This is a genomic window from Amycolatopsis sp. NPDC114478, from assembly GCF_055633805.1.
Window position 1 is genome coordinate 56,088 of sequence record NZ_JBVKDO010000010.1, and the last position, 56,708, is coordinate 112,795.

At 70.5% G+C, this 56,708-nt stretch carries 50 protein-coding genes (2 of these 50 cut by a window edge); 24 read left to right on the plus strand and 26 right to left on the minus strand.

The features are described from left to right. Positions 1-1,102, plus strand: the 3' portion of a protein-coding gene (locus ACZ7OH_RS26455) for a flavin-containing monooxygenase (protein WP_470283239.1). 719 nt of this gene lie to the left of the window's left edge; only the last 1,102 of its 1,821 coding nucleotides appear in the window; the start codon falls outside the window, past its left edge; the stop codon is at positions 1,100-1,102. 119 nt (positions 1,103-1,221) lie between these two features. Here ACZ7OH_RS26455 and ACZ7OH_RS26460 read toward each other — a convergent pair whose 3' ends face one another. The 3 genes from ACZ7OH_RS26460 to ACZ7OH_RS26470 are packed head-to-tail and all read right to left on the minus strand — an operon-like array spanning position 1,222 to position 3,672. Further along, positions 1,222-1,716, minus strand: coding sequence for a TetR family transcriptional regulator (locus ACZ7OH_RS26460; RefSeq protein ID WP_470283240.1), 495 nt, complete (start codon positions 1,714-1,716; stop codon positions 1,222-1,224). Between the two features lie 44 nt (positions 1,717-1,760). Next, the gene (locus tag ACZ7OH_RS26465) at positions 1,761-2,966 is read right to left on the minus strand and encodes an NAD(P)/FAD-dependent oxidoreductase (protein WP_470283241.1); all 1,206 of its coding nucleotides are present in this window, start codon (positions 2,964-2,966) and stop codon (positions 1,761-1,763) included. 34 nt (positions 2,967-3,000) lie between these two features. After that, positions 3,001-3,672, minus strand: a complete 672-nt coding sequence (locus ACZ7OH_RS26470) for a TetR/AcrR family transcriptional regulator (RefSeq protein ID WP_470283242.1) — start codon at positions 3,670-3,672, stop codon at positions 3,001-3,003. Positions 3,673-3,974: 302 nt separating this feature from the next. Between ACZ7OH_RS26470 and ACZ7OH_RS26475 the strand changes: the two genes are divergently transcribed. The 3 genes from ACZ7OH_RS26475 to ACZ7OH_RS26485 are packed head-to-tail and all read left to right on the plus strand — an operon-like array spanning position 3,975 to position 7,374. Further along, positions 3,975-5,597 carry a GMC oxidoreductase gene (locus ACZ7OH_RS26475; RefSeq protein ID WP_470283243.1) on the plus strand — a complete coding sequence of 541 codons (1,623 nt, stop codon included), beginning with the start codon at positions 3,975-3,977 and terminating at the stop codon, positions 5,595-5,597. A gap of 35 nt (positions 5,598-5,632) precedes the next feature. Next, positions 5,633-6,559 carry an ATP-binding cassette domain-containing protein gene (locus ACZ7OH_RS26480; RefSeq protein WP_470283244.1) on the plus strand — a complete coding sequence of 309 codons (927 nt, stop codon included), beginning with the start codon at positions 5,633-5,635 and terminating at the stop codon, positions 6,557-6,559. Then, a complete protein-coding gene (locus tag ACZ7OH_RS26485) occupies positions 6,556-7,374 on the plus strand; it encodes an ABC transporter permease (protein ID WP_470283245.1) in 819 nt (272 codons plus the stop codon). Before ACZ7OH_RS26480 ends, ACZ7OH_RS26485 begins: the two co-directional genes overlap by 4 nt. Here the strand turns inward: ACZ7OH_RS26485 and ACZ7OH_RS26490 are convergent. The 13 genes from ACZ7OH_RS26490 to ACZ7OH_RS26550 form a co-directional block, all read right to left on the minus strand. Continuing rightward, positions 7,347-8,513, minus strand: coding sequence for a glycosyltransferase (locus ACZ7OH_RS26490; RefSeq protein WP_470283246.1), 1,167 nt, complete (start codon positions 8,511-8,513; stop codon positions 7,347-7,349). The genes ACZ7OH_RS26485 and ACZ7OH_RS26490 overlap by 28 nt on opposite strands. After that, the gene (locus ACZ7OH_RS26495) at positions 8,510-9,328 is read right to left on the minus strand and encodes an alpha/beta fold hydrolase (RefSeq protein WP_470283247.1); all 819 of its coding nucleotides are present in this window, start codon (positions 9,326-9,328) and stop codon (positions 8,510-8,512) included. The genes ACZ7OH_RS26490 and ACZ7OH_RS26495 overlap by 4 nt, the downstream gene beginning before the upstream one ends. Next, positions 9,325-9,639, minus strand: a complete 315-nt coding sequence (locus ACZ7OH_RS26500; RefSeq protein WP_470283248.1) for a phosphopantetheine-binding protein — start codon at positions 9,637-9,639, stop codon at positions 9,325-9,327. The genes ACZ7OH_RS26495 and ACZ7OH_RS26500 overlap by 4 nt, the downstream gene beginning before the upstream one ends. 16 nt (positions 9,640-9,655) lie before the next feature. Then, the gene (locus ACZ7OH_RS26505) at positions 9,656-12,277 is read right to left on the minus strand and encodes an acyltransferase domain-containing protein (RefSeq protein WP_470283249.1); all 2,622 of its coding nucleotides are present in this window, start codon (positions 12,275-12,277) and stop codon (positions 9,656-9,658) included. Positions 12,278-12,283: 6 nt separating this feature from the next. Beyond that, positions 12,284-18,910, minus strand: coding sequence for an SDR family NAD(P)-dependent oxidoreductase (locus ACZ7OH_RS26510; protein ID WP_470283250.1), 6,627 nt, complete (start codon positions 18,908-18,910; stop codon positions 12,284-12,286). A 13-nt stretch (positions 18,911-18,923) separates the two neighbouring features. Beyond that, entirely contained in the window at positions 18,924-19,859 is a 936-nt protein-coding gene (locus ACZ7OH_RS26515; RefSeq protein WP_470283251.1) for an SDR family oxidoreductase, read from the minus strand. Then, positions 19,831-21,159, minus strand: a complete 1,329-nt coding sequence (locus tag ACZ7OH_RS26520) for a PucR family transcriptional regulator (RefSeq protein ID WP_470283252.1) — start codon at positions 21,157-21,159, stop codon at positions 19,831-19,833. The genes ACZ7OH_RS26515 and ACZ7OH_RS26520 overlap by 29 nt, the downstream gene beginning before the upstream one ends. A gap of 121 nt (positions 21,160-21,280) precedes the next feature. Next, positions 21,281-22,246 (minus strand): transketolase C-terminal domain-containing protein, encoded by a 966-nt coding sequence (locus ACZ7OH_RS26525; protein WP_470283253.1) that lies wholly within the window; start codon positions 22,244-22,246, stop codon positions 21,281-21,283. Beyond that, the gene (locus tag ACZ7OH_RS26530) at positions 22,243-23,121 is read right to left on the minus strand and encodes a thiamine pyrophosphate-dependent enzyme (protein WP_470283254.1); all 879 of its coding nucleotides are present in this window, start codon (positions 23,119-23,121) and stop codon (positions 22,243-22,245) included. Before ACZ7OH_RS26530 ends, ACZ7OH_RS26525 begins: the two co-directional genes overlap by 4 nt. 22 nt (positions 23,122-23,143) lie before the next feature. After that, on the minus strand, positions 23,144-24,622 hold the full coding sequence (locus ACZ7OH_RS26535; protein WP_470283255.1) for a class I adenylate-forming enzyme family protein: 1,479 nt from the start codon (positions 24,620-24,622) through the stop codon (positions 23,144-23,146). Positions 24,623-24,627: 5 nt separating this feature from the next. Further along, a complete protein-coding gene (locus tag ACZ7OH_RS26540; protein WP_470283256.1) occupies positions 24,628-24,939 on the minus strand; it encodes a hypothetical protein in 312 nt (103 codons plus the stop codon). Positions 24,940-24,970: 31 nt separating this feature from the next. Beyond that, positions 24,971-27,370, minus strand: coding sequence for a CaiB/BaiF CoA-transferase family protein (locus ACZ7OH_RS26545; protein WP_470283257.1), 2,400 nt, complete (start codon positions 27,368-27,370; stop codon positions 24,971-24,973). 2 nt (positions 27,371-27,372) lie between these two features. Beyond that, complete coding sequence (locus ACZ7OH_RS26550) at positions 27,373-28,335, minus strand: enoyl-CoA hydratase/isomerase family protein (protein ID WP_470283258.1); 963 nt, start codon at positions 28,333-28,335, stop codon at positions 27,373-27,375. A gap of 360 nt (positions 28,336-28,695) precedes the next feature. Here ACZ7OH_RS26550 and ACZ7OH_RS26555 point away from each other — a divergent pair, with 360 nt between their 5' ends. Genes ACZ7OH_RS26555 through ACZ7OH_RS26580 form a run of 6 tightly spaced genes read left to right on the plus strand, consistent with a single transcriptional unit; the run spans position 28,696 to position 34,234 of the window. After that, positions 28,696-28,890 carry a ferredoxin gene (locus ACZ7OH_RS26555; protein ID WP_470283474.1) on the plus strand — a complete coding sequence of 65 codons (195 nt, stop codon included), beginning with the start codon at positions 28,696-28,698 and terminating at the stop codon, positions 28,888-28,890. A gap of 31 nt (positions 28,891-28,921) precedes the next feature. After that, positions 28,922-30,154, plus strand: coding sequence for a cytochrome P450 (locus ACZ7OH_RS26560; RefSeq protein WP_470283259.1), 1,233 nt, complete (start codon positions 28,922-28,924; stop codon positions 30,152-30,154). Positions 30,155-30,180: 26 nt separating this feature from the next. Further along, positions 30,181-31,002, plus strand: coding sequence for an SDR family NAD(P)-dependent oxidoreductase (locus ACZ7OH_RS26565; protein WP_470283260.1), 822 nt, complete (start codon positions 30,181-30,183; stop codon positions 31,000-31,002). 55 nt (positions 31,003-31,057) lie between these two features. Then, positions 31,058-31,753: a TetR family transcriptional regulator gene (locus ACZ7OH_RS26570; RefSeq protein WP_470283261.1), complete on the plus strand. Its 696-nt coding sequence runs from the start codon at positions 31,058-31,060 to the stop codon at positions 31,751-31,753. A gap of 25 nt (positions 31,754-31,778) precedes the next feature. Next, positions 31,779-32,531 (plus strand): TetR/AcrR family transcriptional regulator, encoded by a 753-nt coding sequence (locus ACZ7OH_RS26575; RefSeq protein WP_470283262.1) that lies wholly within the window; start codon positions 31,779-31,781, stop codon positions 32,529-32,531. After that, the gene (locus ACZ7OH_RS26580; protein WP_470283263.1) at positions 32,480-34,234 is read left to right on the plus strand and encodes an FAD-binding protein; all 1,755 of its coding nucleotides are present in this window, start codon (positions 32,480-32,482) and stop codon (positions 34,232-34,234) included. Before ACZ7OH_RS26575 ends, ACZ7OH_RS26580 begins: the two co-directional genes overlap by 52 nt. Positions 34,235-34,289: 55 nt before the next feature. Here ACZ7OH_RS26580 and ACZ7OH_RS26585 read toward each other — a convergent pair whose 3' ends face one another. Continuing rightward, the gene (locus ACZ7OH_RS26585; protein ID WP_470283264.1) at positions 34,290-35,768 is read right to left on the minus strand and encodes an aldehyde dehydrogenase family protein; all 1,479 of its coding nucleotides are present in this window, start codon (positions 35,766-35,768) and stop codon (positions 34,290-34,292) included. A gap of 148 nt (positions 35,769-35,916) precedes the next feature. On the opposite strand from ACZ7OH_RS26585, the gene folP reads away from it, so the two are divergent. Next, a complete protein-coding gene (gene folP / locus ACZ7OH_RS26590) occupies positions 35,917-36,753 on the plus strand; it encodes a dihydropteroate synthase (RefSeq protein WP_470283475.1) in 837 nt (278 codons plus the stop codon). Further along, entirely contained in the window at positions 36,750-37,433 is a 684-nt protein-coding gene (locus tag ACZ7OH_RS26595) for a class III extradiol ring-cleavage dioxygenase family protein (RefSeq protein WP_470283265.1), read from the plus strand. Before folP ends, ACZ7OH_RS26595 begins: the two co-directional genes overlap by 4 nt. Here the strand turns inward: ACZ7OH_RS26595 and ACZ7OH_RS26600 are convergent. Then, the gene (locus tag ACZ7OH_RS26600; RefSeq protein ID WP_470283266.1) at positions 37,376-38,464 is read right to left on the minus strand and encodes an enoyl-CoA hydratase/isomerase family protein; all 1,089 of its coding nucleotides are present in this window, start codon (positions 38,462-38,464) and stop codon (positions 37,376-37,378) included. The genes ACZ7OH_RS26595 and ACZ7OH_RS26600 overlap by 58 nt on opposite strands. A gap of 26 nt (positions 38,465-38,490) precedes the next feature. Here ACZ7OH_RS26600 and ACZ7OH_RS26605 point away from each other — a divergent pair, with 26 nt between their 5' ends. Together ACZ7OH_RS26605 and ACZ7OH_RS26610 are read left to right on the plus strand one after the other, a co-directional pair. Next, a complete protein-coding gene (locus ACZ7OH_RS26605) occupies positions 38,491-39,645 on the plus strand; it encodes a CoA transferase (protein ID WP_470283267.1) in 1,155 nt (384 codons plus the stop codon). Next, positions 39,642-40,997: an amidohydrolase family protein gene (locus ACZ7OH_RS26610; protein WP_470283268.1), complete on the plus strand. Its 1,356-nt coding sequence runs from the start codon at positions 39,642-39,644 to the stop codon at positions 40,995-40,997. The genes ACZ7OH_RS26605 and ACZ7OH_RS26610 overlap by 4 nt, the downstream gene beginning before the upstream one ends. A gap of 27 nt (positions 40,998-41,024) precedes the next feature. Here the strand turns inward: ACZ7OH_RS26610 and ACZ7OH_RS26615 are convergent, their stop codons facing one another. Together ACZ7OH_RS26615 and ACZ7OH_RS26620 are read right to left on the minus strand one after the other, a co-directional pair. Continuing rightward, the gene (locus ACZ7OH_RS26615; protein WP_470283269.1) at positions 41,025-42,005 is read right to left on the minus strand and encodes an LLM class flavin-dependent oxidoreductase; all 981 of its coding nucleotides are present in this window, start codon (positions 42,003-42,005) and stop codon (positions 41,025-41,027) included. A 36-nt stretch (positions 42,006-42,041) separates the two neighbouring features. Then, a complete protein-coding gene (locus tag ACZ7OH_RS26620; protein WP_470283270.1) occupies positions 42,042-42,812 on the minus strand; it encodes an enoyl-CoA hydratase/isomerase family protein in 771 nt (256 codons plus the stop codon). Between the two features lie 66 nt (positions 42,813-42,878). Here ACZ7OH_RS26620 and ACZ7OH_RS26625 point away from each other — a divergent pair, with 66 nt between their 5' ends. From ACZ7OH_RS26625 to ACZ7OH_RS26650, 6 genes are all read left to right on the plus strand, one after another. Then, positions 42,879-44,039 carry a thiolase family protein gene (locus ACZ7OH_RS26625; RefSeq protein ID WP_470283271.1) on the plus strand — a complete coding sequence of 387 codons (1,161 nt, stop codon included), beginning with the start codon at positions 42,879-42,881 and terminating at the stop codon, positions 44,037-44,039. Continuing rightward, positions 44,036-44,782: an enoyl-CoA hydratase-related protein gene (locus ACZ7OH_RS26630; protein WP_470283272.1), complete on the plus strand. Its 747-nt coding sequence runs from the start codon at positions 44,036-44,038 to the stop codon at positions 44,780-44,782. Before ACZ7OH_RS26625 ends, ACZ7OH_RS26630 begins: the two co-directional genes overlap by 4 nt. A 13-nt stretch (positions 44,783-44,795) precedes the next feature. Further along, entirely contained in the window at positions 44,796-45,293 is a 498-nt protein-coding gene (locus tag ACZ7OH_RS26635; RefSeq protein ID WP_470283273.1) for a DoxX family protein, read from the plus strand. Next, on the plus strand, positions 45,290-46,153 hold the full coding sequence (locus tag ACZ7OH_RS26640) for a crotonase/enoyl-CoA hydratase family protein (protein WP_470283274.1): 864 nt from the start codon (positions 45,290-45,292) through the stop codon (positions 46,151-46,153). The genes ACZ7OH_RS26635 and ACZ7OH_RS26640 overlap by 4 nt, the downstream gene beginning before the upstream one ends. Beyond that, the gene (locus tag ACZ7OH_RS26645) at positions 46,150-47,640 is read left to right on the plus strand and encodes a class I adenylate-forming enzyme family protein (protein ID WP_470283275.1); all 1,491 of its coding nucleotides are present in this window, start codon (positions 46,150-46,152) and stop codon (positions 47,638-47,640) included. The genes ACZ7OH_RS26640 and ACZ7OH_RS26645 overlap by 4 nt, the downstream gene beginning before the upstream one ends. 85 nt (positions 47,641-47,725) lie before the next feature. Beyond that, complete coding sequence (locus ACZ7OH_RS26650) at positions 47,726-48,448, plus strand: hypothetical protein (RefSeq protein ID WP_470283276.1); 723 nt, start codon at positions 47,726-47,728, stop codon at positions 48,446-48,448. A 14-nt stretch (positions 48,449-48,462) separates the two neighbouring features. Here the strand turns inward: ACZ7OH_RS26650 and ACZ7OH_RS26655 are convergent, their stop codons facing one another. Both ACZ7OH_RS26655 and ACZ7OH_RS26660 read right to left on the minus strand, forming a co-directional pair. After that, a complete protein-coding gene (locus ACZ7OH_RS26655; protein WP_470283277.1) occupies positions 48,463-49,215 on the minus strand; it encodes an SDR family NAD(P)-dependent oxidoreductase in 753 nt (250 codons plus the stop codon). A gap of 10 nt (positions 49,216-49,225) precedes the next feature. Next, a complete protein-coding gene (locus ACZ7OH_RS26660; RefSeq protein ID WP_470283278.1) occupies positions 49,226-50,374 on the minus strand; it encodes an acyl-CoA dehydrogenase family protein in 1,149 nt (382 codons plus the stop codon). Between the two features lie 56 nt (positions 50,375-50,430). On the opposite strand from ACZ7OH_RS26660, the gene ACZ7OH_RS26665 reads away from it, so the two are divergent. From ACZ7OH_RS26665 to ACZ7OH_RS26680, 4 genes are all read left to right on the plus strand, one after another. Beyond that, positions 50,431-51,189: a crotonase/enoyl-CoA hydratase family protein gene (locus tag ACZ7OH_RS26665; RefSeq protein WP_470283279.1), complete on the plus strand. Its 759-nt coding sequence runs from the start codon at positions 50,431-50,433 to the stop codon at positions 51,187-51,189. 65 nt (positions 51,190-51,254) lie between these two features. Continuing rightward, positions 51,255-52,379 (plus strand): CaiB/BaiF CoA transferase family protein, encoded by a 1,125-nt coding sequence (locus ACZ7OH_RS26670; protein ID WP_470283280.1) that lies wholly within the window; start codon positions 51,255-51,257, stop codon positions 52,377-52,379. Next, positions 52,376-53,521, plus strand: coding sequence for a thiolase family protein (locus tag ACZ7OH_RS26675; protein ID WP_470283281.1), 1,146 nt, complete (start codon positions 52,376-52,378; stop codon positions 53,519-53,521). The genes ACZ7OH_RS26670 and ACZ7OH_RS26675 overlap by 4 nt, the downstream gene beginning before the upstream one ends. Positions 53,522-53,652: 131 nt before the next feature. Continuing rightward, positions 53,653-54,033 carry a hypothetical protein gene (locus ACZ7OH_RS26680; protein WP_470283282.1) on the plus strand — a complete coding sequence of 127 codons (381 nt, stop codon included), beginning with the start codon at positions 53,653-53,655 and terminating at the stop codon, positions 54,031-54,033. Positions 54,034-54,074: 41 nt separating this feature from the next. Here ACZ7OH_RS26680 and ACZ7OH_RS26685 read toward each other — a convergent pair whose 3' ends face one another. The 4 genes in view from ACZ7OH_RS26685 to ACZ7OH_RS26700 are tightly spaced (at most 21 nt apart) and all read right to left on the minus strand, a layout consistent with a single transcriptional unit that may run on beyond the window. Next, the gene (locus tag ACZ7OH_RS26685; protein WP_470283283.1) at positions 54,075-54,932 is read right to left on the minus strand and encodes a mycofactocin-coupled SDR family oxidoreductase; all 858 of its coding nucleotides are present in this window, start codon (positions 54,930-54,932) and stop codon (positions 54,075-54,077) included. Positions 54,933-54,953: 21 nt separating this feature from the next. Then, positions 54,954-55,475: a flavin reductase family protein gene (locus ACZ7OH_RS26690; RefSeq protein WP_470283284.1), complete on the minus strand. Its 522-nt coding sequence runs from the start codon at positions 55,473-55,475 to the stop codon at positions 54,954-54,956. Next, positions 55,475-56,656, minus strand: coding sequence for an acyl-CoA dehydrogenase family protein (locus ACZ7OH_RS26695; RefSeq protein ID WP_470283285.1), 1,182 nt, complete (start codon positions 56,654-56,656; stop codon positions 55,475-55,477). The genes ACZ7OH_RS26690 and ACZ7OH_RS26695 overlap by 1 nt, the downstream gene beginning before the upstream one ends. Positions 56,657-56,667: 11 nt before the next feature. Beyond that, positions 56,668-56,708, minus strand: the 3' end of a protein-coding gene (locus tag ACZ7OH_RS26700; RefSeq protein ID WP_470283286.1) for an alpha/beta fold hydrolase. The gene runs 805 nt beyond the window's last position; the window shows 41 of its 846 coding nt (coding positions 806-846); its start codon lies off the right edge, out of view; its stop codon occupies positions 56,668-56,670.

Genomic DNA, 56,708 nt, shown 5'->3' on the forward strand with positions numbered 1-56,708 from the left:
GCACGACAAGGCCGTCGGCATCATCGGCACCGGTGCCACCGGCCTCCAAGTGGTGCCGCACCTCGGCCGGTCGGCCCGGCAGCTCTACGTTTTCCAGCGCACGCCGAACGCCGTCGACGTCAGGGACAACCGCCCCACCGACCCCGAGTGGGCGGCGAGTCTCGAGCCGGGCTGGCAGCGTCGGCGCATGGAGAACTTCACTCGCGTGACGGCGGGTGCCGAACTCGAGCTGGACCTCGTCGGTGACGGTTGGACGGAGGTCTCCTTCGAGCTGACCGCTGCTGCGGTGATGAAGGAGATGGCCCGGCGCGAGGGTGCGATGACGATGGAGGACATCTTCGATTTCCTCTATGAACAGGACTATCACTCGATGCAACGGGTCCGCGACCGCATCGACTCGATCGTCGTCGACAAGGCGACCGCGCAGGCTCTCAAACCCTGGTACAAGCGGTTGTGCAAACGGCTCGGTTTCCACGACGAATACCTCCAGACCTTCAACCGCGACAACGTTGAGCTCATCGACACCGACGGCCGGGGCATCGAGCGGCTCACCGAGGACGGCGTCGTCGTCGGCGGGGTCGAGTACAAAGTGGACGCCTTGATCTTCGCCACCGGGTACGAGGTCGGCACCAGCTACACCCGCCGGGCGGGCTTCGACATCATCGGCCGGGACGGCCTGCGGCTGTCCGACAAGTGGAAGAACGGACCCCGTACGTTCCACGGCCTGCAATCCCACGGCTTCCCCAACTGCTTCTTCCTCGGCTACACCCAGACCGGCATCGCGCACAACTACACCCACACCGCCGAGGAGCGGGCCCGGCACCTGGCCTACCTGCTCAAGCAGTGGGAGGTCAGGGGAGCCGGCACCATCGAAGCCGATCTGGCCGCCGAGGACGCGTGGGTGGCGACGATGCGCGAGCTCGCCGTCGCGGGGATCGACTTCTTCCGGGACTGCACCCCCAGTTACCTGGACACCGAGGGGGATCACGAGAATCCCGACAGCCTCCTCTCCGCCGGCTACGGCGCTGGTCCGGTCCAGTTCTTCGAGCTGCTGGAGAAGTGGCGGTCGACAGGTGAGCTGGACGGAGTGACGATCGCTTAGCGGATTGGGCCGGGCCGGTCGCCCTCGGACGCACTCGCGGACGGCGGCGACACGCACTCCGTCCGCTCGCCCGAAACTACGGTGGAGTCCGCCAGCAGCTCCTCGCCGAGTTCAGCGTGTCACCTGTGCTCGGCGCGTGGTAACCCCGCGAGTTCCGCCAGCGGTTCGAGCAGGGCTTGTTCGCGTGCCGAGGCGAGTGGCTGCAGTCCCGCCGAACGCAGGAGCGCGACTCCGATCGCGGCGGCAAGGATCAGCTGAGCAGGTAAGACGTACTTCTCCCCATTGTCGTCGGTCTGCTGCGCCGACTTCGCGGACAACGCCGTTCCGATGGCGCGCAGCGCCGCAAGCCGGATGCGGTTGGCTCGCTCGGTGCCGGGGTGGTGGGCGAGCAGCAGCAAGTGCTGGTGGTCACCGAGGAGACCCTCCGCCGCACGGCTGCCGGATTCGTCCAGCACGCGCGCGGTACCCCTGGCCAAGCAAGCGCTGAACAACCCCTCCTTCGAGCCGAAGTAGCGGTTGATGAGGGCAACGTTCGCGCCGGCGGCGTCGGCGATGTCCCGCACGGAAGTACTCGCGTAGCCGTCGCGGGCGAAGAGCAGCGCAGCAGCACTCACCAGTCGCGTTCGCGTGCCCGCCGCGTCCCGGCGCGGTGCGAATGTCACGGGACCGGATCGAGAAGGCCGTCGACGACGTCTTGGCGACGTAGCCGGGTTTGCTTGGGCATGTTCCAGCCGAGGACCCCGGTCACGCGCTCGCCCTGGCGGTATTGGACGACGAACCGTCGGTCGGCGGGGTCACCTTCGACGATCGCTGTCTCCCTGCTGCCCCCGACGAATCCGTGCACTTGCAGCTTCGCGTTGTGCTGGTCGGTCCAGAAGTAGGGGATCGGCGTGTAGGGCCGGTCCTCGCCCAGGATGTTCGCCGCGACGGCGGCCGCTTGTTCGATCGCGTTGGTCCGGTTCTCCAGCCGGATCAGATCGCCGAGCTGTTCGTGGTGCCATCGCGCGACGTCCCCGACCGCGTAGATGCCTTCGGAAGCCCGGCAGTGCGAGTCGCAGATGATGCCGTTGCCGAGTTCGAGACCGCTGTCGGCGAGCCAGTCGGTCACCGGGACCGCCCCGATCGCGACGGCGACCACGTCGGCGGGCAGGACTTCGCCGGTGTCGAGCCGCACCCCGGACACCCGGCCATCTTCGCCGGTCAGGCCGCTGACCCCGGTTCCCAAGCGCAATGCGACGTCGTGCTCGAGGTGCAGCTTCGTCAGGAGGGCACCGACCATCGGGCCGACCTGAAGCGCCATCGGGTCCGGTTGAGGGCCGGCGACGGTCACGTCCAGGCCCATGCCGCGGGCGGTGGCGGCTATTTCGGCGCCCAGTACGCCTTCGCCGACGACGACGAGCCGATTCGACTTGAGGAGATCGCGACGCAGAGCCGCGGAATCCTCCAGGGTCCGGAGGACGTGCACCCCGGCCAGGGCCGGCTGGCCCGGCAGCGTGCGGGGACGAACTCCGGTCGCCACGACGACCGCGTCGGCGGTGAGTTCACGCCCACTGGCCGTTTCGATCGTCCGGCTTCCGGTGTGCAGGCGCACGGCCGCGTCCGCCAGGATGAATTCGGCGTCGAGGGCGGCCAGTGCGGCCGCGGAACGGAGGACGGTGCGCTCGGGCTCCCAAGCGCCGGACAGGACCTGCTTGGACAGCGGCGGCCGGTCGTAGGGCAGGTGCGGTTCAGCGCCGAGCACGGTCACCCGGCCGAGAAAGCCCGCACGGCGAAGAGCCTCCACTGTGGACAATCCGGCGGCCGAGGCGCCGACGACGAGGACGCTCTGGGGCAGGCTGGTCCCCTCGATGGCGCCGGGTGTCATACTCGAACCTCTTTCGTCTGGGGTGAAGCGCCGTTCACGAGCATCCGCTCACCGGTGCCAGCCAGAGCCCGACGATGGCGTCGACCAGGCCGTCGGCCGCCTCGTTCCAACCGACGCGCGGTGCGAGCCCTTCTTCGGCGAGTACTTGCTCTCGTTCGGCGAGCATGTGCACCAGGAGCAGGCGAGCCATGTTGTGCCGCTCGGCACGGACTGCCGACGGCAGGTGCGCGACGCAGGCGTCAAGACCTTGCACGGTTTCGATCAGCGTCGGCGAGTTCATGGCGTCCGCCGTCATGAACTCGCGGTAAGCCGGGCTGGTGGTGATCTGCGTGGCGAACCGGCCGAACCAGCTGGGCACGCCCAAGTCCGCGAGGTGGCGGCTGACCGGACGGACCAGGCAGGTCACCCACTCGCGGAGCCCGGGACTGTCACCCACTGCGGCGACTTGCCCGGCCCGGAGCCGCTCGATGGCTTCGTTGTGCCTGCTCACGATCGCTCGCACGAGATCGGTCTTCGAGCCGAAGTGGTAGCTCACCGCCGCGTTGTTCCCCTGACCCGCGGCTTCGCTGACCTGTCGGTTGGACACGGCTTCGATGCCGAACTCGGCGAACAGCCGCTCTGCGGTGAGCAGAATCGACTCCCGGGTGGCGTGACTGCGCGCCGACCGGGACGTCCGGCCGCTCGTAGCCGTCACCGGGTGGGGCATCGCCAACCTCCTTGGCGCTGGGGACCCCAGTTAACCGGTCGGCGAAGTTTGAGTCAACTGGTTGATTTAAACTTGCCTCGGTCGGCCGACGCCCGGTGTCGGCTGTCGGCGAGGCTGGTTTTAGCACCGGATGCTATCGGTCGGAAGCAATTGTTGTTTTCGATTACCATTGTCCGAGCATGAGTAGGACGGGTAATGTCAAGGTGTCCTTCTGGCCGGTTATTGGCCCTCGCGAACCATTGTTCACTGTGAAATGACCATGACGCTTGTTCCCCGCAAAGCGGATGACAATGGAGTCAACCATGCCTGAAAACTCCCCGGTCCCCGGAGGCGCGCGTATCAGCCGCCGGCACGTGCTCGGCGCGGCCGCGTTGGGAGCGGCGGCCGTCGGTGGTGTGCTGGCCGGCTCCGGCCGGGCCGCCGCCGCCCTTGTCGGCTCCTCCGCCACCGTGACCGAGCAGCGAGAACGCGCGGTCGTCGTCGGCTCGGGATTCGGTGGCGGCGTGTCCGCGCTGCGGTTGGCGCAGGCAGGGGTGTCGACCCTCGTCCTCGAACGTGGTCTGCGGTGGCCGACCGGTCCGAACGCCACCACGTTCTGCCGCTTCGCCAACATGGACAACCGGTCCGCCTGGCTGACCGACCACAGCGTCGTCCCGGGTGTGGACAAGACGTGGACGCCGTTCACCGGCGTGATCGAGGCCGTGCAGGGCAACGGCATGACCGCCAACTGCGGCGCGGCCGTCGGTGGTGGCTCGCTCATGTACCACGGGATGTCACTGCAGCCGACCAAGGCGAACTTCGCGAAGTCGATCCCCGCGGCGGCCGGGCTCTACGACGAGCTCAACCTGTGGGCCTACCCCCGGGTCGCGCAGATGCTGGGTATTTCGACCATTCCCGATGGCATCCTGAAGACCGACCCGTACAAATCGTCGCGCTTGTTCACCGACGTCGCCGCCAAGTCCGGGCTGAAGACTTTTCGCGTTCCCTTGCCGGTCGACTGGGACTTCGTCCGCGGTGAACTGGACGGGCGTTACGAGCCCACCTACACCACCAGCGACATCGCCTTCGGGGTCAACAACGGCGGCAAGCACTCGATCGACGTCACGTACCTGGCGGCCGCGGAAGCCACGGGCAAGGTCCGGGTGGCACCACTGCACGTCGTGCGCGACATCGCGATGGACTCGAACAAGCGCTGGGTGCTGGAAGTCGACCGGATCGACACCGCCGGAGTCGTCCAGGAGAAGAAGCGGATCATCGCCGACTCGGTGTTCCTCAACGCCGGCTCACCCGGAACGACCAGGCTGCTCGTGAAGTCGAAGGCGAAGGGGCTCATCCCCGATCTGCCCGACTCCATCGGCACCCAGTGGGGCAACAACGGGGACCGCATCTACGCCTGGATCGGGATGAACGGCGACGCCGGCACCCAGCAGGGCGGCCCCGCGTGTGTCGGCGGGAGCGACCCCGCCAGCCCGATCCCGCTGACGATCATCCACGCCGGCGCGCCCGCGTCCCTCGCCGGCGTCAAGCTGATGACGGTCGTCGGGTTCGGGGTCGCGCCGGCGGCCGGCACCTGGGCCTACGACGCCACGAAGGACGACGCCGTGCTGACCTGGCCGGTCGCCGCCGACGCCGCGCTGCAGACACTGATCGCGGCGCGCATGGCGGCGCTCGCGCTGGCCGGTGGCGGTCTGATGGTCGACACCAACACCACGGCGCCGTCGACCTGGCACTCGCTGGGCGGCGTTCCGCTCGCCTCGGCCGTGGACCTGTACGGCCGGGTCACCGGCCACCAGGGGCTCTACGTCCTGGACGGATCGCGCATCCCGGGCTCGACCGGCGCCTGCAACCCGTCGATGACCATCGCCGCGCTTGCCGAGCACAGCATGTCGAGGATCGTGGCCCAAGACGTCGGGCGGGTGTTCTGAGCGGGCGAGGCGGGGCCGGCGCACCGCCGCGCATCGTGACCGCGGAGCTCGGCAAGTCCTACGGACCGGTGCAGGCCCTGGCCGAGGTCAGCTTCGCGGTCGGCGGGGGCCGGATTCTCGGTGTGCTCGGGCACAACGGGGCGGGCAAGACCACGCTGGTCGACATCCTCTCCACGCGCGTGCGGGCCGACACCGGAACCGCGAGGGTCTGCGGCTGGGACGTCGATCGCGGCGGCGCGCAAGTGCGCCGCCGCATCGGGGTGGCCACACAGTTCACCGCGCTCGACGAGAACCTCTCGGGTGAGCAGAACCTGGTGCTCCTCGCCCGGCTGCTCGGCGCGACGGCCAAGCAGGCCCGCGAACGAACCGCCGAGCTGCTGGCGGCTTTCGGCCTGACCGAGGCGGCGGGACGCCGGGTCCGGACCTACTCCGGCGGGATGCGGCGACGGACCGATCTGGCGGCCTGCCTGCTGGGCCGTCCGGAGGTCCTGTTCCTCGACGAACCGAGCACCGGGCTCGATCCGGTCGCCTGCCGGCAGCTGTGGGACACGCTGAAACACCTGGCGGGCACCGGGATCACGGTAGTGCTGACCACGCAGTACCTGGCCGAAGCCGAAGCACTGGCCGACGACGTGCTCGTGCTCGCGGGTGGACGGGTCGTCGCCGCGGATACTCCCGCCGCGCTCAAACGCCGACTCGGTAGCCAGCTGCTGACGCTCTCCTTCCCGGGCCAGTGGCACCGCGATCAGGCGATCCGCCGCTTGCACGGCCTCGGCATGCCCGGAGTGGTCGATCCCCGGTCCGGCGCCGTCGTGCTGCCGGTGCACGATGGACGTGACGTGGTGGCCGCGGTGCGCGCACTCGATTCAGTGCAGCTTTCGGTGACGCAGGTGCGCGTGACCGAGCCGACCTTGGAGGACGTCTACCTCGCTCTCCACGGCGCAGGACAGGCACGCCGGTGACCGCGCGGGTGAGCCTGCCGGCCCCCACGGCCACGGCCTGGGAGAGCAGCTCGTTCGGCTACCAGGTACGGGTGCTGACCGGTCGCTACGTGCGCGCCACGCTTGGAGACCCGAAGCTGTTGTTCCTGGGCCTGCTGCAGCCGGTGGTGCTGTTCCTGTTGTTCAGTCAGGTTTTCGCCGGGGTAGGGGCCATTCCCGGGGTCGCCGCGTTCGCCGGCTACCTCAACTTCCTGTTGCCGGCGACGATGGTCAACATCGCTCTGACCACGGCCATGGGTGCGGGATTCGGCCTGCTCAGCGATACCTACACCGGCTTCGCCGGACGGTTGCAAACCATGCCGGTGGCGAGGATGTCGCTGCTCACGGCCCGGACCCTGGCAGACGCGATCCGACTGGCACTGCAGCTGGTCGTGATCTTGGTCATCGCGTGGCTGGCGCTCGGGTTCCGTCCGGTGAACGCCGGAGGACTCGCCGCGGCAGCGCTGTTCACGGTCGTCGTCGGCTGGTCCCTCTGCTGGGTCTTCCTGGCGATCGCGGTGTGGCGCCCGCGGCTGGAGGCCATGCAGGCGGTCACGTTCGTCGTGATGTTCCCGCTCATGTTCAGTTCGAGCGCTTACATGCCGGTCGAGACGATGCCCGGGTGGTTGCGCGTGCTGTCGAAGGTCAACCCGGTGACCTATTCCGTCGACACGACCCGGGCACTGGCTCTCGGCACTCCGGCGGGCGCCGCGCCGTTGATCGCCGCCGTGCTGGCGGCGGTCTTCGCCGGCCTGGGTGCGTGGACCGCTTACGCGCGGGTCGCGCGGGAGCGGTGAACTCCGGCCGCGAGATTCTCCAGCGCCGTGGCCGCGGCCGGTGCTCCGCCCGCGGCGGCGAACGAGTCCCGGATCTTCCCGGCCGCGGTGGTGAACGCGGGGTCGCCGAGCACCCGGTCGAGGGCCGCTCCGATGTGCTCGGCCTGGCTGTGGCCGAATCGGAGCCGGGTGCCGGCTCCGGCCTCTGTGACCTGGTCGGCGATGATCGGCTGGTCGTCGCGGATGGGTGCGACGACCAACGGCACCCCGTACGCGAGGCTCTCGCAGACGGTGTTGTGGCCGCCGTGGCAAACAACCGCGGACACGTGCGGCAGCAGCTCCGGCACCGGTAGCCAGGGGGCCCGGACGAAATCGCCGGGCTCGTCCAGCAGGTGGTCGCCAGGATCGGCGAACACGGCCTGCAGGCTGGGCCGCTCACGCAGCGCCGTGGCGCATTCGCGGAGGAAGCCGCCGGTCACGTCGGTGTTGGCCGTGCCCATGGTCACGAGCACAGTGGTTCGTCCGGGCGCGAGCCGCGCCCAGGGGAAGTCGGCACCGGCGCCCGAAGCGTGGCGCACCGGCCCGACGAACTGCGCCGGCGCGGCGGTGGGGCCGGCGAGAGCGGCGGTCGTGAACGCGATGACCAGGTGCGGGGAGAACCGCGGATCGACACCCGGCGCCACACCGTGCCGCCGGCGCAAGTCAGTGAGCCGGGCGGTCAGCCAGTCCCGCACCCTCGGCGTCACCGCGAGGGGATCGGACAGCTCAGCCGACGTCGACGCCGACGTCGCCCACGACAGCCCCGCCCGTTCGGCAGCCAAGGCGCCCGCGAGGGCCTGCTGGTCGGCGAGGACGACGTCGGGGGACACGCGCTGTACCGCTTGGCGCACGCCCGGCGCCATCGCGTCGGCCAGCGGCAGCAGGACCTCGTCCCACAGGTGTTTCAGCGCCGCGTAGCCGCGGAGCTGGGGTGGCCGGGGGACGTCCGCGGGGCGCGCGCACGCGTGAACCGGCCAGCGGCTGGGCAAGGATCGGTTCAGGAGGGTCTCGTCCCCGGCCCAAGCGATCTCGTGGCCGCGGGCGTGCAGTTCTTCGGCGACCGGGACGAGCGGATTGATGTGGCCGGTGAAGGGCGGCACGACGACCAGGAACCGGCTCACGGCCGGTCCCCGGCCGCCGTCAGTGCCCGGTGGTGCCGGGAGATCCAGTCCAGGATGACCGGCCGGATTTCGTGGTGGCGCTTGACGAGCACGGAATGATCTTGGCCTTCGACGATGTGGGTGCGACAGTTCGGCAGCAACCGTTCCAGGCCGTGGAGATCTTCGCTCTGGAAACCTTCGCTGCCCACGACGGAGAGCACCGGATGGAGAAGAGAAGCCAGCGTGGCCTCGTCGAGGAACGGTGCGCTGGGTACCTCTTCGACGATGGTGGTCGCGCGAATGATCTTCACCGCGGCCCGGGTCAGCCGGGCCTGGTGTGCGCCGAAGGTGTCTTCCACCCAGGCCAGGTAGCGTTCGGTGGCCATGCCGTCGACGACGCCGCTGAGGGTTCGTGCCATCTTCTCCGACCACGCCCCGGTCGGCGGTTCCCCTTCGATGGCGACGATGCTGCGGACGCGCTCGGGGTACCGGTGCGCGAAGTCGAAGGCCACCGTCGCGCCGAAGCTGTTGCCCACCAAGTGCACCGGTCCGGCGATGTCCAGCCCGTCGAGCAGGACCAGCAGGTCGGCGGAGAAGTCGCGGACGAGGTAGCCCGTGGCGGGCCGGTCGGTCCGGCCGTGGGCCCGCAGGTCGTAGGTGAGCACGTCGACACCCGCGGCGGCCATCGGCGGAGCGAGGGTCAGGTAGAAGCTGGCCAGGCTGTCGTAGCCGAGGCCGTGGACGAACACCGCCTGCGGAGCGGGATCCGGCTCGGGGTTTTTCGCGCGCAGGCGCTGGTAGTGGGTGCGGACCCCGTTGGTGACGAGGTAGCTCACGCGGTCAGGCCTGCCTTTTCCGAGAGGGCCGAGTGCACGTAGTCGGCCAGCAGACCGAGCCTGAGCCCGATCACGTCGTCGATCTCCAGGCCGGCGAGGAACTCGGCCAGGTTGACGCGGTCGCCGTAGCGCTCGGCGAGCATCCCGCCGAGAGTCACGAGATCGATGCTCTCCAACCCGAGGTCGTCGTGGAAGAGGGTGGCCGGGGTGACGTCGGTGCCGTCGAAACCGTACTGGTCGAGCAGATCGGTCACCATCGACCGGATCACCTCGAACACGGCCTGGGCGGAGGGATCGGTGGGGTAACTCATCGTGTTTCTCCTGAGATCAGTGGGAAAGGACGTGGTAGCCGGGGGAGCCTGCAACGGCGGTGATCGCGGTGCCACCGGCCGGGGCCGGTCCTTCGGCGATTTCGATCGGGTCCGGTGGTGTGGATCCGGCCGGTCGGACGCGCGCGACCGCGGCGGCACCCAGCCGGGCGACGGCGATGTCGAGGTCGGGAACTTCGAGCCCATACCGGCCGGTGACCCGGCACCGTCCGGACGGGGCTTGGCGCACGCGGAGTTCGGCCGGGTGGACGGGACCGGCTCCGTCGTCCCAGAGCCGGCCGCGGACGGCGTCTTTGACCACGGCGAGCTTGAGGAACCAGGCCCGCTGCTCGGTCGGGGGCAGCCGTTGGTACTCGGCGTACTCCTCGGCGCAGGTGTAGCGGCGGAGGTAGAAGTCGCGTGAGGACAGCGTCCGCCAGCGTTCGATGATCGACCACAGCCCGTCGGTGCGGCGTTCGGACAGGGTCGCGGTGCCGGGTTCGCGGTGGACCAGTCCGGTGCGCTCGTCACCGTCGAACCGCCGGTCCACCCAGCCTCGGACGGAAACGATCGGAACTCCCTCCCGGCGGAGCTGCCCGTCCATGGTCACCGTGTCCGAGTCCACTCCGGTGACCCGGACGAAGCAGTCCACGGTGGATCCGGGGGCGGGTTCCGGTGCGTGCCATTCGATGCGGGTGATGCGTGCGGGGAGCGCGATGTAGCGGTCCGGCACGGTCTCCGCCAGCCACTGGCCGAGGTACTGGCCCAGGTTGTCCAGGAGCGCACCGGGTGCGGGGGGCACGGTGATCACTCCGCGCATGCTGCGCTCGGAGACCGCGATCGACCGGGTCATGCCCTGGAACGCCGGACCGTGGAACAGCCAGCCCTGCTCGTACAGGTCGCGCGCGGCCAGCTTCGGGGATCGCTCGCCCGGTTCGGGGCCCCACGGTGCGGGCGCCGGCGGCCGGACGTCGGCCAGCTCGATCGTGCCTTCGGCGTGTTCACCCAGCCGGACGTGGGCGCGGCCGGGACCGCTGGGCTGAACGGTGACCGGCACCCTTCTCGGCGGAAACGCCGGCAGCCAGCGGTGGAAGGTGAGGTTCTCGGCCGCGACCGCGGTCAGACCCGGATGGGCGCGTTCGGCGGCTTCGAGCATGTGCGTGACCATCGTGGTGGCCGGGACCAGCGGGCGCAGGTCTTCGACGTCGGGCCAGCCGGGGCGCTGCCGCATCAGGCAGTGGTCGCGCAGGTACGGCATCGCCGCGAGGGAAACGTCCAAGGACTCGGCCGGACCGGCGGCGCGCAGGACAGCGGCGACGGAGGTCGCGGTGTCGTCGAGGAACCGGGCCATCTCGTCGGCGAGGGGAGTTCCCAGCGCCGCGAGGCCGGTGACCCCGGCCGGCGCGGGGAGGGGCGATTTCGCGGGGCTCGGTGACTGCGACTCGGCCACCGGGGCCGGCCGCGACACCGCGGGTGCGGGTCGATCGAGCGCGCTGAAGTCCGGATCGGCGCCTTCGGTCCACAGCGCGACGGCGCACCGGCGCAGCTGGTCGAGACCCGAGCGATGCGGGGAGTTCGCAGCCAGCACGAGGAACTCCGCCCCCGGGAGATCGTGGCGCAGCGTGTCGTCGATCAACGAGCCGAGTTGCCCCGGCCCGGCCTGCACGAACGCCCGCACCCCGTCGGTGTACAGGGCGCGCACGACCTGGCGGAACCGGACGCGCTCGACCAGGTGGCGCAGGCACAGAGCACGTGCGGAGTCGGGTTCGTCCGGGAACGGGGCGGCTGTGGTGGCCGACCAGACCGGGGTGGTGGCCCGGCGCATCCGCAGTGCGGGCAGCCCGTCCCGGAAGTAGCGGAGATAGGGCTCGAGCATGGGGGTGTGGAAGCCCGACCGGAACGGCAAGGGGCGGCAGATCACCTTTTGGGCGCGCAGGGCCGCGGTAACCTCGCTCAGGGTCGCGGCCGGTCCGCACACGACGGTCTGGTTCGTCGAGTTCTCGTGCGAGATCACCACGTCGGGCCGGTCGGCGATCGCCGCTTCGGCGCGGATCGCGTCGCAGCCGAGGACGGCGAACTCGACACCGGGTACGCGCAGCGCGTCGAGATCGGCAGTGTCGACGAGCGCATCGAACTCGGCCCCCGACACGATGCCGCCGGTGATCATCGCCGTCCATTCGCCGACACTGTGCCCGGCCACCGCGTCGGGCCGCACCGCAAGGCGGCGCAGGGCCGCGTCGAGCAACCGGCCCACTGCCATGACGGCCGCACCGTGGCGACCGAGTGTCTTCGCCGACAGTTCGGGAACCGGCGCTCCCAGGTGCTTGGCCACGTCGGCGACCCGGGGCTCGAATTCGCCTTCGAGCCCGGGGAAGATGAACGCGGTGCGTCCGCCGCCGGCCAGCAGCGGGGCCGGGCTGAACCACAGGTCGCTGCGCCGGCGGACCGGCGTTCCCCGGGCGATCAGCCGCCGGGCGGTGGCAAGCAGATCCGGAGTCGGATCGACCAGGCCCAGCCGCGGCCCCGGTCCGCGGTAGGTCGCGTTCCGCGGCTCGCGGGAGTCGAGCGCGGCCACGATGCCGTCGAGGTCGGGAGCGGCGAGCAACAGTACGCGGTCGGTCGTGGCTGCCGAAGGTGTCATGCGCGCCTACCAGGCCGACGCTGTGTAGAGGACCGCGGGGGAGAAGCCCCACGCGAGTTCGCGAAACAGCGCCGGGACCGCTGCCTCCGGTGCCAGCAGGCTGATTCCGCGTTCGGCGTAGGACCGGGCCAGTTCGTCACTCACCATGCCGCCGTGCCGTTCACGAGGCGCCCACGGTCCCCAGTGGACGGTCAGAGCGCGGGCGCCGCTCCGCTTCGCCCACGCCTCGCCCATCCCTTCCAGCGCGTCGTTGGCCGCGGCGTAGTCGGCTTGCCCGCGGTTGCCCAGGACGGCCGCGATGCTGCCGAAGAGCACGACCCGCGGGGGCTCGGGTAGCTCATCGAGGGCGTCGAGCAGGGCCCGGGCGCCGTCGACCTTGGTGCGGTAGACGCGGGAGAACGACGCCGGTGTCTTGTCGGCGACCAGCCGGTCTTCGATCACTCCCGCGGCGAAGACGACCAGGTCGAGGCGTCCGTGTTCGGCGTGGACCTGCTTGACCAGTCGGCTGACCGCGTCGGCATCGGTCACGTCCACCGGGTGGTAGCCGACCGCGCTTCCGTGCCCGCGGATGTCGGACAGCGTCGCTTGGACTTCCCGGCGCGCCAGAGTCTCCTTCGCGCGCCGGTCTATCTCCGCCGGTTCGAGGTGGCCGAGACCGGCCAGCGCGCTGCGCAGCGCGGTCAGGTCGGTGGCCGCGGCAACGCTGTCCGGTTCGGGGTCGGCGGCGGTGGGTGCCGTGGTCCGGCCGGCCAGCTCGATCCGGCACCGGGTGGTGGCGGCGAGGTCCGCGGCAACCCGGGCGGTGATGCCACGGGCGCCTCCGACCAGCAGGACGACGGAGTCCGGGCCGAGCCCCGCCGCGGTCAATTCGGCCGCGCCGTCACCTGCTGGACCGGAACCGGTCGCGGCGAGCCCGCCCAGCGACGTCGGGGTCGCTTCGGGAACCTGTCGTTGCGGCGTGTAGCAGACGACGGGCCCTCCTTCGTGGTTTTGAAGCTCTTCGGTCACCATTTCGGCGATTTCGCCTTCGTCGGGGTTTCCGGTGAGCTCGACGAGCCGGGTGAGGACGTCCGGGTACTCCCGGGCGAGGCTCCGGAAGAAGCCACGCAGACCCCACGCTCGTCCGCTCGGGGCCGCGACCGCCACGCACCAGCGCACCCGGGGGAGCACCGACGCGAAGAGCGGGAAGATCTCGGGCAACGCGGGTTCGGCGGCGGTGAGGGCGTGCAAGGAGATCAAGCCGTCCAGTGGCGTGTCGATGGACACGGGCTCGTCGTCGTCCAGCACGACGGGAACCGCGCCGCTGGCGGAGAGGCGGCCCGCCAGTTCGTCGGTCACCAGCCGGTTTCCGCCTGCGATGGCGATCGTCGCGCCGACGAGGGCAGCCGGGTCGGGTGTGGCCGGAGCGTCCACGAGGTCTTCGACGAACCGGCGCGGTTCGTCGCCTGGGATCTGCGGCGGGGTGCCGGGCGACGGCTCGGGTGCGGGAGCGGCCGTGGTTCCGCCGAGCACCTCGGCCATCGCGCGGGCGGTCCGGCTGCGGACCAGCTCGTCCACCAGGTCGCGACCATCGCCCACGGCACTGGACAGTTCGCCGGCGATCTCGGTGCGCTTGATGGAGTCGACGGACAGGTCAGCTTCGAGGTCGAGGCCGGGGTCGATCATCTCGGGCGGGTAGCCGGTCCGCCGGGCGATCACCCCGACCACGACCGACAGCGGGTCGGCGGCCGGAGCATCCGGCGCGGCAGGGGTTTCCGGTTCGGGGGCTGCGATCGCGATCGGAGCTGTGACGACGACCGGTGCTGTGCTGGGGGACAGGGCCGGGGCGGCAGTGACCGGCGCACCCAGGTAGCCGAGCATCACGTCGCGCTGCGCGGTGACGAGCTCCCGGCTGGTGCGGAGGAAGTCCGCGACGAGCGCGTCACGACCCAGGAGATCGGGCATGGTGTCCGTCCTCGGTGCTGAGAAGGGATGGATGCGGCGGACGGGGGTCAGCCCGCCGGGGAGCACGGCACCGTCCACAGTGCGGACGCGGTGTCCGTCGACCGTCCACTGCGGACGCTTCGGGGGCTCGGCGAACGTGAGGTCCAGGCCGGGCCGACCGTGGTGCAGCCAGCCCGCGCGGACGTCCACCCCGGCCGCGGCCAGCCGGGCGAGACCGGTCAGGAATCCGTGCAGGCCGTCGTCACCGAGGCTGACCGCAGTGTGGGGCCGGTCGTGCAGGATGCGGCCGACCAAGCCGCTGAGCACGGCACCCGGCCCGGCTTCGACGAAGATCCGCGCGCCATCGGCGTACATCGCCTCGATCTGGTCGGCGAAGCGCACCGGCGCACCGATCTGTGCAGCCAGCTCGGCCCGGGGAGCGTCCACCTCGTCCGGGTAGGGAGCCGCGGTCCGGTTGGCCCAGACCGGCCGGTGGCGTTCCCGGAAGTCGACGTCGGCCAGGACATCGCCGAAAGTGCGCCCGGCTTCCGCTACCACCGGACTGTGGAACGCGCACGCCACCGGGAGCGAGGTCGCCGGCAGCGCCGCTTCACGCAGCATCGCCAGCGCGGCCTCGACCGCGGGCGTGGGGCCGGCGATGACGGTCTGCTCAGGTGAGTTGTGATTGGCGATCACGACACCGTCGAGGCCGTCGAGCACGCGCTCGACCTCCTGCGAACCGGCCGACACGGCTGCCATCGCGCCGGGATCCGAGCCGGCGGCGGCCAGGATGGACTCGGCCCTTGCCGTGCTGAGCGACAGGAGCGCCTCCTGGTCCAGCGCACCCGCCGCGGTGAGCGCGACCAGTTCGCCGTAGCTGTGCCCGGCGAACATGTCGGCGTGCACGCCGGAGCGCACCAGCAGTTCGTGCACGGCCAGCCCGGCCACGCCGAGCGCCGGCTGGGCGCACCGGGTGTCGCGCAGCCGGTCGCGCTGGGCGCGTGTCTGGTCGGGGCCGAACGCGGCCGGGGGGAACAGGTCGTCGAGAACGGGGCCGCCCAGCCAGGCGATCCGGCGCAGGTCGGGAAACGTCACGAACAGTTCGGACAGCATGCCCGGCCGCTGGCTGCCCTGACCGGGGAACAGCACAGCGACCTTGCCCGCCGCCGCGTCGTCACCGAGGAAGACCTCGGGCGGGGTTTCCCCGGCGGTCAGGGCTTCGACGATCCCGGCCAGCTCGTCGAGAGTCGTCGCCACGAACGCGTACTTGACCCCGAAGTGCTCGCGCGCGCTCCACACCGACACTGTCTTGGCGAAGTCGCGCAGCGACCACGGGCGGCCGTTGGTGTCGTTGGCTGTCAGCAGGGTGCGCAGCCGCTGCAGCTGGCGGACGGCCGAGGCGTGGTCGATGCTGCGGACCAGGAACAGCTCGGCGGGCCAGGCCGTCCGGCCGTGCCGGTTCAGGTCGGCGGTGCCGTGCCCGGCGAGTACCAAGTGGAAGTTCGTGCCGCCGAAACCGAAGGCGCTCACCCCGGCCACCCGGTTCGCCGCCGGAGCGAGCCAGGGCGCGGGCCGGGTGCGGAAGGTGAATGGGCTGTCCGGTGTCCAGGCCGAGTTGGGCGTCTCGATCCTGGTCGGCGGCAGCACGCCGGTGTGCACGGCCAGCGCGGCCTTGATCAGCCCCGCCATCCCGGCCGCGCACTTGGTGTGCCCGATCTGGGATTTGACCGAACCGAGCACGCAACCACCCGGCGCCGCCCCGGCTTCGCGGTAGAGCGCGGTGATCGTCGTCAGCTCCGTGCGGTCGCCGACTACTGTGCCCGTGCCGTGCGCTTCCACCAGTCCGACTTCGGCCGGGGACACGCCGGCGGCGCGGTAAGCCCGTTCCAGGGCCCGCCGTTGTCCTTCAGCTCGCGGTGCCGTGAGCCCCAGCGCCCGGCCGTCACTGCCGCTGCCGACGCCCTTGATGACGGCGTACACGCGGTCACCGTCGCGTTCGGCGTCGGCCAGCCGTTTGAGCACGAGGCAGGCAACGCCCTCGCCGAGGGCGATTCCATCGCCTTCGGCATCGAAGGTCCGACATCGCCCGCGCGGCGACAGCGCACCGACCGAGGCGAACATGAGGAAGTCCTCGATCGAGTTGTGCAGGTCCGCGCCGCCGCAGAGCACGACGTCGCTGCTGCCGGCGAGCAGTTCCTTGCACGCCGCGTCGACCGCGGCCAACGACGAACCGCATGCCGCGTCCACCGTGAAGTTCGCGCCGCCGAGGTTCAGGCGGTTGGCGATCCGGCCCGCGATGACGTTGACGAGCTTGCCGGGGAAGGTGTCCTCGGTCAGTCTCGGGAGTTGCTCGTCCAGGTCCGGGGGCAGGTCCTCGAGGTAGGCACGCAGCATGATGCGCAGGGTGTTGGCGCGGGAGAGGTCACTGCCGGCCTCGGTGCCGAAGATGACACTGGTGCGGTCGCGGTCGAACGGCTTGTCTTCGTAACCGGCGTCGCGCAGGGCCCGCTGGGCGGCTTCCAGAGCGAGCAACTGCACGGGCTCAATCGAGGCGAGCGCGGTCGGGGGAATCCCGTAGCGAAGCGCATCGAAGGGGATCCGCGGAAGGAATCCGCCCCACTTGGAGTACGTGTGGTCGTCGGTGCCCTTCTCCTCGGCGTAGAACCGGTCCGCGTCCCACCGGTCGGCAGGCACCTCGGTGATCGCGTCGGCCCCCGAGAGGATGTTCGCCCAGAACTCCGGCAGTTCGGCCGCGCCGGGGAACATCGCCGAAATGCCGACGATCGCGACGTCGAGCGGCCTCACCGCCGTGGGGCGATCGGGTTTCTCCGGAGGCGCGGCGTGCGCGGCGAGGAACTCGGCCGCGCCGGTGGTGACTTCCGCGTGGAGGGTCGCGAGGGTGGTGGTGGCCGACCGCAGGACCGCCACCTGCCCCGCCATGTACAGACCCTCCGCGTGCTGGCCCGCCTCGTCGACATCGACTAATTCGCTGCCGACGCGGCGGATTCCTTTGCTCGCGATGCGCAGGCGGCCGACGTTGAGTTCTTCGAGGCGTTGCCACACCTCGCGGTCGTCGGTGCCCTGGCGCCGCAGTTGCCGGCGCAGCGAGCCGAACTCTTCGGTGAACGGGCTGGGCAGGCACCGGGTGACGTGCCCGGGCGCCGTCTCCAGCAGGACGGTCCGCTCGGCGGTGACGGCGCGCTCCCGGAACAGGGGACGCACCGCGCCGTGCGCGACGGCTTCGTCGGTGAACAGGTAAGCCGTGCCCATCAGCAGCCCTGCCGCGGTGCCCAGTTCGGTCAGCGGGGCGGCCGCGGCGGCGACCATGGCCGAGGAACGTGCGTCGTGGATTCCGCCGGCGAACAGGATCTGCAGTTGGTCGGCCGCACCACCGGCCGCTGTGAAATCGAGCAGGACGTCGATGACCGCCTGCCACAAGCAGAAGCTGGTCCGAGGACCGACGTGCCCGCCGCACTCCGAGCCTTCGAAGACGAACTTGCGCGCGCCGGCGGCCAGGAACTGCTGGAGCAGGGCGGGGGAGGGGACGTGGAGGAACGTGGTGATCCCGGCGCTTTCCAAGGCCGCGGCCTGATCGGGGCGGCCGCCGGCGATCAGGGCGACGGACGGGCGGAACTCCCGGATGGCCTGCAGCTGTCCGGCTCGCACCTCCTCGGCCGCGAAGCCCAGGACACCGATGCCCCAGGGGCGGTCGCCCAGGCGGTCGCTGGTCTCCGCGAGCATTGCTGCCGTCTGCTCGGCCGAGGACAGGGCAAGGGCCAGGAAGGGCAGGGCACCGGCGTCGGCGACGGCACGGGCGAAGCCGGCTTGGTCGCTGACCCGCGTCATCGGACCTTGGGCTACCGGCAGCGCGGTGCCCAGTGCCCGGGCGAGCGGCGATCCCGGTGCGACGGCGAGGCATTCGCTGTCGACCGGGCGGTGAAAGGCCTGGTCCACCGCTCGGATTGCCCGCGCCGTCGTGCCGAAGCGGCCGGCGAACCCGGCCGCGAGGAAGCAGTCCTGCCCGACAGGCAGCCGGCTGTCGTCGCCCAGCGGCAGCGTCCGACGCCCGGTGTGCAGCTCGGTGTTGGTGCCGTCGCTCACGGCGATGTGCGCCAGAGCATGCTCGGGTAAGCCGGACTCCTCGAGCAGCGCGAGCTGGGTGTCCAGGACGACCCCCGCGGCCCCGCCGGCCGCGGCAGCCGCCGCGGTGGCCGGCCCGATGCCGCCGCAGGCCAGCACGGGCAGTCCCGTCCCGGCGTCGAGGAGGTGCTGCAGCAGTACGAAAGTGCCGAGCTCGCTGACCCGGCCGCCGGCTTCCGAACCGCGCGCGATCAGGGCCTGTGCTCCGTCGGCCCAGGCGACCTCGGCTTCGGCGGCCGACGTGACTTCCACGACGACCGGCCAGCGCGCGGCGGTGTCGGCGACCGGCCAGGGTGCGCCGGCGGCGAGGACGACGACGGCCGGCTCGGCCGCCGCCGCCACGTCGGCCATGGACGCGGCGCAGTCCGCCGTCACACGGATGCCGAACGGCCGTCCACCTGCCAGCCCGCCGACCCGGTCGAGCTGGTCGAGGGCCGGGCGGTCGCCCTGGCCGAGGTCGAGCACACCCAGGGCTCCCGCCCGGCTCGCCGCGGCGCACAGGACCGCGTCCGGTACCTCGCACGGTGTCACCGCCACGACCGGCCACGACCAGTCGGTCCTTGCTCCCATGGAAAGCCCTTTCTCAGTCACGGCTCGGTGGTGCGGCGAGGTGTTGCCGGATCCAGGTGTCGGGATCCGCGGCCTTGGCGGCATGCAGCGCGGCCACCTCGCGGTGCGGGAAGATGAAGAAGGAGTCTCGGGAGAGGCCGGTCACGACGCTTTCGGCGACGTCCGCCGGGTCGAGGATCTCGGCGGAGTCGGCGACCGCGCGGGCGGCCTGGTGGCCCACCCGCAGGCCGTCCATCAGCAAGTCCGTCCGCACCCCGAGCGGGCACAAGGCACGCACTCGGATTCCGAGATGCCCGTAGCTGACCGCCAGCCACTCGGCGAGACTCACCGCGGCGTTCTTCGTCACCGAGTAGGGGGCGTCGCCGGGCAGGCCGAGCAACCCGGCCGCCGACGCGGTGATGACGATCTGCCCGGTCCGGCGCCGGGCCATGCTCGGCAGCACCGCCTGTGCGAGGTGGAGGTGGCCCATGACATTGACCGACCAGGCGTTCTCCCAGACCGGACGCGCCGCGTGGATGCCCATTCCGGTTGCGATTCCCGCGTTGGAACAGAGCAAGTCGACCGGGCCGAATTCGTTTTCGATGGTCGCGACGAGCTCTTCCACCTCGTCTTTCCGGGTCACGTCCGCGGCGACCGCGACGACGGCCGCGCCGGTTGCGCGCAGCTCCTCGGCCACGGCTTTCGCCGCGTCGGCGTCGATGTCCGAAACCGCGATACCGCGCGGCTTCTCGGTCGCGAACCGGTGGGCGAGCGCGGCGCCGATTCCCCGCGCTCCTCCGGTGACCACGATTGTCTTGCCCGAAAGATTCACAATTTTCCCATGAGGTGCCTGCGAACGTCGTTCGGAAATGAGCGACGGATTGGAACGGTAAGGTGGTGACAATTCAACTGTCAAGATGTGCGTGGTTTTTGTGAATCGCTCACTGCGGTGCTGTCGGTTCGTTGTCATCGATTGAGTGGTGTGACCGCTCCGCCCGGGAATCGGGATCGAGCAGCAGGTCCGCGCGCAGCGCCAGCTCGAGCGTCAGCCGGGCGTCCGGGTCCGCCAGCTTGTCGCCGAGCAGCTCCTGCAGCTGGTGGATCCGGTAGCGGAAGGTCTGCGGGTGCACGTCCAGGCCGGCTGCGATTTCGCTGTGCGTGCCGCGGCTTTGCAGCCAGGCCAGCAGGGTGGTCGCCATTCGCCGGCGCTGTTTGGTTGTGAGCCCGGCGAACGCGGCGTCGGTGTGCTCTCGCAGCTGGCCGGTCAGGAACGGGTCCACCAGCAGCATCAAGGTCGGCAAGTGGTCTTGGCACCAGGCGATCCGGTCGGATGGCCTGCCCTGCAACTGGATGAGCCCGAGCAGCCGCCGGGCCTGGATCAGGGATCGGTTGACCTCTGCGGGGCTCACCGCGGGCCCGACGGCACCACGGCGCCCGCGCAGCAGGTCCACGATCGGCCGCCGGTGTTCACCGGGATCGTGTAGCAGCACACAGGGGGCGGAGCTTTCGAGGTCGACCAGCGCCTCCCGGCGCGCGAGGACGTCTCGGAGGTCGTCCTTCTCGTCGCGTCGTTCCACGGCGACGACGAGCAGCCGGTCCGGCATCGGCCAGCGTGCGGCCTCGGCCAGCGCGCGGATCCACTCCTGGTCGGCCGGTTCGCCGGAAAGGATCATGCGCACCAGCTGCCGGCGCGCGGCATCCGGGAGGTCCGGTGCGCCGCATTCGCCACGCACGCGGGTCTGGGCCGCGTGGTGGCCGGCGATCGCGACGGTGCTGAGTTCGTCGACCCAGGCGAAGATCGCTTCGGCGATGACGAACAGGGACTCGGTGGGGATGCCGATCGAGTGCGCTTGGGCGCTGATGTGCTGCCAGACGACGCGCGCGCCGATCCGTACGGCGGCCTGCAGCGGTTCGGTGGTCCGGCCCTCCATGAACTCGAGCTCGCCGGCCCGGTGGAAGACCGCCCGCCAGGCGCTCCAGTCGGATACCGACCCGTCGACGGCGTCGAAGCACTGGTGGATGGCGGTTTCGATGGCTCTCGTGAGGGTCTTGCGGATGCGGTCGTCCATGGTGCGGGAGTACGCCCCGACGGCGCGTTGGATCTCCTCCTGCACTTCCTGGACCAGGATGTCGGTCAGCGGTCGCAGTTTCTCGGCGAGCTCCACCGGAATGGTCGACCACAACCGCAGCGCAGGACTGCCGTCGTCGGCTGGTGCGATCGCGGTGTGGCCGGCGGTCGGGTACGAGGATGAACGGACAGGAGGAAGCATGATCGCCCCCGGCGATGGGGTCGCGGCGGCCGACGTATCGGCATGTGCGCGACATGCTGTATCGGGTGTGGTTCGGTTCGGAGGTGAACCGCCTGTGCGGACTGGGCGAGCCTGCCCGGGATCACCGGATGGGCACGCGCGATCGGGAGTAACTGCACACTCTGTGGACCGCGGCGGCGATGTCCACGGGTCTCGGGCCGCCGGGATCCGCGGCCGCCACCTGTTCGACCGGCGCGGCGAGCAGACCGAGCAGTTCCCGGCCGGCCAGTTCGGCGATGGCGCCGTACTGCGCTTGCGGAGCACCCGATCCAGGGGCCAGGACGAGGCGCCGGGTGCGGGCGGCGGAACGCAGGACCACCTCTGTGTCCAGCGATTCGAGGCCGCGAAGGGGAACGACGTCAACCTCGACGCCCTCCGCCGTGAGGTCGGCGGCGGCGTGCATGGCCGCGATGCGCGCGGTGCCGCACGTGACGACGGTGACTTCGGCGACCGCGCCCATGCAGGCGGTCGCGTCGGCGATCGAGGCTCCTTCGGCGGGGTCGGCCCGTGGACCGATCGCGTCGTAGAGCCGGACCGGTTCGAGGACTACGCACGGCGCCGGATCGCGGATGGCCGCGAGCAGCAGCTGTTCGGCCTCGGCCGGCGTGCTCGGCTGGACGACCTTCAGGCCGGGAATGCGGACGAACCGGTCCAGGTGAGGGCCGGACCCCGCCTCGGGAACGGGAACGGGGATGCGGAAGACCGGCGTCGGACAGGGCACGGCCGGTGGCCGGTCACGGAAGACGGCGAGGTTCGCCAGCTGGTCCATGGCTGCGCCGCTGACCGGGGCGGCGGGCAGTTCGACGATGGGGATCAGGCCTTCGAGGGCGGCGCCGACGGCCGCACCGCACATCGCTGTCACCGAGGCCGGGAGGTCGAGCACCCGGTGCGGTCCGTGCGTGGTCGACAAGCCGCGGGTGACGCCGAAGCGGCCGCCGATCGGGTCGGCCAGATCCTGGCCGAGGAGCAGGACGCGGAAGTCGGCGCCGAGGGCCCGATCGAGGGCTCGGTTGAGCGCGGCGCGTCCGGAGTAGTCAGAGGTGCTCATCGCCGCCCGCCTGGGGTGGTCCGTCCGGTGATCAGCTTCAGCACGTCGGTGAGCCGCTCCACTTCGGACATCGCCTTCGCGGAGATCCGGACGAGCTGCGCCGCGTCCGCACCGGTCTTGGTGAGCCGTTGTTCGTACCGGTGCAGCGGATCCTCGTCGGATGTGTGGCCGTCGGTGAGCCGGAGAGTGACGCACTCGACGAAGGTCGGGCCGCCGCCGTCCCGCGCGCGGGCGATGGCTTCGGACACCGCTCGGCGCACCTTGATCGGGTCGCTGCCGTCCACGGTCAGTCCGGTCATGCCATACCCTTGTGCGCGGGCGGCGATGGGACCGGTCGTCGCGCCGTCGAAGATTTCGTTCCGGCACAGCAGTACCAGGGGCAGCCGGTGGGCTGCCGCCAGGTTGGCGCCTTCGTGGAAGGCGCCGGTGTTCACCGCGCCATCGCCGAAGGAGACCACCGTGACGCGTCCGCTGGCTGTCGCCTTGGCGGCCAGCGCAGCGCCGGCGGCGACGGGAATGCCGGCGCCGGGGGCCTCGGCCGAGAAGATCACTCCGTGGGCCCGTGCCATCGGGTCGGCGACCGCCGGATTCCACGGAGTGAGCAGCATGCCGATGACGTCGCGCAGCGGCATTCCGCAGGCGATCAGCTCGTGCAGGCAGCGCTTCGTCGTGACCAGGCGGTCGCCGGGTTCGAGCGCGGCCACGGTGCCGGCCGCGACGGCCTCCTGACCGCGCACCGGCCGGTAGGCGATCGGGTGGACGGCGGTGTCGAGCCGGCGGAGTACGGCGGTCTCGCACATGCGGGTCTTCACCATCGCCGTGTACATCGCGAGCAGCGTGTCCTGGCTGCTTGCCGGTCTGGTCAGGACGGCCATCCCGGATCACCTCGATTCTCGGTCAGCGGGTCAGGGCGGCCACGACGTCGGGGCGGCGGACCTTGCCGGTATCGGTGCGCGGGAGCTCCGGCCAGACGACGATCCGGTCAGGGGTCTTCGAGCTGCGCAGCGCGGCCCGCACCGCGCCCCGCAACCGGTCGGGGTCCAGGTCGATACCCGGCTCGGACGTAACCACCGCTTCGATCCGCTGGCCCCAATCTTCATCGGGTACGCCGACGACGACCGCGTCCGCGACGCCGTCCTGGCGCAGCAGCACGTCCTCGATCTCGGCGGGGGCGATGTTCTCGGCGCCCCGGATGATCGTGTCGTCCTGTCGTCCCTCGACGTAGAGGAAGCCTTCGGCGTCGAGGTGGCCGAGGTCGCGGGTGTCGAACCACCTGTCGCCGCGAGTCTCGCTCATCCCCGCGTACCGGCCGGAGACCTGTGCACCGCGGATCCAGATCCGGCCGGACACACCGGGGGGCAGGCCGGTGCCGTCCGCGGCGCGGATTTCGATCTCGATGCCGGGAACCGGCCGGCCCGCCGAGTGCAGCCGGGCTCGCGCTGCCGGTTCGGTGGCGGCGAGCGCGGCGCGGTGCTCATCGGGGCCGAGGATGGTGACGGTCGAGCTGGTTTCGGTCAGTCCGTAGGCGTTGACGAACCCGACGTGCGGCCACTCGCGCAGGGCCCGCTCGATGACCCGGGGCGGCATCGCGGCGCCACCGTAGGCCAGGGTGCGCAGGCTGGGCACGGACCGGTCGACGTCGTCGGCACCCATGATCCGCGCCAGCATGGTCGGCACGACCATCGCGTGCGTGACCTGCTCGGCCCGGGCCAGCTCGAGCCAGCCTGCCGGGGAAAAAGGGTCGAGGAAGGTGATCCGGCGGCCGGCGTAGAGGTTGGTGAGCACATTGGACACCGCGGCGATGTGGTACGGCGGCACGCAGAGCAGGGTCGCGTCCCCGGCTTCCGCGGCGGCGAATTCCACCGTGCCGATCACGTAGGAGACGAGGTTGTCGTGGCGCAGCAGGACGCCCTTGGGTGCCGACGTCGTGCCGCTGGTGTAGATGATCACCGCGGTGTCCTCCGGCGAGGGTTCCCGTTCCGGTTCGGCCGCTGCCACTCCGGGAGGCCACTCCGCCGGTGTCGCGTGACCCACGGCCAGGGGCGCCACCAGGTCCGTGTACTTCTCGTCGGCGACGACGAAAGCGCCGGAGTGGTTGCCGAGCACGGTTCTCAGCTGGGCGTCGCCAAGGCGGTAGTTGACCGGCACGAAGGGCACCCCGGCGACCGCGGCGCTGAAGAGGGCCACGGGGAACGCCGGTCCGGTGGTCGCGAGGTAGACCAGTGCCGAGGCGCCGGACGCCACCAGCGCTGCTGCGCCGCGTCGCGCCGCGGCGCGAAGTTCTTCGCCGGTGAGCCCGGACCGTGCACTCCCGATCGCGACGCGCCGGTCCAGCGCGCCTTCGGCGGTCATGTCGAGCAGTGTCGTGAGGTTCATGGGCGTCAGTCCGATGCCGGAAGGGGTTTGGCGCTCTTGACCGTCAGCGGCGTGCCGTCCAGGGCGAGTGATCCCGGTCCCGCCTTGGTGCACAGCAGTTCCACTGAGCCGCCGGCGTCGGTGTAACGCTTGCCCAGGATGGTGCCGGCGGCGTGCGCTGGATCGACGGCACCGGCGGTGGTGCCGTCGTGTTCGGTCTTACCGACCACGGGGGCGCCGCCGCAGGTGAGCTCGGCTGAGCCGGCAGACCAGCGGACCACCACCACGGCGGTGGTGTCCACAGTGCTCAGGAGCGTCGACCCGACGCTGGGTTCCATGCTCGGTCCTTTCGTTCGTCCGCGCGGGGTGTCACCAGGACAGCCGGTCGCCGATGACGCCTTCCGCGGTGAGGGAGCTGATTTCGTCCTGGCTCAGGCCGAGTCCGGTGAGGACTTCGTGGTTGTGCTGACCCAGCAGAGGTGCCGGACCGCGATGGATCGGTCCGTCCTGGTCGGACAGCCGGAAGGGCAAGGTGCTGTAGCGGGCGTCGCCGCCCACCGGGTGGCCCACGGTCTCGAAGAACCCGCGTGCTTGCAGCTGCGGGAGTTCGGTCTGGCGGTGCGGCTGCAGTACCTTCGCGACCGGCACGCCCGCGGCCCACAGCGATTCGACGATCTCGTCGCCGGTTCGTGGCAGGCACCAGCGGCCGAGTTCTTCGTCCAGTTCGTCGTGTCGTGCGCGGCGGCCGGCGGCGTGGCGCAAGCCGGCGTCCTCGGCCCAGTCCGGCTTGCCGAGCACAGAGCACAGAGCTGTCCACTGCTCGTCGGTGGCGACAGCGATCGCGACCCACGAGTCGCGGCCGCCGAACTCGTCCGCTTCGGTTGTCCGGTAGAGGTTCTGCGGTGCGGCCACCGGACCGCGGTTGCCGTCGCGGTTCAGTACGACGCCGTAGGCGCTGTGCTCGATGACTTGCTCAGCGGTGATGTTGAGCGCCGCTTCGGCCATGGCGGCTTCCACCAGGGCGCCCTCGCCGGTGCGGTGGCGATGTTCCAGGGCGAGCAGCAGGCCGGTGAAGGCGTGCAGGCCGGCGTTCGGGTCACCGATCGAATACGGCTCGACGGGGTTTTGGTCGGGATGCCCGGTAAGCCAGGTCAGCCCGGACACGTCTTCGATGACGTAGGCGAGCGCGACGTTGTCGCGGTACGGGCCGTCGAGGCCGAAGCCGGGCATCCGCACCATGATGACGTCGGACCGGATGGCGCGGACTTCGTCGTACCCGAGCCCGGCTTGGTCGAGGACGCGAGGCGTGTAGTTCTCGACAACGACGTCGCAGGCTGCGATGAGGTCGCGGAGCACGGCTTTCCCGCGCTCGGTCTGGAAGTTGACGGTGACGCTCTTCTTGCCGGTGTTGAGGCCGGCGAAGATGGGCGAGCGCTCCCACCACTGCGCTTCGGTCATCGGGACGCCGGCGATCAGGCGCGTGCCGTCCGGCCGGTTCGTGGACTCGACGTGGATGACCTCCGCGCCCAGCATGCCGAGCATCTGCGTGCTGAACGGGCCCGCCCAGAAAGCCGTCAGATCCAGGACCCGCAGTCCCGCCAGGGGCAGGTCTGCCGTGTCGTGGGCAGGATCGCTTTCCGGAGTGGACTTGTCGATTTCGAGACCGTTGTTCTCGCCGAGCGCGGGTGCAGGCGTCGGTTCACGCAGGAAGTCGGGCTGGGGCCGGTACGGCGGACCGGGCTGGAGGAAGCCGTCCCGGGGGTTGGGCCGGAAGCTGCCGCGAGCGGCGAACTGCTCGTTGCCGGCGACGGTGGCGCCCGTGTTGACCGGTGCGTTCGGGATGCGGAATGCGCTGGCGAGCTCGCGAACTTCGGCGACCGTGCGTTCGGCGACCCAGCCGTAGAGCTCGGGTGCCACCTTCGTGGCCAGCTCGGTGAGTGCCAGTGGGGCTTCGGGGTCGATCCACTCGGGGTGGCCGACCATCGCACAGAGGTCGAACCACTGCTGCGCCGTCGCGCAGCCGATGGCCACGAGCCCGTCCGCGGCCTGGGCAACGCCGGGCACGAACAACGCGCGGCCCGCGCGGAACGGCCTGCCCAGCAAGTCGAAGAAGGTCACCGGGTGGTAGGTCAGGCACAGGACCTCGGTCTCCAGCAGGGAGACGTCGACCAGGCGGCCGAGTCCGGTCTGCCGGGTGCGGATCCGGGAAACCAGCGTTCCCGCGGCGGCGTAGGCGCCGGCGAGCCAGGAGCCGACCTGGCCGCCGACGTGCACCGGTGCCCGGTCGGCTGCGCCACGCCCGAGCCCGATGATCCCGCCCGACCAGGCCTGGACGGTGAACTCCGTGGCCGGTTTGTCGCGCCACGGCCCCTCCAGGCCGAACGGCGTGATGGCGGTGACGGTCAGGTGTGGGTGCGTGCGCAGCAGCTCGGCCGGCCGCAGGGCCGGGTGGTCCGCGAGCTCGGTGCCCTTCGACCAGACGACGGCGGCCGCGGCGCGCAGCAGGGCGTGCACCGGGGCCAAGTCGGCCGGGTCGGCGGTCACGCTGCGCTTGGAGGAGGCCAGGAAGCTGAACAGGGCGCCGTCCGTACCGGCGGGGATGGCCGAGCCGGAGGCCGACCAGGTCCGCAGCGGATCACCGCCGGGTGGCTCGACCTTGACGACATCGGCACCGCCGTCGGCGAGGATCTTGGTCGCGTAGCCGCCCGCGATGCCCGAGGAAAGGTCGACCACCGTGTAGCCGGTCAGGGGTGAGGTCGGTTCGGCCATGGCTATTCGGGCTTCCTGCGGCCGGACCGGCTGAGCCGGAAGTCCGGGGGGAACCGGTCGTCGTTGTCCTTGACCGCGGTGCTCAGGCCGCGTTCGAACATCCCGTCCAGCATCATGTCGCCGCCGTCGGGCCGGACGTAGCTGCCGAGGGTCTCGAACAGGCCGGTGAGGATGCTCCCGAGGTATTCGCCCTGCTGCTGCTTGTACATCGTGAAGAAGAGCTTCTGCTGGTACACGGTGTCCGTCGGTCGAGTGCGGGAGCAGGCGAGCGCGTACTTCGCCACTTCGTCTTCGAGAGCGTCGCGGGGGACCACCTTGTTGAGGAAGTTGCAGTCGTACATTTCCGCCGCGGTGAACGGACGGCCGGTGAAGACCATCTCCTGGAACTTCCGCAGCCCCATCGTCTGCGCCCAGGTCCACATCCGCGGGCCCCAGCCGGCGTAGCGGAACGCCGCGTGGCCGAAGAGCGCGTCGTCGGAGGAGATCACCAGGTCCGCGTCGGCCGCCTGGTAGAAGTGCCAGCCGTAGCAGTAGCCCTTGACCTCGAGGATGCTGATCTTCTTGAAGTCCTGCAGCGTCCGGCAGCCGGACCGCGGGTCGGCGAACCATTGGCTCACCTGGGCGCCGCCGCGGAAGGAACTCGACGGTGGCAGGCGCACATCGTCCTCTTCGGACAGCCGGAACTCGCCCAGCCGGGCCTCGTCGTCCGGGGAGCCGTAGACCTCCATGAACTCGGGCAGGTCGACGCCGCTGCCGAGGTCGTTCCCGGCGCCCCGGATGACCAGGACCTTCACTTCGTCGTCGATGTTGGCGCGGTGCAGCAGTTCGGCGTAGCGCAGCCGCGCGCCGATCGTGGGCGCGTTCAGGTGGTCCGGGCGGTTCAGCGTGATGGTGGCGATCCGCGTCTTCGGATCCTTCTCGTAGAGGATGATCTCCTCGGGGGAGGGACGCGTGGACTCGGACATGGCGTGCTCCTTGCCTTCGAAAGACCGCGGGCCGGTGGCCCGGAACGACCCGGCCGCCGGGCGTTCGCCGCATCGAGGCGGCCGCGAACTCCGAAGACGGCTCCGCAGCGAGCCCGGGCGCGGCGTTCGTGATCCGGCCACGAGGCAGAGTGAACACCGTGCCACGTTTTGAGTCAACCGGTTGATTTGAAACTACGGTGAATTTGAATCAACCGGTTGACTTACAACTCGGCCGGGTGTTCACTCAGGTCCACCCCAGGACGTGGCCGCTGGAGCGCGATGTCGCCCATGCGGCTTCAGTGGCCGGTCGACGAGTCGGTGCGCGCCGGTCCGGGACCGCCACCGATGAAGAGGACGACGATGGAGATCAGCATCGAGCCGGACCGGTGCGTCGCGGCAGGCCAATGCGTGGCCGCCGCACCCGAGGTCTTCGACCAGCGCGACGAGGACGGCATCGTCGTCCTGCTGGCCTCTTCGGCCCCGGACGGCACGGAGAACGGCGTCCGGCACGCCGCCGCCGTCTGTCCCGCGCAGGCCATCCACCTGCAGGCCTGAAGTCCACCGCAGCGAAGGAGCGCGGAAACACATGTCCGAGTCACTGACGTCGGCCGCCACCGGGGAAGCCCCCTACTTCCCGATGGAGCGGGCGGCGGGTTGTCCCTTCGATCCGCCGGGCGAATTGCGCGCGACCGTCGTCGAGCACCCCGTGTCCCGAGTGCGGATCTGGGACGGCAGCACGCCGTGGATCGTCACCGGCCACGCTGAACAGCGCCTGCTGTTTTCCGACCCGAGGGTCAGCGTCGACGACCGGCTCCCCGGCTTCCCGCACTGGAACGAGGGCATCTCGAAGATGGCCCCGCTCCGCTCCGACTCCGTTTTCAACACCGACCCCCCGGTACACACGCGGTATCGCCGGATGATGACCGCGCCGTTCACGTTCAAGCGGGTCAACGCCATGCGTCCGGTCGTGCAGCGCCTCACCGAAGAGCTGCTGGACAAGATGACCGCCGGTCCGGCGCCCGCCGACCTCGTCGCAGCGTTGGCGCTGCCGCTGCCCACGCAGGTGATCGGGGAGATCCTCGGCGTGCCGGCCGAAGACCACGACTTCATCCACGAGCAGGCGACCATCGGCGTCGATCGCTACGCGACCGAAGAACAGGCCATGCAGGCCTTCGCGGCGCAGGTCCAGTACCTCGTCGGGCTCGTCGAGAAACGCGCTGCCGACCCGCGCGACGACGTCATCTCCGACATCGCGCAGCGCGTGGTGGCCGAGGAGATCTCCGTGCTCGAAGCGGCGCAGATGGGCCTCGGTCTGCTGGTCGCCGGACACGAGACCAGCGCGAACATGATCGGCCTCGGCGTGCTGGCCCTCTTGGAGAACCCGGAGCAGCTCGCGGTCCTGCGGGACACCGAGGACCCGGCCGTGGTCGCGAACGCGGTCGAAGAGCTGCTGCGCTACCTCGGCATCATCCATAACGGACAGCGGCGGATCGCCAAGGAGGACATCGAGGTCGGCGGCGTGGTCATCCGGGCCGGTGAGGGGATCATCATCGACCTCTCGACCGGCAACCGCGACCCGCGCACGTTCGGCGAACCGGACTCCCTCGACCTCCACCGCGCAGCCCGCGACCACCACGCTTTCGGCTTCGGCATCCACCAGTGCGTCGGCCAGCAGCTGGCCCGGGTCGAGCTGCAAGTCGTCTTCGGCACCATCTTCAAGCGGGTGCCGACTCTGCGCCTCGCGACGTCCGTCGAGCAGATCGCCTTCAAGCACGACAGGCTCGCCTACGGCGTGTACGAGCTGCCGGTGTCCTGGTGACACCACGACCGGAAGGAAGCAGGACGGTGGACGAACTTTCCGGCCGGGTCGCCGTGGTGACCGGCGCGGCGAGCGGGCTCGGCCGCGGGATCGCCGAGCGGTTCGCCCGGGAGGGGGCCCTGGTCGTGGTCTCCGACGTCGACCAGGAGGCGGGCGAGAAGGTCGCGGCCGAGATCGGCGGCGACGCCGTCTTCCACTCGGCTGACGCCGGTGACCCGGACCAGGTCCGCGACCTCGTCCGGTTCGCGGTGAACACCCTGGGCGGGCTACAGGTCATGGTGAACAACGCCGGGGTGTCCGGTGCGATGCACCCGAAGTTCTTCGACGACGACTTCGCCGACTTCGTCCGGGTGATGTCGGTGAACCTGCTGGGCGTCATGGTCGGCACGCAGGTGGCCGCGGCGCACATGGCGGAGCACGGTGGTGGCTCGATCATCAACGTGACGTCGATCGGCGGGATTACCGCCGGAAGAAGCGTTTTGAGTTACCGCGCGTCCAAAGCCGGACTCATCCACATGACCAAATCGGTCGCGATCGACGTCGCCGAGCACGGGGTCCGGGTCAACTGCATCGCCCCCGGCAACATTCCGACCGGCCTGCTGGCGAGCTCCATGTCCGGAGAGGCCGCCGCCCGGATCGCCGGGATCCGCGCCGTGCAGGCACTGTCGAAGCCACTTCCCCGCGAAGGCACACCCGCGGACGTCGCCGAGGCTGCGCTGTTCCTGGCCGGGGACCGATCGGCGTTCGTCACGGGTATCGTGCTGCCGGTCGACGGCGGTTCCTCGGCCGGGTTCCCGCTCAAAGCCGAAGACATGATGAAGCTCGCCGCGGCGGGAACCGGCGCGTGACGGTGGCCCGGCCGGTTCGGGGAAAGGAGGCGTGGTGAACGGTTCGCGTCGTCCCATGCCCACCGGGCCCCGTGCCTGGCCGGGCGGGCCGGACGTCGCCGCCCGGCGAGGTACCCGTCGCCCGGTGATCCGGTTGACGAACTTGGACACCGCCGAGCGGTTCTTCGTCGAGCAGGGAACGTTCGCCCCCGCCGGCCGCCGCTTCCGCGACGGGACAGCGCCGCCGCTGGCCGCCCACCAGTTCCGCACCAAAGCCGATCTCGTGCGGGCGATCGCCCGCCGGTTCACCGCGGAAACCGAGCAGACGCGGGTGGCCTTGATCGCCGGGATGGACGACGACGCCGGTATCCGTGACTGGCTGGGCTGCCTCGTTCACCCGTGGACCGAGCGGTTCGCCCGAGGCCCCACGTACTTCGCCAGGCTCTGCGCCCAGGTGATGGCCGATCCGGCGCTGCGGGCCGTGGTGACCGAAGAGGCGATCCTTTCGCCGACCTTGCGCCGGACCCGCGAAGCTCTCGAACGGTGCCTGCCGGTCATGCCGGCCGCTGTCGCGGCCCAGCGGGACGAGATCGTCCAGCAGCTCATCGTGCGCACGTGCGCCGAACGGGAAGCCGCGGTCGCGGCGGGCGCTCCGACCGTGTGGGCGAGCTGGCAAGACCTGGAAACCGGGCTGGTCGACGCGTTGGCCGGCATCTGGACCGCGCCGTTCACGACCACCGCACCACCGAACCGACTGGGGAAGAGCACATGACGTCACGAGGCGCGAGGATCCCGGCATGAGTCACCCGCACAAGGCCCAGCGACGCCGCAAGGCACGGCCCGGGCCGGTGGACGACACCGACATCCCGGCCACGGTGCGCGGCGGGGGCGGTGCGACCGCGGACATCCGCCGGGTCGCGACCCGGAAAGCCATCCTCGAGGTCGCCGTCCGGCTGTTCGCGGAAGAGGGCGTGCTGGCGGTGTCCAACCGCCAGATCGGCGCTGCCGCCGGCAAGGGCAACACCTCGGTCGTCGGCTACTACTTCCCGTCGAAGGCGGATTTGGTCCGCGCGCTGATGCGGCAGTTCAACGAGCGCGTCGAGGTCAAGCGAGAAGCCAGATTCGCTCGAATGGGTGATGAGCCTGGGCTGCGCGACTGGGTCGCCTGCCTGGTCCACCCCTACACGGAACTGCTCGACGAAGACGGGCCGCCGAGTTGGCACGCGCGGTTCATCGCGCAGGTTCTCGCCGATCCTGGGCTGCGCGAGATCGCGGTCGAGGAAGCCGAGTCGGAGTCGGTCGTCCGCATCATCCGCGGCGTGAGCGAGTGCCTTCCGGAACTGCCCGCCCACGTCCTGCGGGAACGGTCCCGCATCGTCAGCCACGTCATCGTGCAGATGTGCGCCGAGCGCGAGCGCGGGCTCGCCGAGGGGACTGCGGTCCGCCCGGCAACGTGGGAAGAGACGGCCGTCGGCCTGGTCGACGTCCTCGTCGGCATGTGGACGGCATCGGTCAGTCCCGCCGAGAAAAAGAAGAAAGCCCGTTCCTGAGCAAACGACCGGCGAGTACGCCGAGTTCGGAGACAACGATGTCACCTTGGGATTGCTCGTACGACTTCGTGAGCGTGGGCAGCGGGGGCGGCGGTCTGGTCGGCGCCCTGCGCGCTGCCGATGCCGGGAGTTCCGCGCTCGTCATCGAGAAGCAGGCGCTCGTCGGCGGCTCGACCGCCATGTCGGGCGGGATGGTGTGGGTTCCGGACAACCCGTTGATGCGGGTGGACGGGATCCACGATTCCTACGTCGACGGCATGGCTTACTTCGACGAGGTGGTGGGTGACGCCGGCCCGGGGTCGTCGCCCGAGCGGCGGCACGCCTACCTGATGGCCGGTCCGCGGATGATCTCGTTCCTGCAGGACAGCGGCATGCGCTTCCAGCGCTGTGCCGGCTACCCCGACTACTACGACAACCGCAAGGGGGGCAACGCGGCCGGCCGGTCCGTCGAAGGCGTCCCGTACGACGCGCGCCGGCTGGGGGAATGGCGGCACAAGCTGCAGCCCGGCCTGGCGGCATCGATCGGGTTCCCGGCGATGACCGAAGAGATCCCGTACATGATGCACTTCAACCGATCGGCGCGCAGCTTCGCCATCGCGGCCCGCATCGCCCGACGAGGGCTGGTGGCAAAACTGCGCCACCAGCCGTTGCTGACCAACGGCTCGTCTCTCGTCGGGCAGCTGGTCGAGCATGCCGTTGCGGCGGGCGTTCCGATCTGGCTGGAAAGCGCTCTCACCGAATTGGTCGTCGAGGACGGCCGGGTGCGCGGCGTCCGCGTCAGGCAGGGGGACAGCACGAAGACCGTCGAAGCGCGGAAGGGAGTGCTGCTCGCCGCCGGCGGTTTCGCGCACAACGCGAAAATGCGCCAAGCGCACGGGGGAGCCCAGCGCACCACCGGCGAGTGGTCGATGGCCAACCCGGGCGACACCGGTGAGGTTCTGGCCACGGCGATGGAGCTCGGCGCCCGTACCGATTTGCTGGACGAGGCCTGGTGGCTGCCGGGTCCCTCGGCGTACTTCGGCATGTCCGCGTTGAACAGCGCCCGTCAGCGGGCGCACACCGTGTTCGTCGATGCCGCGGGTAAGCGCTTCTGCAACGAGGCCAATTCCTACGTCGAGGTCGGCAAGGCCATGTTCGCGCGAAACCAGGAGACCCCCGCGGTCCCGTGCTGGCTGGTCTTCGACGACAACTACCGGCGTCGCTACACGCACTCGCAAACCAGCGTCGGACGCCTGCCCGCGGACTGGGTGAAGAGCGGGGAAGTGAAGAAAGCCGCCACGGTCGCCGAACTGGCGCGGGCGTGCGGAATCGACCCCGACGGGCTGGTTGCCACGCTCGACCGGTTCAACGAGCACGCCGCTCAGGGCCGCGATCCGGAGTACGGGCGTGGCGAGTCGCAGTACAACCGGCATCTCGGCGACCCGGGGCACCGGCCCAACCCCGCGCTCGGCCCGGTCGACCGAGCCCCCTTCTACGCGCTGAAGATTTTTCCGGGTGATGTCGGAACCTGCGGCGGGCTCGTCACCGACGAACACGCCCGAGTGCTGGGCCAGGACGGGCAACCGCTGCCGGGGCTCTACGCGACAGGCAACATCACGGCCACAGTCATGGGCCGAAAGTACCTCGGCGCGGGCGGCAGCATCGGCGGCACGATGGTCTTCGGTTTCGTCGCCGCCGAACACGCGTGCGCCGACGCCGCTTAGTCGGGCAAGTCGTGAGCGGGAAACAGGGTTGGAACACTGTTTCCCACTCACGACTTCAGCGGGCCGCCCAGGTTACGGTCTTGGTCTGGAGGTACTCGTCCAGCCCGAACTCACCCCATTCCCGGCCCAGGCCGCTCTGCTTGTAGCCGCCGAAAGCCAGGCGCGGGTTCACGCCACCGCCGCCGCCGTTGAGCACGACCGTGCCGGTGCGCACCCGGGTCGCCATGGCGTGCGCGGTAGCCGTGTCGGCGCTCCAGATCCCGCCGGACAGGCCGTAGGGGCTGTCGTTGGCGATGCCGACTGCCTCCTCGTCGGTGCGGAACGGGATGACGACGCCGACCGGGCCGAAGAACTCCTGCTGCGCGATGGTCATGGCGTTGCCGACCCCGGTGAACAGCGTCGGCTCGAGGAAGAAGCCCTTGTCCAGCCCGGCCGGGCGGCCGCCACCGGTGACCAGCTGCGCGCCTTCCTCCTCGCCGGTCCGGATCAGCTTTTCTACTTTGTCCCGCTGCGACGAGCTGATCAGTGGCCCCATGGTCGTGGCCGGATCCGCGGGATCGCCCACGACAACGCTTGCCAGGCCGGCGCGGATGCGTTCCACGAGCTCGTCGTGGACGGATTCGTGCACGATCGTCCGGGTGAGCAAGGAACAGCCTTGACCGGCGTGCACCGTGATACCGGCCAGGGCCGATCGCGCCGCCCCGTCGAGATCGGCGTCGGCGCGGACGATGCTCGCGGACTTGCCGCCCAGCTCCAGAACGACCTTCTTCAGCGACGTCGCGGCCTGCGCGTAGACAGACCGTCCGACGGTGTCGGAACCGGTGAAGCTGACCAGATCGACCATCGGGTGCGTGGTCAGTTCGCGGCCTGCTTCGACTCCGCCGGTGACGACGTTCAGCACACCGGGAGGAAGTTCGACGGCGTCGGCGAAGTCGCCGAGCAGCAGCGACTCGAGAGGCGTTGTCGGCGCCGGTTTCAGCACGACGGTGCAGCCGGCGGCCAAAGCCGGGATCAGCTTCATCAAGCCGAGGAAGAGGGGGAAGTTGTAGGCCGGGATCAGCGCGCACACACCGAACGGCTCGCGGCGCAGCTGCCCTTGTGAGATGCCGACGCCGGCAGTGATGGTCGGCTCGATCGGGCGCTCCCAGGCGAAGGCGGGCAGCACGCGTTCGGCCATGTCGCGCAGATGCGCGATCGGCACGCTCGTCTGCAGGCTTTCGGCGAGCCACCGCACCGAGCCCGCCTCGGCCATGTTCACCGCGACCAGCTCGGCGAGGCGGTGCTCCATCTCCTCGGCCAGGCGCAGCAGCACGGTCGCGCGCTGCGACGGCGCCAGCCGGGGCCAAGGTCCCTCGTCGAAGGCCCGCCGCGCGGCAGCAACGGCGCGGCGGACGTCGTCCACCGAAGCGTCGGGCACCTCGGCGACCGGTTCCTCCGTGGCCGGGTTGCGGACGACGACCTGTCGGTCGGAACTGCCGTCGGTGCGGCGGCCGTCGATGTACAGCTGCGTTGAGAACGGATGTCCCGCCGTCATGCTGTCTCCTCATTGATGACACTCATTACGAGCAAGGTGGCCTCGATGGTACGCCAAGGTTGGGCTCGATCTTGTGGTCGAAGACCAATTGAGTAACCTGAACACCATGTCAGCTGAGTCGCCCGAGATCCGGTTCAGAGGCCGGGTGATGCCGCGGGACCGGACACTGCTCATGGCGATCGTGAACCGCACCCCGGACTCGTTCTACGACCGCGGCGCCACCTTCGACCGGGAGCGCGCGCTCGCGGCCGTCGAGCAGGCGGTCGTCGACGGTGCGGACATCGTCGACGTCGGCGGCGTCAAAGCCGGTCCGGGGACCGCGGTGGACGTTCCGGAAGAGGTCCGCCGCGTGGTGCCGTTCGTGACCGAGGTCCGGGCGCGGTTTCCCGACCTGGTGATCAGCGTCGACACCTGGCGCCACGAGGTCGGCCGCCTCGCCTGCGAAGCGGGTGCCGACCTGCTCAACGACACCTGGGCCGGGGCGGACGCGAAACTGGCCGAGGTGGCCGCCGAGTTCGGCGCCGGCTACGTGTGCACCCACACCGGTGGGGCCACGCCCCGCACCCGGCCCCACCGGGCCGCGTTCGCCGATGTGGTCACGGACGTCGTCACCGAAGTCACGCGCCGGGCCGAGGCGCTGGTCCGAGCCGGAGTGCCCGCGGCCGGCATCCTGATCGACCCGACGCACGACTTCGGCAAGAACACCTGGCACTCGCTCGAGCTGACCCGCCGGTTCGGCGAGCTCGTGCGGACCGGGTGGCCGGTGCTGGCGTCACTGTCCAACAAGGACTTCGTCGGCGAAGCCCTCGGTGTGGAGGTGGCCGACCGGCTGGTGGGCAGCCTCGCGGTGACTGCGCTGTGTGCCTGGGAAGGCGCCGCCGTCGTCCGGGCCCACAACGTCGCGGAAACCCGGCAGGTACTGGACATGGTCGCGGTCGTGCACGGCCGGAAACCCCCGGCCCGGGTCGTGCGGGGGCTGGCGTGATCGTCCGTGCCGCCACCTGTCCGCACCCGCCCTTGCTGCTGGCCGGCGTCACCGGGGCTCCGGTCCCGGAGGTCGAGCAGCTGCGGACCGCCGGTCGTGCGGCGGTCGACGACCTCATGGCGGCCGAGCCCGACGTCCTCGTCGTCGTCGGCGCTTCACAGGAGACCCGGGCGTGGTCCGCGGACGCGCCTTCGCCCCGCCATCTCTTCGTTCCCGGTACCGGATCGGTGCCGACGGGTGAACCCCTTCCGCTGTCCCTCGCCGTGGCGAGAGACCTCACCGCGGGCGTTCGCATCCCGGTTGAGTTCCACGGAGTGGATACGGCGCTGTCGGCGGGGGAGTGCCGTGGTTACGGCCGGTGGCTCGCCGAGCGGGCGGGACGGATCGCTCTGCTGGTCATGGCGGATGGAAGCGCTCGCCGGGGGCCTCGTGCACCCGGCCACGAAGACACCCGTGCTCTGCAGGTCGACCACATCCTGGGGGAAGCCCTCCACACCGGTAAGACCGAGCCGTTCTACAACCTCACGCCGGAACTCGCCGGCGAACTGCTGGTCGGCGGCCGGGTTGCCTGGCAGGTGCTGGCCGGTGCCTGCGAAGGGCGGACGGTGGACGCGAAGTGCCGCTACAGCGACGACCCGTTCGGCGTCTGGTACCCGGTGTTCACCTGGTCGCTTTCCTGATCGACCAGCTCGTCCACCAGGCCCCACTGCACGGCCGTGGCGGCGGTGACCGGCTCGCCGGTCACCGCCGCGTAGAACGTGCGCCAACGCCCGATCCGGCGAGGCAGGCTCACGGTCCCCCCGGCGCCCGGAACGAGGCCCATCCCGATCTCGGGCAACCGGAACGTGGTGTCCGGTGTCGCGAGCACCCGCTCGGCGAAGGCGGCCAGCTCGACGCCCGCGCCGACGCAGCTGCCGTGCACCCGGACCTCAGTCCGCCCGGCGAGCCGGTGCAGTGGCAGGGCGGCTCCGGCCCGGGTGCGCACGAAGTGCGCGGTCACGAGGTCCGGTGCGGTTCCGAACTCATCAAGGTCACCGCCGGAGCAGAACGCCGGCCCGGCCCCGGTGAGGACCACTTTCGCCACGCTGTCGTCCAGTTCCGCGACGTGCAGAGCCTCGACGAGCGCGTCCCGCAGCTGACGGCCGTAGGCGTTGCGGCGCTCGGGCCGGTTCAGCCGCACGTGCAGGACGTTCCCGATCCGCTCGACTTGCACCGGGTCGCCGGCGCTCGCGGGAACCGGGCGGGGACCGCGTCGCTCGAGCCAGCGTCTGAAGTCCGGCCCGGCCAGCAACGTGGAGTAAGCCAGCGATTCGGCCTCCAGCGCGGCGGGGACGGCCAGCTCACCGGTGGTGCGCAGCAGGTGCGCGAGGACGAGGACCGCCTGCGGATGCAGTTGAGCGGCGGCGTGCAGTTGCGTGGCGACGGCTCCGGGATCGTCGACGGCCACGAACTCCCGGCTGCTTTCGGTCGGCGCGAGCGTGAGGTCCAGGGCTGCCGCCAGAGCCTGGCGGTCGGCGTCGAGCGGGTCCGCGCTCGTGATGCCGACCAAGACGCGGTCGGCGGACCGGGCGGCGGCCAGCGTGCCGGTGTCGGCGGGGGTGTCGAGGTCGACGAGCAGCAGCGGCTGGGTGATCCGGCCGCGCTCGTCGAGCAGCGGTGCCCGGACTGCATGGGCGAGTTCGTCGCGCCGCAACGGAAGTCGACTGTCCACAACGGATCCAGCGTACCATTCGAGGTATGCAGGGAGAATCCCTCGCGGACTGGCTGGACAGCGGGGTGGTCGCGCTGACCGGTACGCCGGACGGCCCGCCACTGGTTCCGCCCGGCCGCGCGGCCACGGTCGCCCGCGAGATCACGCGGCGGTGCGGCTTGCCGGTCGACGGCGCGCACCTGCTGGCCGAGCGGGCTGCGTTCACCGGTCGCGGTCGCGGCGGTCGCGTCTCGGTCGGCGGGAGCTGCCGCCTCCTGCGGACGGCCGACGGCTGGGCCGCGGTGTCCTGCGCCCGCTCCGATGACCCGCTCCTGCTCGGCGCGCTGGTCGGGGCGGAGTTGCCCGCCGATCCGTGGCCCGGGGTGATCCGTTGGTTGCGCGAGCACACGGGTGATGAGCTGGTCGCCCGCGCCACTCCGCTCGGTGTCGCCGCCGGTCCTGTGCGGCCGCGGGTCGGCAGTCCGCGCCTGCTCGGGTCGGGACGGCGGCGGTCGGTCGAAGGGCTGCTAGTCGTCGACTTCAGCGCACTCTGGGCCGGGCCGTTGTGCGCGCACTTGCTCGGCCTGCTCGGCGCCGACGTGGTCAAGGTCGAGACGCCGCAACGACCGGACGGCGCCCGCAGCGGCAACCGAGCGTTCTACCGCCTGCTGCACGCCGGGCACCGCTCGGTGGTCTTCGACCCCGGCACCGCCGACGGCCGCCGCGCCATGGCCGGCCTGGTCGAGGCGGCGGATGTCGTCATCGAAGCCTCCCGGCCGCGGGCCCTCGCCCGGTTCGGCCTCGACGCCGCTGCCGCGGCTGCCGCAGGCACCGTCTGGATTTCGATCACGGCCTACGGGCGCGACAGCGACCGCGTCGGCTTCGGCGACGACGTCGCGGCCGCGAACGGGCTGGTGGCCGACGGGGATGGCGGCGCGCCGTACTTCTGCGGTGACGCCTTGGCGGACCCCCTGACCGGGCTGGTCGCGACCGAGCTGGCACTGTGCAGCCCGGAAGGGGGCGCGCTGGTCGACGTGGCGATGGCCGACGTCGTCGCGGCCACCCTGGACCCGCATCTGCCCGGTCGCCGCCCGCCCGCGCGGGTCCCGGTGGCCATGCCCCGGCAGCGGGTCGTGGCCGGAGCCGCGCCGGCAAGTGGTGCTCACACCGGTGAGGTGCTGCGCGAGCTGGGCTTGCGGTGACCGGCATCCTGATCCGCGCGGCGGAACTCGACGGCCGGCGCCGGGTCGACGTCCGGATCGACGGCGGATCGGTCGCCGCGATCGCGGCGACGCTGGACCGCCGGCCGGGCGAGGAGATTCTCGACGCGCGGGGCGGCGCGCTCCTGCCGGGTTTGTGCGACCACCACCTGCACCTGCACGCCCTCGCCGCGGCCGCGACGTCGGTGCCATGCGGCCCACCCGGCATCCGCACGCCGGCCGACCTGGCAGCGGCGCTGTCCGGGGCGACCGCCGACGACCACGGCTGGGTACGGGGCATCGGGTACCACGAGTCCGTGGCCGGTCCGCTGGACTCGGCGACGCTCGACCGCCTGCACGCGGGCCGGCCGGTTCGCGTTCAGCACCGCAGCGGCGCGTTGTGGGTCGTGAACACCGCCGGTGCCCGCGCGATCGGGTTGCCGGCGGAGGTGCACCGAGGGATCGAGCGGGACGCAGGCGGGCGGGCGACCGGGCGGTTGTGGCGGGCGGACGACTGGCTGCGGGGCCGCCTGCCTCGCCCGGCACTGCCGCGCCTCGACGGAGTGGGCCGGCAGCTCGCGCGGTTCGGCATCACCGCCGTCACCGACGCGACGCCCGACCTCGACCCGGGCGCCGTCGACGCGTTCGACGAGCTGCCGCAGCACATCCTGCCGCTGGGTGCGCCGTTGGGACACCCTGGAGCGACCGGACCGTACAAGATCGTCCTGGCCGACTCGGACCTGCCGGACTTCGCATGGCTGACCGGCCGGATCCGCGCGGCGCACGACGCCGGCCGCGCGGTGGCAGTGCACTGCGTGACCCGGGAAGCGCTGGTGCTCCTGCTAGCCGCGATCGAGGAGACGGGCAGCCGCGACGGCGACCGCGTCGAACACGCGGCTCTCGTGCCCGGCGAGCTGGTCTCGCGGCTGACCAGGCTGCGCGTCGTGACGCAACCGGGGTTCCTGACGTGGCGTGGCGACGACTACCTGCGCGACGTGCCCACTGCCGACCACCCGGATCTGTACCGCCTGGGATCGCTCCGTTCCGCCGGCGTCCGCTGCGTAGCGTCGAGCGATGCGCCGTACGGGCCGCTCGATCCGTGGGCGGTGATCCGCGCCGCCACCGAGCGGCTCTCGCCGTCCGGGCGGATCGTGGGACCGGACGAACGGATCGGCGCGGCCGCGGCGCTGGACGGGTACCTGAGCGCGCCGGACGACCCCGGTGGTCCGCCTCGGCGGGTTCGGGTGGGGGCGCCGGCCGATCTCGTTCTGCTCCACGTGCCGTTGACCGAGGCCTTGCGTCGGTGCGACGCGGAAGTGGTCCGCACGACACTCATCGGCGGCGCTTTCGTGTGAATCACCGAAGTTCCGAATCGCGCGGGATCACGTGAAAGCGCCCAACAACCCCAAGCTCGCACGAGCGTACGCCGTGCGGCGCTTGTGCCCGACCAAGAAGCTCGGCGGCGCGAAGTACGCCACATCCCGGGGCAACGACTCACGCCGACGCGCTACTGCTTCCTTCGCATCACCGGTCGTGCCGCAGATCGCGATAGCGGCCAGCATGTCGTCGGTCACCGCGTCGGCCATGCCGTCGGTGTCACCCGCGCGGAACGCAGTCCGCAACCGGGCGACCGGCGCCTCCCAGCCGTGGTGGGCCACATACGGGTCATATGTCTTGACTGTCAGGTAGAAGCCGATCATGCGCCGGGCGTCGGCGATCGCACGCTCGGGGGCCGCGTCGTCCACCGCGGTGATCACCCAGCCGTGTTCCACCGGTCCCCGGTCCGGCGCGGCGACCGCGGGACGGACCACGTCTTCCCACCAGGAGGCCGTGAACAGCCCGTGCCCGATCACGCCGTCCGCGACCCGGCCGGCGGCGGCAGCCATCCGCCGGTTGAACGCCCCCAGGAGGATGGGGAGTTCGAGCCGTCCCAGCACCGGTGCGCGTACGTCGGCGTCGAGGGAGTGGAACTCCCCCGAAAACCGGACCTTCTCGCCGTTCTCCGCGTGCAGCCACGCCCGCACCGCTTCGACCGTCTCCGTCACCCGGGCCACCGGGCGGTCGGCCGGTACTCCCAGCCAGTCGCGGTTGACCCGGAACGCGCCTGATCCGAGTCCCAGGAACAGCCGCCCTGGTGCCTTCGCGTGCAGCTGGCGCATCGCGGTGGCGTGGGCGTAAGGCGTGCGTGCGAACGCGTACGCGATCGCAGGACCGACCAGGGCCCGCTCGGTGCCGGCCACCATCTCGGCGAGCGTCGTGTAGGCGTCGTGGTCGGCGAACTCGCCGGTGCAGAAGGCCCCGACCCCCGCCTGCTCGGCCTCGCGGGCGACCCCGGCACCGGGCCACGGCATTCCGAACAGCATCGCAACTCCTAAAGAGGATACTCTTTTGCGATCAGGCTAGCGCAGAGTCCACTCGCGCGACACCGACGCGCGGTCCACCTCGGCCGTTCCGAGGGGATTCCCGAGCTGGGTGTAGGAAAGGCCGGTGCGCAGGGCCTGGGTGCGCGTCGCGTCGAGGGACTCCCAGATCGCACGCACGGTGCCCTGGATCGCGGCGGGTGGCTTCGCCGCGATGATGCGGGCGATCTCGTCGGCTCGATCCCACAGTGCGTCGCGGGACAGAACTTCGCTCACCAGGCCGATCTGCAGGGCGCGTTCGGCCGACAGGCGCTCGTCCAAGCCCAGCAGCGCGATGCGCAGGGTCTCCCCCAAGGGGATGCGCCGGGCGAGCCCGATCGGTTCGAGCGCGGCGGTCAGGCCGTAGCTGACATGGGGATCGAAGAAGGTCGCGTCTTCGGAGCACACCACGATGTCTGCTTCGTTGAGCCAGTAGAACGCCCCGCCGGCAGCCATCCCGTGCACGGCGCACACCAGGGGCTTCCACACCTGGTTGGTCTTCGGTGACAGCTTCTCGCCCGGGTCGGTGCGGCTCCAGACGTTCGAGTGCCGGTCGATGCCCTCCTTGACGTCCATGCCGGTGCAGAACGCACGATCGCCCGCGGCGCGCAGCACCACGACCCGGATCTCGTCGTCGTCCTTGACTCGCTGCCAGATCGCGGCGAAGTCGTCGAGCATCGCCTGGGTGAAGCTGTTCATGGCCTCGGGCCGGTTCAGCGTGATCGTCGCGACGTGGTCGGTCACGGCGAACAGCACGGTCTTCGGGTCCATTCGGCGCCTCCGTCTTCTCCGGTGCCGCTCTTCCGGTCGGCACCGGAATAAAGTATAACGAATTCCATGACCGACGCCGTGCTGCTGTCAGCCTGCCGGACCGCCATCGGCACCGCCCGCAAGGGAACTCTGCGTGAGACGAGTGCCTTCGACCTCGCGACGGTGGTGGTCCGCGAAGCCGCGCAACGCTCCGGCCTCCCGCCTGAGGCGCTCGACGACGTCGTGCTTGGCGAAACCCTCGCCGGCGGCGGCGACATCGCCCGCTACGCGGCGTTGGAGGCCGGCCTCCCGCACGTCCCCGGCGTCGCGGTCAACCGGCACTGCGCCTCCGGTCTCGCGAGCGTCGCGGGCGCGGCGGCGAACATCCGCGCCGGGATGGACCGCGCCGTGGTCGCGGGCGGGACCCAGTCGTCTTCGACCGCTCCCGTGACCCGTTGGCGAGTTCCCGGCACCACGGACTGGGAAGACCCGTGGAGCTCGCCGTCCCACGTGGCGACGCCCGACGCGCCCAACCGGGATATGGCGGTCCTCGTGGGCTGGAACACCGCCCGGCTGGCCGGGATCAGCCGGGCCGAGATGGACGCGTGGGCCCTGCGTTCGCACGAACGTGCTCTGCATGCCATCGACACCGGCCGGTTCGCCGACGAGATCGTCCCGGTGAAGCTCGCCGACGGCGAGGTCTTCGATATCGACGAACATCCGCGGCGCGGCACCAGCCTGGAGAAGCTGGCGGCGTTGAAGGTGCTGCACCCGGAAATCGACGGATTCTCCATCACGGCCGGCAACTCCAGCGGTGTGAACGACGGCGCCGCGGCGGTCGTTGTCGCTGACGCGGCGCTGGCGGACGAACACGGCCTGACCCCGCTCGCGACCATCCGCTCCTGGGCCAGCGTCGGCGTCGATCCGGTGCGGACGGGCTTCGCGCCGATCACCGCCATCAGCAAAGCGCTCGGTCTCGCCGGTCTCGGTCTCGCCGACGTCGACCTGTTCGAGGTGAACGAAGCCTTTGCATCCGTCGCCGTGGCCACCACCCGCGAAATGGGGCTCCGCGAAGAGCGAGTCAACCCGTTCGGAAGTGGCTGCAGTCTCGGTCACCCCATCGCCGCAACCGGTACCCGGATGATCACCACCCTCGCCTACGAGCTGCGCCGGCGCGGGGGCGGCACGGCCGTCGCCGCGATGTGCGCTGGCGGCGGTATGGGCTCGGCACTGGTCCTTTCGGCGTGAACGAGGTCGACGGCCTTACCACCCGCTGGGTTGAAGGCGCGCTGTGGCTGACCCTGAACCGGCCGGAATCGCGCAACGCGCTGACGATCGCCATGCGACGCGGCCTGATCGCGGCGGTCCGGGCGGCCGACGCCGACCCGGACACCCGGGTGATCGTGTTGACCGGCACGGATCCGGCGTTCTCGGCGGGCGTCGACCTGGAAGAGGCGCTGCAGGCGTCGCGCGGGGCGAGGACCGATCCCGCGGAGGTCGTGCGCGCGGCCCGCACGCCGGTGCTGGGAGTGATCAACGGGCCCTGCTACACCGGTGCGCTGGAGCTGGCGTTGTCCTGCGACTTCCTGATCGCTTCCGAGCGCGCGCGGTTCGCCGACACGCACGCCGCCCTGGGGCTGGTGGCGGGATGGGGAATGAGCGCGCTGCTGCCGAGGGCGGTGGGTGTGCGGCTGGCTCGCCAGATGATGCTGACCGGAGAACCGATCGAGGCAGGCCAGGCCCTGCGCAACGGACTGGTCAACGAGGTGGTCCCGCACTACCGGCTGGCCGAGCGGGCCCGGCAGGTCGCCGCGGGGATCGTCGGCGCCCGGCCGGAAGCGGTCGCCGAGACCCTGGAGCTGCTTGCCGGTGGCGACGGCGCCACCACGGCCCACGCGCTCGCCCTGGAATCGGTGGCGAAGCTGCGCCGGCAGACGGACGTGGCCGAAGTGACGCGCCGGTTCGCCGAGCGCGTCGCCCACAAGGACTGACGAAAGGCACGGGATGAGTGGCAACGACGTTGCGCGATGGGCGCTGCGAGCCGCGATCGGCGGCACGATGATCGCGCACGGAGTGCGGCACGCCCGCACGCTCGACGGCACGGCCAAGTGGTTCGGTTCGGTCGGCTTCCGGCGGCCGGAGCTGCAGGCCCGGGCCAGCGCGGTGGTCGAGATCGGGGCTGGCGCCGCACTGGTGGCGGGAGCCGCGACACCGCTGGCGGCCGCGGCTGTCGTCGGGACGATGGGTGTCGCCGCGCGGGCCGTGCACGTGGGCAACGGGTTCTTCGTGCTGAACGAGGGCTACGAGTTCGTTCTCAACCTCGCTGCCGCGTCGGTGGCCCTCGCCGCGCTCGGCCCCGGCCGGTTCAGCGTCGACGGGGCGCTGGGCTTGGCGGGCCGGGGGACCGGGCCGCGCCGGGCCGCGCTGGCCGCGGGACTGGGGCTCGGGGCAGCTGCCGGGCAGCTCGCCGCTTTCTGGCGCCGACCCGGTGCCGGGCGATGAAGAACTTCTCGCAGATCCGCTGCGAGGTCGCCGACCGTGTCCTGACCGTCACGTTGAACCGGCCCGACCGGCTCAACGCGTTCACGACCACCATGGCCGAGGAGCTGATCGACGCCTTCGATCTGGCCGACACCGATGATGGCGTGCGTGCGGTCGTGCTCACGGGAGCCGGACGCGGTTTCTGCGCCGGCGCGGACCTGGCGGCCGGCGGCGCCACCTTCGACTACCCGGCCGGCGCCGAGCACCGCGATGACGCGGGCCGCGTTTCGCTGCGGATCTTCGATTCGCTGAAGCCGGTGATCGTGGCCTTCAACGGTCCGGCGGTCGGGGTCGGCGCCACGATGACACTGGCCGCCGACATCCGGCTCGCCTCGGCCGACGCACGATTCGGATTCGTCTTCGCCAGCCGGGGCATCGTGCTGGAGGGTGCGTCCACGTGGTTCTTGCCGAGGCTCGTCGGCATCAGCCAGGCCTTGGAATGGTCGGCCACCGGCCGCCTCTTCGACGCGGCCGAAGCCGCGCGGGCCGGACTCGTCCGATCGGTGCACCCGCCGGGTGAGCTGCTTCCGGCCGCGTATGCCATCGCGCGCGAAATCGCCGAGCAAACGGCACCCGTCTCGGTCGCGCTCAACCGGCAGATGCTGTGGCGGATGCTCACCGTCGACCACCCGATGACCGCCCACGTCCTCGAGTCCCGTGCGGTCCAGGAACGCGGCGTCTCCGAAGACGCGAAGGAAGGCATCGCGGCCTTCCTCGACAAGCGCCCCGCCGAGTTCCCCGAGCGGGTGTCGGCCGACATGCCGCGGTTCTACCCGTGGTGGCCCGCCCGCCCGTTCCGCCCGCTGGGCGGTGCTTCGTGACCACCGACCGACCCCTCCCCACGCGGTTGCGCAGGGTTCTCACAGCCGCACCGGAGGAAACTGCCCTGCTCTTCGAAGACCGGAGCTATACCTGGGCTTTCCTGTGGCGGGCGGTCGGCGGCCTCGATCACTTGCTCGCCGACGCCGGGACGCCCGATGCCCGCCGGATCGGCATCGTGCTCCGCAACCGCCCGGGCCACCTGGCCGCGTTGGTCGCGACGATCGCCACCGGCCGCCAGGTCGTGACGCTGAGCCCCTTTCACGGGGACAGTGCGCTGGCCGACGACATCACGACGCTCGCTCCCGACGTCATCGTCGCCGGGCCGGAGGACTGGGCACGGCCCGGTGTGCTCGCCGCGGCCGCTCGGATCGCCGCTGTGCCGCTCGTGACCGGCGAAGGAGACCGTCCGCTGGTTGCCCGACCGGCGGACTGGCAGCCTGACCCGGCCTCGGTGAGCACCGACGACGTCGCGGTGGTGATGCAGACCAGTGGCACCACAGGGAGACCGAAGCGGGTCGAGCTGACCTACCGCAAGCTCACCGCCGCCTTCGAGGCGTCGGGCACCCCCGTCGCCTCGGCCGAGGTGCGGCTGCGCAAGCACCCCTCGATACTCTGGATGTCCCTGGTCCACATCGGTGGCCTGTACTTCGCCATCGCCAACGTCGCAGCCGGCTTGCCTACGGCGCTGCTGGAGAAGTTCGACGTCGAGCGCTGGGCCGCGCTCGTCCGCCGGACGCGACCCCGCCGGGTCCGGCTGGCTCCGGCGGCGCTCCGGATGGTCCTGCAGTCCGATCTACCGCGCGAGATATTCGACGGCGTCGAGCAGGTCTCATCGGGCACGGCTCCGCTGTCGCCCGACGACGCAGATCGGTTCACGGCCCGCTTCGGCGTGCCGGTGCTGTCGGTCTACGGCGCGACCGAGTTCGCCGGCGCGATCGCGGGGTGGGATCTGGCGTTGTACCAGGGCTGGTGGGCCGCGAAGCGCGGCAGCGCCGGACGCGCGTTCCGCGGCAACTCGTTACGGGTGGTCGACCCTTCGACGGGTGCACCGGTCCCCGCCGGAACGATCGGAATCCTGGAGGCCGAGGGACCGCAGCTGCCCGCCGACGGCTGGGTGCGCACGACCGACCTGGCGAGCATCGACGGAGACGGGTTCCTGTTCATCCACGGTCGCGCCGACGACGCGATCAACCGGGGCGGGTTCAAGATCGTGCCGAGTGTGATCGAGGAGGCGCTCCGGGCACACCCGGCGGTGCGCGATGCGTCCGCCGTGGGGATTTCCGACGAGCGACTCGGCGAGGTTCCGGTGGCCGCCGTGACACTTCGGGGTGAGTGTGGGGTGGCCGAGTTGCGGGAGTGGCTCGTTCAGCGGCTGGCTCGGTATCAGGTGCCCACGGAGGTCAAGGTCGTCGAGGAACTGCCCCGGACGCCGTCGATGAAAGTCAGCAGGCCGGACGTGCGTGCGCTCTTCGGCGCAACTGACTGAGACCGCTGTCTTCGACAGCGCATCCCGTAACAGCAGGGGGACACCGCCCAATTATTGGCGTTATTGATGCTGCACGCCGGGTTGGATGGGGCTCGGCGTGGGCATTGCCTCAATCGTCACGGAGTTCCCAGTGGATGCGATTCCCAAGACGACCGGTTGGAGAAGTCCGATCTGGCCGTGGATGGCGGCGAAATATCTCTTCGGGCCGCAACCTTCGCATGGTGCGGACGAAGGCGATCCGCTGGCACGTGCGCGGTCGATTCTGGGCTTCGCGATCATCGTATGGGCTTTCACGGGCTTCGGTGTCAAGAAGAACCTCGTCCTGACGGCCGAGTTGACCAGTAATACCGAAGTGGCCCTCGGCGCATCGGTCGGAGCGACTATCATCGTCGGCAGCATTCTTCTGATCCGTCAGCGCTGCTTTTCGCTCGAGTCTTGGTGGCCGGTGTTTCGTGCCTTGGCCGCACTGGAGACGATGCTGATCGCCATCGTCGACGAAAAATTCTACGCGACCCCGGGATTGTTCGGTTTCGCGGCTACCCTCGCGGCTGTGTGGTACCGGCCGTTCGAGCTCTCCTGTCTGGTCTTCTGGTACTGGTACCCGTTCGGCTCATCACGCCACGTACCGTTGCTGAGTCCCGTGGTCACCGGCATAACCGTTGAGATCGGAGTGACGGTTTCGCTGTTCGGTGGCACGAAGCAGCCGGTGCCCTATCTCCTTTGGCTGGTCGTTACGGTCAGCGGCGCGATGACCTCGCTCGCGCTCGTCGGGTGGGAGGTAATCCGCCTACCTGACCGCCACCGGTAGGGATGGACCCACGCTCAACGCGGTGCCATCCGGATGGCTCCGTCCAGTCGCACGGTCTGGCCGTTCAGATAAGGGTTCTCCAGCATCTCGATCGCCAGCCTCGCGTAGTCGTCGGGGTCGCCGAGACGCTTCGGGTGTGGCACCGAGGCGGCCAGGGTCTCCCGGATGTCCTCCCGGAGCCTGCCCAGCATCGGGGTGTCCATGATCCCCGGCGCGATCGTGTTCACGCGGATCTGCCGGCTCGCCAGGTCGCGTGCCGCCACCAGCGTCATGCCGTGCACCCCGGCCTTGGCCGCGCTGTAGGACGTCTGGCCGATCTGGCCGTCGAACGCTGCCACCGAGGCCGTGAGCACGATCGCGCCGCGATCGCCGTCGACCGGCGAGTTCTTCGCGATCTCCGCCGCCGCCAGGCGCAGCAAGTTGTACGTTCCGATCAGGTTCACGCGCACCACTTCGGCGAACGTGGCCAGGTCGGCCGGGGCGCCGTCCTTGCCGAGGATCCGGGTTCGGTCGCCGCCGCGGCCGGCGCAGTGCACGACGAACCGCAGCGGTCCGGCCGCCGCCACCGCGGATGCCATCGCCTCCGGATCCGTGACGTCCGCCTGCACGAAACGCGCACCGAGGTCCGCGGCCGCTTTGGTGCCCAGTTCCTCGGAGAGGTCGGCCAGCACCACCTGGCCACCTCGTTCCGCGATGCGGCGGGCCGTGGCCAGCCCGAGCCCGGACGCGCCCCCGGTGACCAGCGCCGACGATCCCTCGATCTGCATGCGAAACCCCTTACAAGTCCATGGATTTGCTGATGATGGTCTTCATGACCTCGCTGGTGCCGCCGTAGATCCGGCTGACCCGCGCGTCGGCGTACAGCCGCGCGATCGGGTACTCGAGGATGTAGCCGTAGCCGCCGTGCAGCTGCAGGCACCGGTCGACCGTGCGCCCCTGCGCCTCGGTGCAGAACAGCTTGACCTTGGCCGCGTCGACCGGCGTCAGTTCACCGGCGACGTGCGCGGTGATCGCCGTGTCGAGCATCGCCTGCGCCGCCTCCAGCTCGGCCGCCATCGCAGCCAGTTCGAACTTCGTGTTCTGGAAGAACGACACCGGCTTGCCGAACACCTTCCGCGCTCGCACGTAGGCGGTCGTGACGTCGATCGCCGCGCGTGTCTGGGCGACCGCTCCGACGGCGATCGCGAGCCGCTCCTGGGCGAGGTTGCGCCCCAGCGCCGCGAACGCGTTGCCTTCCTCGCCCAGCAGGTTCGCCACCGGCACCCGCACGTCGGCGAACGACAGCTCTACCGTGTCCTGCACGGACAACCCCAGCTTGTCCAGCTTTCGCCCGACCGTGAACCCGGGCGTCCCCTTCTCCAGCACCAGCAAGGAGAGGCCCCGGCGCCGGTCGTCGGGGTCTGCCGACGTCCGGGCGACGACGATGACGAGGTCGGCGTGGTAGCCGCCGGTGATGAACGTCTTCGCGCCGTTGACGACGTAGTGGTCGCCGCGGCGGAGTGCTTTCGTCGTGACGCCGGCGAGGTCGGAGCCCGTCCCGGGTTCGCTCATGGCGATCGCGGTGTAGAGCTCGCCCGTGGCCAGCCCGGGAAACCAGCGGGCGCGCTGCTCTTCGTTCGCGAGGCTGAGGAAGTACGGCAGGACGACGTCCAGATGGGTGCGCAACCCGCCGAGCGTGACGGTCACGCGTGCGCACTCCTCCTGCAGGACGACGTTGAACCGGTAGTCGTCGAGGCCACCACCGCCGTATTCCTCCGGGACGGCGGTGCCGAGCACGCCGAGCTTGCCCAGCGAGGTGAACAGCTCGCGGGGCACCAGCCCCGCTTGCCGCCAGTCGTCGTAGACCGGAACCACTTCGCGGGCCAAGAAGTCGCGAACCAGGAGGCGGAAGTCTTCATGATCCCTGTCGAAGAGCGTGCGGCGCATGAATTGAGTATACGCATTATGATGCCGTTGACACAGCAGGGACCTGAGGAGCGAACGTGCCGGATGAAGTCCTCGTCGAGCGCCGCGGCGCCGTGCAGATCATCACGATCAATCGACCCGCCGCGAAGAACGCGCTGACCGCGAAGGTGGCCGGAACCGTGGCCAAGGCCGCCGACGAGCTGGACGCGACCGGTGAACTGCGGGTCGGCGTGTTGACCGGCGCCGGCGGCACGTTCTCCGCCGGGATGGACCTCAAAGCGTTCCTGGCGGGGGAGAGCCCGTCGATCGAGGAGCGCGGTCTCTGTGGAATCACCATGACACCGCCGAAGAAGCCGCTGATCGCCGCGGTCGAAGGGTGGGCGCTCGCCGGCGGGTTCGAACTGCTCCTCGCCTGTGACCTCGTGGTCGCCGCGCGAACGGCGAAGTTCGGACTGCCGGAGGTCAAGCGGGCGCTCGTCGCCCGGGCCGGCGGGGCGCTCCTCCTGCCTCAGCGCGTCCCGCCGGCCGTCGCGTTGGAACTGCTGCTGACCGGCGACCCGGTCGACGCCTCACGGGCTGCCGAGATAGGTCTGGTCAACCGGCTCGTCGAGGAGGGCGGCGCGCTGGCCGGCGCGCTCGAACTCGCGGAGAAGATCGCGGCCAACGGGCCGCTGGCCGTGGCGGCCACGAAGCGGGTAGCGAGGGCCGCCTGGTCTCCGAAGGAGGCGTGGCGGAACCAGGCCGCGGTCGTCGAACCCGTCTTCGCTTCCGAAGACGCGCGCGAAGGCGCCACAGCGTTCCGGGAGAAGCGGGCGCCCGTGTGGAAGGGGCGATGAGCATCACTCGAAAAGAGTGTCAGCTATTGCTAGCTTGAAGCGGAACCGGCGCGAGGAGGCCCAGGATGACCACAGGCCCGTTGGCGGGGTGTCGGGTGCTGGAACTCGGTGGCATCGGCCCCGGGCCGTTCGCCGGGATGATCCTCGCCGACCTCGGCGCTGAGGTGGTGCGGATCGACCGGCCCGGCCACGACGAACCCGGCCGCGGCGGACCGGCGGACGTGCTCAACCGCGGCAAGCGCTCGATCGTGCTCGACCTCAAGCGTGACTCGGGTCGAACCACCGTCCTCGATCTGGTCGAACGCGCCGACGTGCTGATCGAGGGGTTCCGGCCGGGCGTCACCGAGCGCCTCGGCATCGGCCCGGACGCTTGCCTCGCACGCAACCCGCGGCTGGTCTACGGGCGGATGACCGGTTGGGGACAGGATGGTCCGCTCGCTGCGGTCGCCGGGCACGACATCACCTACATCGCCCTCACCGGCGCACTGGGAGCGATCGGGCCGGCCGACGGGCCGCCGCAGATCCCGCTGAACCTCGTCGGCGACTTCGGTGGCGGCGGCTGCTACCTCGTCATCGGCGTCCTGGCCGCGCTGCACGCCGCCGAGCACTGTGGCCGGGGCCAAGTCGTCGATGCTGCCATCGTCGACGGCACCGTGAACCTGCTGGCCAGCACCTTCGGCAAGCTCGGCCGCGGCGCCTGGACCGACGAACGCGGGGCCAACCAATTCGACGGCGGAGCCCCTTTCTACGCGGTCTATGAGACGCGCGACGGCGGACACGTCGCCGTCGGCGCACTTGAACCGAAGTTCTACAGGCGGCTGCTCGACCTGCTCGAACTCGACGTCGATCCGGAACGCCAGCACGATCGCGAGACGTGGCCGGAGCTGCGCGACGTGCTGGCGAAGCGGTTCGCCGAACGCTCCCGTGACGAGTGGGCCACGGTGTTCGGAGGCACCGATGCGTGTGTCGCCCCGGTGCTGAGCCTCACCGAATCCGCCGGGCATCCGCACCTGGCCGCGCGGGGCAGTGTGATGCTCCGGGACGGCGTCGCGCAGCCTGCCGCGGCTCCGCGGTTCTCCCTGACCCCGGCAAATCCTGGCGCAGCGGCCTCGACCGTCGGCGCCGACACCGAAGCTGTCCTCCGCGACTGGGGACTCACCCCGCCGCCGAGCGAAAGGAACCGACTATGAGGGACGCGGTCATCGTCGATGCCGTCCGCACACCGATCGGCAAGCGCGACGGCACCCTATCCGGCGTGCACGCCGCCGACCTGTCGGCTCGGGTACTCATCGCGCTGGTCGAACGGACCGGCATCGATCCGGCCACCGTGGACGATGTGCTGTGGGGCTGCGTCACGCAGATCGGCGACCAGTCGAGCAACATCGGCCGGTTCGCAGTGCTGGCTGCCGGCTGGCCCGAGCAGGTGCCGGGCGTGACGATCAACCGCGCGTGCGGCTCCAGCCAGCAGGCGGTCGATTCGGCCGCGCACGCGGTCATGGCGGGTCAGTACGACCTCGTGGTCGCGGGCGGCGTGGAGACGATGAGCCGGGTGCCGCTCGGGGCGCACCGCACCACCGGGCAGCCGTACGGGCCCGCCGTCCTGGCGCGGTACGACGGCTTCGAGTTCAACCAGGGCGTCGGTGCCGAACTGATCGCCGAGCGCTGGGGGTTCGCCCGGGAGCGCCTCGACGAGTTCGCCGCCGGGTCGCACGCCAAGGCCGCCGCCGCGATCGACGCCGGCGTGTTCGACGACCACGTCGTACCGATCGACGTCGACGGTGTGAAGTTCGCGGTGGACGAGGGCTTGCGGCGCGGTACCTCGGTCGAGACGCTGGCTCGCCTCAAGCCTTCGTTCAAACCCGGCGGCGTCATCCACGCGGGTAACGCGTCGCAGATCTCCGACGGCGCGGCCGCCCTGCTCATCGCGACCTCCGAACGGGCCGCCGAACTGGGATTGAAGCCGATTGCCCGCTACCACTCGGGTGCGGTCAGCGGCGCGGACCCGATCACGATGCTGCTCGGCCCGATCCCGGCCACGGAGAAGGTCCTGCGCCGAGCCGGGCTCTCGATCGGCGACATCGGCGCGTTCGAGGTCAACGAGGCCTTCGCCCCGGTACCGCTGGCTTGGCTGGCCGAGACCGGCGCGGACCCCGAACGGCTCAACCCGCTGGGCGGCGCGATCGCGGTCGGCCACCCGCTCGGCGGCTCGGGGGCGATCCTGATGACGCGCCTGCTGGCCCGGATGCGCGGGGAAGGCTTGCGGTACGGGCTGCAGACAATGTGCGAAGGCGGCGGAACGGCCAACGCGACGATCATCGAGCTGATGGCCTGAAATTGTCCATAATTCGGTCGCTTGACAAAGCGAACCGAACATGAGGATGGTATTGGTGCAGCACCTGACGACCATCGCCGGATGCCGGGTCCCCAGATGTAATCGCCACATCTACGTGGAGGGAAAGCACGATGTCTTGGCATCTCGTCGAATCTCGGGAAGTTCAGGTAGCCGAAAGAGACGCGGCAATCGACACGCACATGCAGGTGCGGGCGGGCGACACCCTGATCTTCCACGCCTGGGGGTCGATCTGGGCCGGTGTCTGGTTCACAGGCAACAACGGCCCGGAGGGCTGGAACTGGATCGACAACGATCCGAAGTTCCCCCTCAAGGGTTCTCATCCGTTCTGCCTCATCGGCCGACTCGATTCCGGTCCGTTCTACATCGGCGCGGATCGTCGGCTGGACGAAACTCCCGACCAGGGAACCCTCTTCCTTGAGATCAACGACGACGTGCACGGAAACGGCAACGGGGCATTCCACTGCCAGATCCAGCACTACCGCAACGACTGACCTTCCGGGCCGGCGACCGGGGACGTCGCCGGCCCGGAAAATCAGAACTGCGGTTGCGGCAGCCGTTTGTTGACTATCACTCCGCCGTCGACGCGCAGTTGCGTGCCGCTGATGTACCGGGACTCGTCGGACACCAGGAACAGCACCGCTTCGGCGACGTCGCCCGGCTCGACGTACGGCAGTCCCATCGCCGTCATCGACTCGAACGCCGGCAGAGCGTCCTCGCGGGTCGGGTTCTCCAGGTCGGGCCGGAACACCCGGTACATCGGCTCGCTGTTGAGCATGTCGGTGTTGGTGTTCGTCGGGTGCACCGCGTTCACCCGGATCCGGCGCGGTGCGAGGACGATCGCCAGGTCGTTCACGAACGCCGCCACCGAACGCTTGGCGAACGAGTAGCCCAGCTTCCCCGCATCCGGCGTGCCGCTGTGGGTCGGCGGCAGCAAGGCCGCCGCCGAGCCGGTCGCGACGATCGCGGCCCCGTCCGGCAGGAACGGCAGTGCCGCCTCGACCGCGTGCACCACGCCGTTGAAGTCGACTGTGACCGCGTCGACGAACGCCTGCGCATCACCGTTGCCGATCGGCGCGATGCCGGCTTGAGCCACGACGGCGTCGAGCCGCCCGAGTTCCGCCACGCCCGAAGCCACCGCGGTCTTCAGCGCGCCGGCGTCGCGGACGTCCACGGTCGTGGTCACGATCCGGCGGTCGAGCTTCTCCACCTGGCGCGCCGTTTCCTCCAGGTCCGCCGGTACGGCCAGGGGATAGCCGACGCTGTCGATCTGCGTACAGAGGTCGACCGCGATGATGTGCGCGCCCTCCTCGGCCAGCCGCAGTGCGTGCGCCCGTCCCTGCCCGCGAGCCGCTCCGGTGATGAAGACGACCTTGTCCTGTACCCGGCCCATCCGGGCCTCCTTTCCGAGGGCTTACCAGCCGACGAGCCGGTCCAGCACGAGCGAGGTGGCGGAGAAGTAGTCGCCGTAGCCGCCGCGGAAGAACAGCAGCGGCGTCTTCGGCGACTCGACGCGCAGGTCGTGGACGCGGCCCACGACCAGCAGGTGGTCGCCGAGCTCCACCTCCTGCTCGACGGTGCAGTCCACCCACGCGACGATTCCGTCGAGCACCGGGTTCCCGAGCGGGGATGGTGCCCAGGAGACCGTGTCGAACTTGGCGGTACCGCTGACCGCCATCTGCCGGCAGACCGGTTCCTGGTCGGCCGCCAGCACGTTTGCGCAGTACCTGCCCGCGGCGCGGATCCGAGGGAGCGTGCGTGACGAGCGGGCGGCCAGGAACGACACCAGCGGCGGGTCGAGCGACACCGAGTGGAACGTGCCGACGACCATTCCGGCCGGCTGTCCGTCCGGTTCCGTCGCGGTGACGGCGACGACCGCGGTCGGCAGGTTGCCGAGCACGTCCCGGAACTGCCGGCCGTCGAAGGGGGTGGCCATCAGACCAGGATCCGCATCGGGGGTGGCAGCTCGAGCCCCATCTGGGTCAGGGCGTTGGCGTGGTAGGCGACTCCCGGCACGTGGATCATGTGGGAGAGCCCGGCGTGCGCGTCGCGCCAGAACCGCTGGATGGGGTTGCTCCGCCGGATGGCGTTCCCGCCCGAGCGGGCGAAGATCTCGTCGACGGCGGCGACTGCCCGCCAAGCGCAGCGCACCTGGTTGCGTCGTACGTCCGACCTCGCCTCCAGCGAAACCGGCTTGCCGGACTCCAGGGTGTCGAAGAGCCGGCTGATGCCGTCGAGCAGCTGGATGCGTGACGCCTGGATCTCGGATGACGCTTCCCCGGACGCGTAGAGGACGTAGGGGTCGTCGCGCACCTGAACGCCGGTGACCGCGACCCGATCGCGTTGCTGGGCCACGTGGACGGCCAGCGCACCTTCGCAAATGCCGATCACCGCGGCGGTGATCCCCAGTGGGAACATCGCGGCGAAGGGCAGCTGGTACAAGCTGTCGGTGACACCGTGTTCTTCGGCGGCGCGTCCTTCCTGGACGGCGACTTGATCGAGGGTCCGGTAGTCGGGCACGAAGGCGCCCTCCACCACGACGTCCTTGCTCCCGGTGCCGGCCAGGCCGACCACGTCCCAGGTGTCGTCCAGGATCCGGTAGTCCGACCGCGGCAGGATCACGTGCCGGACGGACGGGGGCATCACCGGCTTTCCCCTGCCGTCCCCGACCATCGCGCCGAGGAAGTCCCACTCGCAATGGTCGGCACCCGACGAGAACGGCCACCGTCCGTTGAGGACGTAGCCACCGTCGGCAGGTTCCGCGATCCCGTTCGGCATGTAGGGCGACGCGATCCAGGTGTCGGGGTTGGTGCCCCAGATCTCCTGCCCGAGCCGCTGGTCCATCTGGGCGACCTCCCAGGGGTGGACCCCGACGACGCCGCAGACCCAGCCGGCCGCGCCGTCGTGCCGCGCGACCGCCATCACGGCCTCCGCGAAGTCGCGGGGATGAGCTGCGTAACCGCCGAACTTCCGCGGCTGCAGCAGCCGCATGACACCCGCGGCCCGGAGCAGGGCGACGGTCTCGTCGCTCAGCTTGCCCAGGGTTTCGTTTTCTTCGGCGAGTGCCGCCAGCTTGGAACCCGACTCCTCGATCCGGCTCACCACTTCGTGGGCCATGTCGCCACCTCCTACTCGGACGCTTTGCGGGTGAGGAACTCCGTCACGACCC

Bases quoted from the DNA above. Each gene is read 5' to 3' on its own strand.
- ACZ7OH_RS26535 (WP_470283255.1), bottom strand. From the start codon at position 24,622: ATGAACCTCACGACACTGCTCGACATGACCGCCGAAGGCGCGCTGGAC.
- ACZ7OH_RS26660 (WP_470283278.1), bottom strand. From the start codon at position 50,374: ATGCGCCGCACGCTCTTCGACAGGGATCATGAAGACTTCCGCCTCCTG.
- ACZ7OH_RS26555 (WP_470283474.1), top strand. From the start codon at position 28,696: ATGGAGATCAGCATCGAGCCGGACCGGTGCGTCGCGGCAGGCCAATGC.
- ACZ7OH_RS26550 (WP_470283258.1), bottom strand. From the start codon at position 28,335: ATGTCCGAGTCCACGCGTCCCTCCCCCGAGGAGATCATCCTCTACGAG.
- ACZ7OH_RS26500 (WP_470283248.1), bottom strand. From the start codon at position 9,639: ATGAGTTACCCCACCGATCCCTCCGCCCAGGCCGTGTTCGAGGTGATC.
- ACZ7OH_RS26475 (WP_470283243.1), top strand. From the start codon at position 3,975: ATGCCTGAAAACTCCCCGGTCCCCGGAGGCGCGCGTATCAGCCGCCGG.
- ACZ7OH_RS26465 (WP_470283241.1), bottom strand. From the start codon at position 2,966: ATGACACCCGGCGCCATCGAGGGGACCAGCCTGCCCCAGAGCGTCCTC.
- ACZ7OH_RS26570 (WP_470283261.1), top strand. From the start codon at position 31,058: ATGCCCACCGGGCCCCGTGCCTGGCCGGGCGGGCCGGACGTCGCCGCC.
- ACZ7OH_RS26575 (WP_470283262.1), top strand. From the start codon at position 31,779: ATGAGTCACCCGCACAAGGCCCAGCGACGCCGCAAGGCACGGCCCGGG.
- ACZ7OH_RS26510 (WP_470283250.1), bottom strand. From the start codon at position 18,910: ATGGGAGCAAGGACCGACTGGTCGTGGCCGGTCGTGGCGGTGACACCG.
- ACZ7OH_RS26635 (WP_470283273.1), top strand. From the start codon at position 44,796: ATGAGTGGCAACGACGTTGCGCGATGGGCGCTGCGAGCCGCGATCGGC.
- ACZ7OH_RS26670 (WP_470283280.1), top strand. From the start codon at position 51,255: ATGACCACAGGCCCGTTGGCGGGGTGTCGGGTGCTGGAACTCGGTGGC.
- ACZ7OH_RS26520 (WP_470283252.1), bottom strand. From the start codon at position 21,159: ATGCTTCCTCCTGTCCGTTCATCCTCGTACCCGACCGCCGGCCACACC.
- ACZ7OH_RS26680 (WP_470283282.1), top strand. From the start codon at position 53,653: ATGTCTTGGCATCTCGTCGAATCTCGGGAAGTTCAGGTAGCCGAAAGA.
- ACZ7OH_RS26625 (WP_470283271.1), top strand. From the start codon at position 42,879: ATGACCGACGCCGTGCTGCTGTCAGCCTGCCGGACCGCCATCGGCACC.
- ACZ7OH_RS26675 (WP_470283281.1), top strand. From the start codon at position 52,376: ATGAGGGACGCGGTCATCGTCGATGCCGTCCGCACACCGATCGGCAAG.
- ACZ7OH_RS26585 (WP_470283264.1), bottom strand. From the start codon at position 35,768: ATGACGGCGGGACATCCGTTCTCAACGCAGCTGTACATCGACGGCCGC.
- ACZ7OH_RS26605 (WP_470283267.1), top strand. From the start codon at position 38,491: ATGCAGGGAGAATCCCTCGCGGACTGGCTGGACAGCGGGGTGGTCGCG.
- ACZ7OH_RS26470 (WP_470283242.1), bottom strand. From the start codon at position 3,672: ATGCCCCACCCGGTGACGGCTACGAGCGGCCGGACGTCCCGGTCGGCG.
- ACZ7OH_RS26695 (WP_470283285.1), bottom strand. From the start codon at position 56,656: ATGGCCCACGAAGTGGTGAGCCGGATCGAGGAGTCGGGTTCCAAGCTG.
- folP (WP_470283475.1), top strand. From the start codon at position 35,917: ATGCCGCGGGACCGGACACTGCTCATGGCGATCGTGAACCGCACCCCG.
- ACZ7OH_RS26620 (WP_470283270.1), bottom strand. From the start codon at position 42,812: ATGGACCCGAAGACCGTGCTGTTCGCCGTGACCGACCACGTCGCGACG.
- ACZ7OH_RS26640 (WP_470283274.1), top strand. From the start codon at position 45,290: ATGAAGAACTTCTCGCAGATCCGCTGCGAGGTCGCCGACCGTGTCCTG.
- ACZ7OH_RS26655 (WP_470283277.1), bottom strand. From the start codon at position 49,215: ATGCAGATCGAGGGATCGTCGGCGCTGGTCACCGGGGGCGCGTCCGGG.
- ACZ7OH_RS26545 (WP_470283257.1), bottom strand. From the start codon at position 27,370: ATGGCCGAACCGACCTCACCCCTGACCGGCTACACGGTGGTCGACCTT.
- ACZ7OH_RS26505 (WP_470283249.1), bottom strand. From the start codon at position 12,277: ATGACACCTTCGGCAGCCACGACCGACCGCGTACTGTTGCTCGCCGCT.
- ACZ7OH_RS26525 (WP_470283253.1), bottom strand. From the start codon at position 22,246: ATGAGCACCTCTGACTACTCCGGACGCGCCGCGCTCAACCGAGCCCTC.
- ACZ7OH_RS26615 (WP_470283269.1), bottom strand. From the start codon at position 42,005: ATGCTGTTCGGAATGCCGTGGCCCGGTGCCGGGGTCGCCCGCGAGGCC.
- ACZ7OH_RS26690 (WP_470283284.1), bottom strand. From the start codon at position 55,475: ATGGCCACCCCCTTCGACGGCCGGCAGTTCCGGGACGTGCTCGGCAAC.
- ACZ7OH_RS26515 (WP_470283251.1), bottom strand. From the start codon at position 19,859: ATGACAACGAACCGACAGCACCGCAGTGAGCGATTCACAAAAACCACG.
- ACZ7OH_RS26560 (WP_470283259.1), top strand. From the start codon at position 28,922: ATGTCCGAGTCACTGACGTCGGCCGCCACCGGGGAAGCCCCCTACTTC.
- ACZ7OH_RS26530 (WP_470283254.1), bottom strand. From the start codon at position 23,121: ATGGCCGTCCTGACCAGACCGGCAAGCAGCCAGGACACGCTGCTCGCG.
- ACZ7OH_RS26540 (WP_470283256.1), bottom strand. From the start codon at position 24,939: ATGGAACCCAGCGTCGGGTCGACGCTCCTGAGCACTGTGGACACCACC.
- ACZ7OH_RS26650 (WP_470283276.1), top strand. From the start codon at position 47,726: ATGGGGCTCGGCGTGGGCATTGCCTCAATCGTCACGGAGTTCCCAGTG.
- ACZ7OH_RS26685 (WP_470283283.1), bottom strand. From the start codon at position 54,932: ATGGGCCGGGTACAGGACAAGGTCGTCTTCATCACCGGAGCGGCTCGC.